At 55.2% G+C, this 57,671-nt stretch carries 50 protein-coding genes and 1 pseudogene (2 of these 51 running past the window's edge); 3 read left to right on the forward strand and 48 right to left on the reverse strand.

The window, feature by feature from the left end:
- On the forward strand, nt 1-104 hold the end of the coding sequence (pgl, locus tag GP473_RS04540) for a 6-phosphogluconolactonase (protein ID WP_185769776.1). It extends 703 nt beyond the left edge of the window; only the last 104 of its 807 coding nucleotides appear in the window; its start codon lies beyond the left edge, outside the window; it ends in the stop codon at nt 102-104.
- A 102-nt stretch (nt 105-206) separates the two neighbouring features.
- On the opposite strand, the gene secG is transcribed toward pgl, so the two are convergent.
- The 45 genes and pseudogenes from secG to aspS all read right to left on the reverse strand — a co-directional run bounded on the left by secG (nt 207) and on the right by aspS (nt 51,669).
- Nucleotides 207-431, reverse strand: coding sequence for a preprotein translocase subunit SecG (secG, locus tag GP473_RS04545; RefSeq protein ID WP_185769777.1), 225 nt, complete (start codon nt 429-431; stop codon nt 207-209).
- Between the two features lie 181 nt (nt 432-612).
- Nucleotides 613-3,462: a phosphoenolpyruvate carboxylase gene (ppc, locus tag GP473_RS04550; RefSeq protein ID WP_185769778.1), complete on the reverse strand. Its 2,850-nt coding sequence runs from the start codon at nt 3,460-3,462 to the stop codon at nt 613-615.
- A gap of 210 nt (nt 3,463-3,672) precedes the next feature.
- A complete protein-coding gene (gene tpiA / locus GP473_RS04555; protein WP_185769779.1) occupies nt 3,673-4,458 on the reverse strand; it encodes a triose-phosphate isomerase in 786 nt (261 codons plus the stop codon).
- Between the two features lie 57 nt (nt 4,459-4,515).
- Nucleotides 4,516-5,727, reverse strand: coding sequence for a phosphoglycerate kinase (locus GP473_RS04560; protein WP_185769780.1), 1,212 nt, complete (start codon nt 5,725-5,727; stop codon nt 4,516-4,518).
- A 164-nt stretch (nt 5,728-5,891) separates the two neighbouring features.
- Nucleotides 5,892-6,899: a type I glyceraldehyde-3-phosphate dehydrogenase gene (gene gap, locus GP473_RS04565; protein WP_186277214.1), complete on the reverse strand. Its 1,008-nt coding sequence runs from the start codon at nt 6,897-6,899 to the stop codon at nt 5,892-5,894.
- Nucleotides 6,900-7,060: 161 nt separating this feature from the next.
- Nucleotides 7,061-8,047 carry a DNA-binding protein WhiA gene (gene whiA / locus GP473_RS04570; protein ID WP_185769782.1) on the reverse strand — a complete coding sequence of 329 codons (987 nt, stop codon included), beginning with the start codon at nt 8,045-8,047 and terminating at the stop codon, nt 7,061-7,063.
- A gap of 108 nt (nt 8,048-8,155) precedes the next feature.
- Complete coding sequence (locus GP473_RS04575; RefSeq protein WP_185769783.1) at nt 8,156-9,187, reverse strand: gluconeogenesis factor YvcK family protein; 1,032 nt, start codon at nt 9,185-9,187, stop codon at nt 8,156-8,158.
- A gap of 2 nt (nt 9,188-9,189) precedes the next feature.
- Nucleotides 9,190-10,077: an RNase adapter RapZ gene (rapZ, locus tag GP473_RS04580; RefSeq protein ID WP_185769784.1), complete on the reverse strand. Its 888-nt coding sequence runs from the start codon at nt 10,075-10,077 to the stop codon at nt 9,190-9,192.
- Nucleotides 10,078-10,087: 10 nt separating this feature from the next.
- On the reverse strand, nt 10,088-12,151 hold the full coding sequence (gene uvrC / locus GP473_RS04585; RefSeq protein ID WP_186276616.1) for an excinuclease ABC subunit UvrC: 2,064 nt from the start codon (nt 12,149-12,151) through the stop codon (nt 10,088-10,090).
- A 41-nt stretch (nt 12,152-12,192) separates the two neighbouring features.
- Nucleotides 12,193-12,621: a PH domain-containing protein gene (locus GP473_RS04590; RefSeq protein ID WP_246394967.1), complete on the reverse strand. Its 429-nt coding sequence runs from the start codon at nt 12,619-12,621 to the stop codon at nt 12,193-12,195.
- A 173-nt stretch (nt 12,622-12,794) separates the two neighbouring features.
- The gene (gene ribH / locus GP473_RS04595) at nt 12,795-13,274 is read right to left on the reverse strand and encodes a 6,7-dimethyl-8-ribityllumazine synthase (RefSeq protein WP_186276617.1); all 480 of its coding nucleotides are present in this window, start codon (nt 13,272-13,274) and stop codon (nt 12,795-12,797) included.
- 60 nt (nt 13,275-13,334) lie between these two features.
- A complete protein-coding gene (locus tag GP473_RS04600) occupies nt 13,335-14,573 on the reverse strand; it encodes a bifunctional 3,4-dihydroxy-2-butanone-4-phosphate synthase/GTP cyclohydrolase II (RefSeq protein ID WP_186277274.1) in 1,239 nt (412 codons plus the stop codon).
- 74 nt (nt 14,574-14,647) lie between these two features.
- Nucleotides 14,648-15,253: a riboflavin synthase gene (locus tag GP473_RS04605; RefSeq protein ID WP_186276618.1), complete on the reverse strand. Its 606-nt coding sequence runs from the start codon at nt 15,251-15,253 to the stop codon at nt 14,648-14,650.
- A gap of 39 nt (nt 15,254-15,292) precedes the next feature.
- Nucleotides 15,293-16,348: a bifunctional diaminohydroxyphosphoribosylaminopyrimidine deaminase/5-amino-6-(5-phosphoribosylamino)uracil reductase RibD gene (gene ribD / locus GP473_RS04610; protein WP_186276619.1), complete on the reverse strand. Its 1,056-nt coding sequence runs from the start codon at nt 16,346-16,348 to the stop codon at nt 15,293-15,295.
- An 8-nt stretch (nt 16,349-16,356) separates the two neighbouring features.
- Nucleotides 16,357-17,067: a ribulose-phosphate 3-epimerase gene (gene rpe / locus GP473_RS04615; protein WP_186276620.1), complete on the reverse strand. Its 711-nt coding sequence runs from the start codon at nt 17,065-17,067 to the stop codon at nt 16,357-16,359.
- 105 nt (nt 17,068-17,172) lie between these two features.
- On the reverse strand, nt 17,173-18,807 hold the full coding sequence (locus GP473_RS04620; RefSeq protein WP_186276621.1) for an RsmB/NOP family class I SAM-dependent RNA methyltransferase: 1,635 nt from the start codon (nt 18,805-18,807) through the stop codon (nt 17,173-17,175).
- Nucleotides 18,808-18,813: 6 nt separating this feature from the next.
- The gene (fmt, locus tag GP473_RS04625) at nt 18,814-19,803 is read right to left on the reverse strand and encodes a methionyl-tRNA formyltransferase (protein WP_185770675.1); all 990 of its coding nucleotides are present in this window, start codon (nt 19,801-19,803) and stop codon (nt 18,814-18,816) included.
- A gap of 5 nt (nt 19,804-19,808) precedes the next feature.
- A complete protein-coding gene (gene def, locus GP473_RS04630) occupies nt 19,809-20,315 on the reverse strand; it encodes a peptide deformylase (RefSeq protein ID WP_185769791.1) in 507 nt (168 codons plus the stop codon).
- Nucleotides 20,316-20,325: 10 nt separating this feature from the next.
- Entirely contained in the window at nt 20,326-22,398 is a 2,073-nt protein-coding gene (locus tag GP473_RS04635; protein ID WP_343061348.1) for a primosomal protein N', read from the reverse strand.
- Between the two features lie 11 nt (nt 22,399-22,409).
- On the reverse strand, nt 22,410-23,636 hold the full coding sequence (metK, locus tag GP473_RS04640; protein WP_185769792.1) for a methionine adenosyltransferase: 1,227 nt from the start codon (nt 23,634-23,636) through the stop codon (nt 22,410-22,412).
- 136 nt (nt 23,637-23,772) lie between these two features.
- Complete coding sequence (coaBC, locus tag GP473_RS04645) at nt 23,773-25,038, reverse strand: bifunctional phosphopantothenoylcysteine decarboxylase/phosphopantothenate--cysteine ligase CoaBC (protein WP_185770677.1); 1,266 nt, start codon at nt 25,036-25,038, stop codon at nt 23,773-23,775.
- Between the two features lie 43 nt (nt 25,039-25,081).
- Complete coding sequence (gene rpoZ, locus GP473_RS04650) at nt 25,082-25,363, reverse strand: DNA-directed RNA polymerase subunit omega (RefSeq protein ID WP_185769793.1); 282 nt, start codon at nt 25,361-25,363, stop codon at nt 25,082-25,084.
- 68 nt (nt 25,364-25,431) lie between these two features.
- The gene (gene gmk, locus GP473_RS04655) at nt 25,432-26,004 is read right to left on the reverse strand and encodes a guanylate kinase (RefSeq protein ID WP_186276622.1); all 573 of its coding nucleotides are present in this window, start codon (nt 26,002-26,004) and stop codon (nt 25,432-25,434) included.
- Between the two features lie 4 nt (nt 26,005-26,008).
- Nucleotides 26,009-26,329, reverse strand: coding sequence for an integration host factor, actinobacterial type (gene mihF / locus GP473_RS04660; protein WP_185769795.1), 321 nt, complete (start codon nt 26,327-26,329; stop codon nt 26,009-26,011).
- 259 nt (nt 26,330-26,588) lie between these two features.
- Nucleotides 26,589-27,452 carry an orotidine-5'-phosphate decarboxylase gene (pyrF, locus tag GP473_RS04665; protein ID WP_186276623.1) on the reverse strand — a complete coding sequence of 288 codons (864 nt, stop codon included), beginning with the start codon at nt 27,450-27,452 and terminating at the stop codon, nt 26,589-26,591.
- A complete protein-coding gene (gene carB / locus GP473_RS04670; protein WP_186276624.1) occupies nt 27,452-30,787 on the reverse strand; it encodes a carbamoyl-phosphate synthase large subunit in 3,336 nt (1,111 codons plus the stop codon). Before carB ends, pyrF begins: the two co-directional genes overlap by 1 nt.
- A 78-nt stretch (nt 30,788-30,865) precedes the next feature.
- Complete coding sequence (gene carA, locus GP473_RS04675; protein WP_185769798.1) at nt 30,866-32,014, reverse strand: glutamine-hydrolyzing carbamoyl-phosphate synthase small subunit; 1,149 nt, start codon at nt 32,012-32,014, stop codon at nt 30,866-30,868.
- Nucleotides 32,015-32,048: 34 nt separating this feature from the next.
- Nucleotides 32,049-33,473, reverse strand: coding sequence for a dihydroorotase (locus tag GP473_RS04680; protein WP_185769799.1), 1,425 nt, complete (start codon nt 33,471-33,473; stop codon nt 32,049-32,051).
- Between the two features lie 8 nt (nt 33,474-33,481).
- Nucleotides 33,482-34,414, reverse strand: coding sequence for an aspartate carbamoyltransferase catalytic subunit (locus GP473_RS04685; protein WP_185769800.1), 933 nt, complete (start codon nt 34,412-34,414; stop codon nt 33,482-33,484).
- Nucleotides 34,411-35,004 (reverse strand): bifunctional pyr operon transcriptional regulator/uracil phosphoribosyltransferase PyrR, encoded by a 594-nt coding sequence (pyrR, locus tag GP473_RS04690; RefSeq protein ID WP_185769801.1) that lies wholly within the window; start codon nt 35,002-35,004, stop codon nt 34,411-34,413. The genes GP473_RS04685 and pyrR overlap by 4 nt, the downstream gene beginning before the upstream one ends.
- A 300-nt stretch (nt 35,005-35,304) precedes the next feature.
- A pseudogene (gene nusB / locus GP473_RS04695) lies at nt 35,305-35,814 on the reverse strand (transcription antitermination factor NusB); the annotation flags it as partial.
- A gap of 36 nt (nt 35,815-35,850) precedes the next feature.
- On the reverse strand, nt 35,851-36,414 hold the full coding sequence (gene efp / locus GP473_RS04700) for an elongation factor P (protein ID WP_185769803.1): 564 nt from the start codon (nt 36,412-36,414) through the stop codon (nt 35,851-35,853).
- 80 nt (nt 36,415-36,494) lie between these two features.
- Nucleotides 36,495-37,580 (reverse strand): M24 family metallopeptidase, encoded by a 1,086-nt coding sequence (locus tag GP473_RS04705; protein WP_186276625.1) that lies wholly within the window; start codon nt 37,578-37,580, stop codon nt 36,495-36,497.
- The gene (gene aroQ / locus GP473_RS04710; RefSeq protein WP_186276626.1) at nt 37,581-38,030 is read right to left on the reverse strand and encodes a type II 3-dehydroquinate dehydratase; all 450 of its coding nucleotides are present in this window, start codon (nt 38,028-38,030) and stop codon (nt 37,581-37,583) included.
- Nucleotides 38,031-38,114: 84 nt separating this feature from the next.
- Nucleotides 38,115-39,188, reverse strand: a complete 1,074-nt coding sequence (gene aroB / locus GP473_RS04715) for a 3-dehydroquinate synthase (protein ID WP_186276627.1) — start codon at nt 39,186-39,188, stop codon at nt 38,115-38,117.
- Between the two features lie 102 nt (nt 39,189-39,290).
- Nucleotides 39,291-39,806 (reverse strand): shikimate kinase, encoded by a 516-nt coding sequence (locus tag GP473_RS04720; RefSeq protein ID WP_186276628.1) that lies wholly within the window; start codon nt 39,804-39,806, stop codon nt 39,291-39,293.
- A 52-nt stretch (nt 39,807-39,858) separates the two neighbouring features.
- Nucleotides 39,859-41,064 (reverse strand): chorismate synthase, encoded by a 1,206-nt coding sequence (aroC, locus tag GP473_RS04725; protein WP_186276629.1) that lies wholly within the window; start codon nt 41,062-41,064, stop codon nt 39,859-39,861.
- 10 nt (nt 41,065-41,074) lie between these two features.
- The gene (locus tag GP473_RS04730) at nt 41,075-41,545 is read right to left on the reverse strand and encodes a prepilin peptidase (RefSeq protein WP_186276630.1); all 471 of its coding nucleotides are present in this window, start codon (nt 41,543-41,545) and stop codon (nt 41,075-41,077) included.
- Between the two features lie 116 nt (nt 41,546-41,661).
- On the reverse strand, nt 41,662-42,564 hold the full coding sequence (locus GP473_RS04735; protein WP_186276631.1) for a shikimate dehydrogenase: 903 nt from the start codon (nt 42,562-42,564) through the stop codon (nt 41,662-41,664).
- A 12-nt stretch (nt 42,565-42,576) separates the two neighbouring features.
- Nucleotides 42,577-43,731 (reverse strand): endolytic transglycosylase MltG, encoded by a 1,155-nt coding sequence (mltG, locus tag GP473_RS04740; RefSeq protein ID WP_246394677.1) that lies wholly within the window; start codon nt 43,729-43,731, stop codon nt 42,577-42,579.
- A gap of 53 nt (nt 43,732-43,784) precedes the next feature.
- Nucleotides 43,785-44,264 (reverse strand): Holliday junction resolvase RuvX, encoded by a 480-nt coding sequence (ruvX, locus tag GP473_RS04745; RefSeq protein ID WP_186276632.1) that lies wholly within the window; start codon nt 44,262-44,264, stop codon nt 43,785-43,787.
- 144 nt (nt 44,265-44,408) lie between these two features.
- Complete coding sequence (gene alaS, locus GP473_RS04750; protein ID WP_186276633.1) at nt 44,409-47,069, reverse strand: alanine--tRNA ligase; 2,661 nt, start codon at nt 47,067-47,069, stop codon at nt 44,409-44,411.
- Nucleotides 47,070-47,128: 59 nt separating this feature from the next.
- Nucleotides 47,129-48,511 (reverse strand): replication-associated recombination protein A, encoded by a 1,383-nt coding sequence (locus tag GP473_RS04755; RefSeq protein WP_186276634.1) that lies wholly within the window; start codon nt 48,509-48,511, stop codon nt 47,129-47,131.
- A 15-nt stretch (nt 48,512-48,526) separates the two neighbouring features.
- Entirely contained in the window at nt 48,527-49,753 is a 1,227-nt protein-coding gene (locus GP473_RS04760) for a phosphotransferase (RefSeq protein ID WP_186276635.1), read from the reverse strand.
- Nucleotides 49,754-49,875: 122 nt separating this feature from the next.
- Entirely contained in the window at nt 49,876-51,669 is a 1,794-nt protein-coding gene (gene aspS / locus GP473_RS04765) for an aspartate--tRNA ligase (protein ID WP_186277276.1), read from the reverse strand.
- Between the two features lie 186 nt (nt 51,670-51,855).
- Between aspS and ypfJ the strand changes: the two genes are divergently transcribed.
- The gene (gene ypfJ, locus GP473_RS04770; protein WP_246394678.1) at nt 51,856-52,785 is read left to right on the forward strand and encodes a KPN_02809 family neutral zinc metallopeptidase; all 930 of its coding nucleotides are present in this window, start codon (nt 51,856-51,858) and stop codon (nt 52,783-52,785) included.
- A gap of 35 nt (nt 52,786-52,820) precedes the next feature.
- Here ypfJ and hisS read toward each other — a convergent pair whose 3' ends face one another.
- Both hisS and GP473_RS04780 read right to left on the reverse strand, forming a co-directional pair.
- Complete coding sequence (hisS, locus tag GP473_RS04775; RefSeq protein ID WP_185769815.1) at nt 52,821-54,128, reverse strand: histidine--tRNA ligase; 1,308 nt, start codon at nt 54,126-54,128, stop codon at nt 52,821-52,823.
- A gap of 177 nt (nt 54,129-54,305) precedes the next feature.
- The gene (locus GP473_RS04780; RefSeq protein WP_186276636.1) at nt 54,306-54,995 is read right to left on the reverse strand and encodes an MBL fold metallo-hydrolase; all 690 of its coding nucleotides are present in this window, start codon (nt 54,993-54,995) and stop codon (nt 54,306-54,308) included.
- Between the two features lie 221 nt (nt 54,996-55,216).
- Between GP473_RS04780 and GP473_RS04785 the strand changes: the two genes are divergently transcribed.
- On the forward strand, nt 55,217-56,083 hold the full coding sequence (locus tag GP473_RS04785; RefSeq protein WP_246394679.1) for a peptidylprolyl isomerase: 867 nt from the start codon (nt 55,217-55,219) through the stop codon (nt 56,081-56,083).
- A 143-nt stretch (nt 56,084-56,226) separates the two neighbouring features.
- Here GP473_RS04785 and GP473_RS04790 read toward each other — a convergent pair whose 3' ends face one another.
- Nucleotides 56,227-57,671 carry the 3' portion of a RelA/SpoT family protein gene (locus GP473_RS04790; RefSeq protein WP_185770682.1) on the reverse strand. It continues 826 nt past the right edge of the window, so the window shows 1,445 of its 2,271 coding nt (coding positions 827-2,271); the start codon falls outside the window, past its right edge — the gene reads right to left on this strand; the stop codon is at nt 56,227-56,229.

Below are 57,671 nucleotides of genomic sequence, written 5' to 3' on the forward strand. Positions count from 1 at the left end.
CTGCCGATCGGGACAGTTCCGGAGACTGGCCTGCGGGTATGGTTCAGGGTGCAGACCACACCATACTATGGGTCGATCACGCGGCAGACCCAGGTACAGACTGAGACCAACAGTCGGGGTGTTACCCCTTCCCTGCGCTGTATGCAGCGGAACGTGCAGTGCGGGAGGGGCTTATGGCCTCCACGTCGCGAGGCCTCAGGGGCAACTTAGAGTACGAGATTCAACGCGATGAGCGCGAAGAGCCACAGCAGTGCGGTGACGACAGTGAGGCGATCGAGGTTCTTCTCCGCCACGGTGGAACCGGAAAGATTCGACTGCATTCCACCACCAAATAGGCTGGACAGGCCGCCACCTTTACCCTTGTGAAGGAGCACGGACAGGCCCAAGATGAGGCTCAGGAGAACCAGAAGGATCTGCAGTGTAAGGATCAATGTCCTGCCTTTGTTCGAATTATGGTGTGAACATCTAGCAATGTCAGCGTCTGACAACGTTCTCAATCTACCTGCGTGCGTCATGGCGCGCAATCTGCCACGCTCACCCAGACTAGTTGGCGGGAAAGCTCATCAATCATTGCTCCTCGGCCTCCAGCCCTGGTTGGAACAACCTCACCCTCTAGCCAGAATTACGCAAAGCCGTAGCCAAGCCATTCATCGTGAGTTGAATTCCTATGCGTACTGATTGGGAATCATCGCCCGCACGATAGCGCCTGAGCAGCTCAATCTGAGCCAAATTCAAGGGGACGAGATACGGGAAACGGTTACGCACAGAGGTCACGAGTTCTGGATTGTCTGCGAGCAAAGACTGCCGACCCGTGATCTTCATAAACATATCGATGGTCAATTGGTACTCATCGCGAATAATGCCGAAGATTCGGCGTGCATCTTCCTGGTTAGGAACCAGGGTGGAATACAGCTGTGCCAAAGACATGTCCACTTTGGACATCACCTGAGCCATGTTCGATAAAACGGAATCCAAAAAAGGCCACCTACCGTGTAAAGCGCGTAGATATTCCAATCGACGCTGAACATCGCCCTCGACGGACTGACCTTCGCGGAGCCACTGATGGAACGCACTGCCCACGCCAAACCAACCCGGCAGCATTGCACGCGACTGCGACCAGCTCAATACCCAAGGAATTGCACGCAGGTCGCTAATGGCTGTGGTCTGTTTGCGGGAGGAAGGGCGCGAACCAATATTCAGACTACCGATCTCTTCTAGGGGCGTAGAACTGGTGAAATACTCTATGAAACCCGGATCCTCATGCATCAACGATTCATACACTTTGCGAGACATTGCACTAATTTCACGCATAGTCTCATGCGCCCGTTCAGGTTTCTCAATAGAGTCAGGAGGTAGCAAACTTGCCTCGAGTGTCGCGGACACTAACGCCTCTAAATTCCGGCGAGCATTCGGTCTGTCACCGTATTTCGCCGAAATAATTTCCCCCTGTTCTGTAATACGCACCGATCCTTCCACAGCGCCCGCTGGTTGAGCCAAAATGGCATCGTAAGAAGGGCCGCCACCGCGGCCTACCGTACCTCCTCGGCCGTGGAATAAACGTAAGCACACCCCCGCATCCCGAGCAGCTGCCACTAGCGCGAGTTCGGCGTCATAAAGTGCCCAGTTAGCTGCGAAGTACCCACCATCTTTATTCGAATCCGAATAGCCCAGCATGATTTCCTGCTGGTTATCGAGGTGCGCGAGATAGTTCCGATAAAAAGGAACATTCCACAACTTGCGCATGATTGTAGCTCCCGCCTGCAGGTCGTCAATTGTCTCAAACAGTGGGATAACATCTACCGACCCGGTTGGGTGATCCTTGTCTGCCTGGAAAAGACCAACCTCTTTCAGGAGGATCATCGGTTCCAAAATATCTGACACACTCGTGGTCATTGACACGATATTGTGCGGAACTGCTTCGCGACCAAACCGTCGCACTGCGTGTGCCGCTGCATGATAGATATCCAGTTCTCGCGCTGTCTCTTCTGACCATGAAGCGTTGGGATCAACGAGCGGACGCGGGCGTGATAACTCTTCGATGAGTAATGTGACTTTGCTGTCTTCGTCGAGACCACGATAGTTCTCGGTCACGCCAGCATGAGCAAAGATCTCGGTGAGAACATTCTCATAGGACTCTGAGTTCTGTCGCAGATCTAATCCACTCATGTGAAAACCGAAACTACGAACAGCGAACTTGAGGTCGCTGAGCGTGTGATCGGCTAGCAGATCGTCGAGGCTGAGGCGCAAAGATTTGTCGACGACATCAATATCCTTCAACAGTTCCTCAGCGACCGCGTAGGGTTCATGACCTTCGTGCACGTTGCCGGCCACCACAGGATAACCAAGTGCCGTGTATGCGGTGGCCGCTACTCGACCGCGAATTCCGTGCATTGCTCGGCGATAAGGCTCATCAGCACGCGAGGGAACATCGTTGTGCCCACGCAGCGCCAAGGCTTCGAGTTCCGCAGTGACCTGGACAAAACTCGTCGAGAGACTAAGGTCATGCTCCAGATCCTGCAACAGATCGAGATAGTGCTTAAAGACGGTCTCCGCCGCCTGAGACGTGGCCATGGCAACGGTCTGACCGGTGACATATGGATTGCCGTCGTGATCACCACCGATCCATGACCCCGGGCGGATTACTGGAGTGGCGGGAACCTCTGATCCGTAGATGTCACGGATCGTTTCGGCCACTGTTCGGTTGAGAGCAGGAATTTCATGGAGCAGGCTTATCCCGTAGTAGCGCAGGCCGACTTTGATCTCATCCTCAATACGGGGTCGCACACTGCGAATCAGCGCGGTTTGCCATAACACCGTGATGTGCCTGCGAATAATGTGGTCAATAGCGGCGAGTTTCTGCTCAGTCCGCGCTGTATGGGGGGCATTGAGAAGGCTGGCACGTACGCGCATTTGTGCCGTGATTTCCGATTGCACGTCAAATACTGTTCGACGTCGGGTCTCTGTGGGATGCGCTGTGAGTACCGGGGCAACATAGGCTCTTTCCATGACGCGGGAAACCTGGTCGCTGTGAATACCTGCGTCTGCAAAACGCTTCCACGTGTGGTCAAGGGTGGACGGAGGCTCCGGCATCCCCGCATCAGCGTCATGTTCACGCAGACGTTCAGCGTGGAGATCTTCGGCCAGGTTCGCGAGTAAGGCGAAATGGGAAAAGGCGCGAATCATCGGAATGGCTTTTTCAGTGTCCAATTCGCGGAATTGCTCTGCCAACTCATCAACACTCAACTCACCGTAGCGAAGATCAAGGGCTGTCGTACGCGCATTTTCGACAAGGTTGAAGATGTGCTCTCCTTCTTGTTCTCGAATGACATCACCCAAAATTTTGCCCAGATAGCGGATGTCGTCACGTACTGACGGCGTAATTGGCGGTTGAGGATAGTTTTCTGGGATGACGGGAATGGAGGTTCCTGGGATGGTGGTACCTCGTTGCGTGCTATTCGACATATTTCGGATGCACTCTCCTTCCTGGTTGTCACACCACGTCAAGCCGTGTCGCTACTTCACTTCGTGCTTACCACTATGCCTAAGAAATGAGTCGAACAGATGAACAGCGTGTCTAGGTATGGAAAAACCCCAGGAACCGACTTGGAAAACGCGGGGTTCCCGGGGCAAGGACTACGAATGAGACCGTGTGGAGTCAGTGGACAGCGCGAACTACTGCACAGCCTTTGCGGCAGCGGCAACCAACCCGGCGAAATCTTTACCATCGAGGCTGGCTCCGCCGACCAGACCACCGTCAACATCGGGTTGGCTCACAATGTCAGCTACCGAATCAGTCTTCACTGATCCTCCGTACAAAATGCGCAGAGAATCTGCGATCTCTGCATTTGCCATGTCCTCGATAACCTCGCGGATTGCCTTGCACACCTCTTGTGCGTCTTCAGCGGAGGCGACTTTTCCGGTACCAATTGCCCAGACTGGTTCGTAGGCAATGACAGTGTTCGTGAGATCTTCTTCTGTGAGACCTTCCAATGAGGCTCGGGTTTGCTTGACGACGTACTCGACGTGGTCACCAGCCTCACGAACCTCGAGAGGCTCACCCACGCATACGATCGGCTTCATACCCGCCGACAAGGTGGCTCGTGCTTTGGCCGCGACGATGGCGTCGGTTTCCGCATGGTATTGCCTGCGTTCCGAATGGCCAACGACAACCCACGTGCAACCTAAAGCTGCGAGCATGGAGGCAGAAACCTCGCCCGTGTATGCCCCCGACTCATGAACGGAGACATCTTGAGCACCGTAGGTGATCAACATTTTGTCTGCGTCCACCAGAGTTTGAACGCTTCTGATGTCCGTAAAAGGTGGAATAAATGCGACGTCTACGCTGTCGTAATAGTCCTTTGGCAAGGCGAAATCGAACTTCTGAACCACGTGAATTGCTTCCTTATGGTTGAGGTTCATCTTCCAGTTGCCTGCGATCAATGGGGTACGTGCTGCCATGTTTTCTCCTCGACAATCACACTTGATGGTGCGTTCTACACCAGACGGTTTTGCTTCTTAATCATCCAGGACGGATACACCTGGGAGCTGCTTGCCCTCGAGGAATTCCAGCGATGCTCCACCACCGGTAGAAATGTGGCTGAATCCGTCTTCATCCAGACCCAGAGTGCGTACTGCGGCTGCGGAATCGCCGCCACCAACAACAGAGAAGGCACCATGAGATGTGGCGTCGATAATGGCCTGTGCGACGCCCTTCGTACCACCGGCGAAGTTCTCGAACTCGAACACACCCATAGGCCCGTTCCAGAAGATGGTCTTTGCTCCGGCGAGAATTTCCGCGAAAGCAGTCACGGATTCGGGTCCGATGTCCAGACCCATCCAGCCAGCGGGGATGGACTTAAGATCCACAGTGCGATGCTCCGCATCCTTGGAGAATTCCGATGCCACGACAACATCCGTAGGCAGAGCGATGACATCCCCGAAGCGTTCTAAGAGATCCTTGCAGGTGTCAATCATGTCCTCCTGTAACAAAGAACCACCGACCTCATACCCCTGGGCTGCCAGGAAAGTGAAGCACATGCCGCCGCCGATGATCAGTTTGTCCACCTTTGGAGCAAGGGCCTCGATGACGCCGAGCTTATCTGAGACCTTGGAACCACCGAGAACGACAGCATATGGCTGAGCCGGGTCTTCGGAGACCTTTTTCAGCACGTCAAGCTCGGTTTCCACTAAGCCACCGGCATAGTGAGGCAGTTTCTTTGCCACATCATAAACGGAAGCCTGGGCACGGTGAACCACGCCAAAGCCATCCGAGACAAAAGCACCATTATCGGCAGTCAGAGCAGCAAGCTCCGCGGCGAATTCTTCCCGTTCAGCGTCATCTTTGGACGTCTCGCGAGGATCGAAGCGAACGTTTTCCAGCAAGAGGATGTCACCGTCGTTGAGACCATTGGAACGCTCATGCGCATCCTCTCCCGTGACATCAGCTGCCAATGGTACGTACATATCTAAACGTTCAGACAGCGCCTCTGCAACGGGAGCGAGTGAGAAGTTGGGATTTGGCTCCCCCTTGGGGCGCCCGAGGTGAGCCGCGACGATGACACGCGCGCCAGCTTCAAGAAGCGCACGAAGGGTAGGCAGAGATGCCTCGATACGACCCGGATCCGTAATGTTACCGTCGCTGAGAGGGACGTTGAGGTCAGAACGAACTAGTACATGGCGCCCCTCGACGCCTTCGTTGATCAAGTCTTGAACAGTCTTCACAGCCATAGGTAATCCTCACTGCTTGGTGCGATGAGCGCGCGTCTCGTCACGGTTGTTGTATCAATTGACAACCCCAGTGTATTGAAGAGCTAGACAACATGTGGACAGACATGACGAAAGCCGGGTTGACCTGCACGGTCGCACCCGGCTCGATACCTAATCAGGGGTGATTAGAGGCGCTCACCAACATAGGAGGTGAGGTCTACGAGACGGCAGGAATAGCCCCACTCGTTGTCATACCAAGAAACAACCTTCACCTGATTATCGATGACCTTGGTGAGACCAGAGTCAAAGATAGAAGAGTGCGAATCGGTCACAATATCGGTAGATACCAAAGGATCGCCGTTGGAGTACTTAAGTACACCCTTCAGTGGCCCTTCGGCTGCCTTCTTCAGCGCAGCGTTGATTTCTTCGACAGTCACCGGTTTCTTTGCCTCGAAGGTCAGGTCTGTCATGGAACCGGTGATCACTGGAACGCGGACTGCGTAACCATCGAGCTTGCCCTTGAGCTGTGGCAGAACCAAAGATACGGCTTTCGCCGCACCGGTAGAGGTTGGAACCAAATTCACTGCAGCGGCGCGCGCACGGCGTAGATCCTTATGAGGAGCGTCATGCAAGCGCTGGTCGCCGGTGTAGGCGTGGACGGTGGTCATAAGACCACGCTCAATACCGAATTCCTCGTCCAAAACCTTGGCCATTGGAGCCAGGCAGTTCGTGGTGCAGGATGCATTGGAAATAACGTGGTGCTTGTCTGGATCGTAGTCCTCGTGGTTTACGCCAACGACGAAGGTGGCATCCTCGTTCTTGGCAGGTGCGGAGATGATGACCTTCTTTGCTCCTGCATCAATGTGAGCTTTCGCAGCGTATGCGTTGGTAAAGAAACCGGTGGACTCGATGACGATGTCGGCGCCCAGCTCGCCCCACTTCAGGTTCTGTGGATCGCGCTCAGCAGAAACGACGATGCGCTTTCCGTCGACCGTGATGGACTCGTCATCGTACTCAACATCAGCGTCGAGACGACCGACAACGGAGTCATACTTCAGGAGAGTGGACAGGGTCTTGTTGTCGGTCAGGTCGTTGATGCCGACAATCTCAATGTCCGCACCGTTTGCCTGCACGGCACGGAAGAAGTTACGACCAATACGGCCAAAGCCGTTGATGCCAACACGAATTGTCACGTTTCAGTCTCCTAAGGTTGTATTCGTTGAGGAGACATCGGGAGCTCATCACGCTGTCTACGTAACGGATCTACCCAACATCTCACTGTGACACCCTCGAGACTACCTAGGAGTAGATATGTGTGCAGAGCTTTCACACCCACATGGCGTTAGTTTATGAGCTATTCAACATCCTGAAATAGTTCGTCAGTGACAGCGATATGAGTATCCGGCACTCCCAGTTCCTCTGCCCGCTTGTCGGCCATTGTTAATAGCCGCCGGATTCGTCCAGCCACTGCGTCTTTAGTCATCGCGGGGTCAGCCAACTGCCCCAATTCCTCAAGTGATGCCTGGCGATGCTGCACGCGCAGATGCCCCGCCTGCGCGAGATGTTGCGGCACATCATCACCCAGTAGTTCCAATGCGCGTTCGACGCGAGCAGCTGCGATTACGGCAGCACGAGCGGATCGGCGCAAATTGGCGTCGTCAAAGTTTGCCAATCGGTTGGCCTTCGAGCGGGCCTCACGCTGCATCCGGTGTTTTTCCCACCGCACACGGGTGTCCCGCGCGCCCATCAGTGTGAGCAAAGCGTCAATTGAGTCACCATCACGAACAATCACGCGATGAACTCCCCTGGCTTCCTTCGTCTTGGCCGCCACGTCAATACGGCGGGCGGCGCCCACCAGGGCTAAAGCTGCCTCATTGCTTGGGGTGGTTACTTCAAGAGCGGACGAACGGCCTGGTTCAGTGAGAGAACCATGAGCTAAAAAAGCTCCACGCCATGCTGCGACGCATTGCTCGCGCGTGCCACCGATAATGAAGCGGGGCAAACCACGAACCGGTCTACCAGCACGATCGATGAGCTCTGTACGGCGAGCGAGTTCAGTACCCCCCTGGGACCAGCGCAGGATGTAGCGAGAATTTCGGCGCAAATTCGATGCACCGATAACCTGAATCTCAGCCTCAAGGTTAAACAGCTGCTCGACGAAGCCCACAATCCGGCGGGCAGTCGCAGACGTATCAACTTCGGCCTCAACAACAATCTGGCCACCGACTAGGTGAAGCGCTGCGCAATACCGCAGAAGACTAGCTACCTCCGCAGTCATCACGTCAGAACGGGTGACGTTTACCTGCGCCAGCTCGGCCTTCACGTCTTGAGTCAGAGCCACAGTGCCCTACGTCCTTTCTTTAGCTGCTGCCTAAGTTCATCTGGTAGTACCCGCATGGCGACAGACTGTTACATGCGCATAAAGGCAATACCATTGCGAAACGCAATACTAGCTGAGATGAGCGGGAAGATCCTCGATGGGCGTATCCAGAATCTCTTGGAAAACGGTGGCCATCTTGTCGGGCATATGGCGGTCGGAAAACCGCCCCCGTCCATCATCTTCCCGTACATCACGATAAATCACACGCGCTCCGAGTGCGGAAGCCGCCCGTTCGAAGTGGCGCCGCTCGGACGCTCCCTGCATTGTGGTGAGATCAACCACCACCACGTCGATCAGAAGATCCTTCGCGTGCTGGTTGACCATATGAATGTGGTGTTCCATCGACATACCGGCCATTTCTCCCGGCTCGGCGACAAGATTCATCACCAATACCTTCGGGGCTGATGAGTTATTGAGTGCCTCAACAACAGCCGGCATAAGGATGTGGGGGATGACGCTCGAAAACCAGCTACCCGGACCTAACGTCACGAGATCCGCGTGCTCAATCGCTTCGAGAGCCTCGGGTGTCGGCTGGGGATTGTGCGGGAAAATCTTCACCCGGCGCACCTGCCCAATCGTTGTTGCTACAGCAACTTGGCCACGAACGGCGACAACCTCGCGCGGGTCCTCTTCCAAGCCTGTGACTTCGGCTTCTAGGTCCAATGGTTCGTCGCAAACGGGGATGACCCTACCTTTGACTCCCAGTAATGCAGCCAACTCATCCAATGCCGCGGTCAAACTGCCCATCACTTGAGATAACCCGGTGATCAATATGTTCCCCACCGCGTGTCCTTTGAGCGCACCATTGCCGCCGAAACGATGTTGAAGGGTCTTCTCCCACAACATCCCGCGTTCATTGTCGCGAGACAGCGCGGCAAGAGCCATACGCAAGTCGCCGGGTGGTACTTCACCTAATTCTCGACGCATCCTTCCGGAAGAACCACCATCATCTGCAACAGTTACTACTGCACTCACATAGTCGGACACTTTCCGTGCCGCCCGCAGCGTGTTAAACAAACCATGACCCCCGCCGAGGGATGTCACGCGAATGGCGCGCTTATCCTCGCGCGGTTGCGTGGATGATGTCTGCTTGTCGCTCATGATTATCGCTCCAGGTCACGATGGGTGACACGAACGGTCACGCCCTCACCCTCAAGGCGTTTGGCCAACTCCTCCACTACCGCCACGCTGCGATGGTGTCCTCCTGTGCACCCCACAGCAATGGACACATAACTCTTACCTTCGGTGCGGTAACCATCGAGCATGCATCGCAGCATGCGTTCCGTTGCGTTGAGGAAATCTATGGCTCCGGGTTGGCTAAGAACATAGTCCGCTATGCGTTGATCTGTCCCCCGGTAGTCGCGAAGGTTGTGTTCCCAGTAGGGATTCGGTAAAAAACGCGCATCGAGGAGCACATCAACGTCGTGCGGCGCCCCGTGTTTGAAACCGAAGGACTTGATGTTGACGCGCACGGGCTTGCGATCCATGCCTGAAAAATACTGTTCCAGTGTGCGACGAAGATCGTGCACGCTTGTATCCGTGGTGTCCAAAACGATGTCGGCGCGTTGTCGAATGTCGTGGAGCATAGCCCTCTCGCGGTCAATGCCCTCTTTGAGGGTGCCGTCTCCTTGCAACGGGTGAGTACGACGCACGGCGTCATAGCGGCGGATGAGAGCGGAGTCTTTAGCGTCGAGAAAGAGGACGACGGGGCGTTTGCCGGTTTCGCTCAGGGTGGCTAGCACGTCGGAGAGGTTGCCTGCGAAATCACGGGAACGCACATCGGTGACAATCGCCAAACGCTCAATGGGCGAATCCTCCTGAAAACTCAACTCAGCCATGCGGACAATCAACTCCGGCGGAAGGTTTTCCGCCACGTACCAGCCGAGCTCCTCCAGCGCAGCAGAGGTTGCGCGTCGACCGGCACCGGACATGCCGGTGATGAGGATCAATGACGGCATGCGTGGACTCTCTGGGTTCACCTGGGCGCTCATGTGGCCGAGTTTAGTCGTTTCGGGCCTGACGTACGTGGAGGGTGTCGTAAATTTTCTGAGCTAGCGAAGGCCCGAAGCCAGGGAGCCTCGATAGCTCCTCCACGCTCGCCTGCCTCACTTTCGCCACGGAGCCGAAGCTAGAGACAAGTTGTTTGCGCCTTTTTGGACCGAGTCCGGGAATATCATCCAGAATTGAGCGCTTCATCCGGGCACTGCGCTGCTGCCTGTGGAAAGTGATGGCACAGCGATGGGCCTCGTCGCGAAGATACTGCGTGAGATAGAGCGCCTCCGAGTTGCGCGGGAGTATCACCGGATAGGGTTCCCCAGGCAACCAGATTTCTTCAAGGCGTTTGGCAATGCCAATGAGCGTGACATCGTTAATGCCCAAATCATCGAGGACTTCCTGTGCGGCATTGACCTGCGGTAGACCGCCATCGACGATGAAAAGGTTTGGAGGGTAGGCGAACTTCTTTTCCGATGCCACCTCTAGCTCTTCCTCGCCTTCCAGACGTTCTCCGCTGTCATCGCCCAAAGGAAGCGCTGTTTTGTCTTCAAGGTGGCGTTTAAAACGACGGCGTACGACCTCGGCGATGGAAGCCACGTCATTGCTGTGGCCATCACCAGCAGCGTCGCGTATCTTGTAGCGACGATAGTCGGACTTCTTCGGCAACCCGTCTTCAAAAACGACGAGGCTAGCTACAACGTCTGTTCCCTGGATATGGGAAATATCTGTGCATTCGATGCGCAACGGGGGCTCATCCATACATAGCGCTTCCTGCAGTTCTTTCAAAGCCGCAGAACGCGTAGTGATATCACTGGCGCGTTTCAGTTTATGCTGCGCCAGTGCTTGACTTGCGTTGGTCTTTGCGGTGTCCATGAGCGCTTTCTTATCACCGCGTAGAGGTCTTCGAATGATAACTTTGGAGCCGCGCAATGTACTGAGCCACTGGGACAGTTGGGTCTTATCTTGGGGAACATTTTCCACGAGCACTTCGCGTGGAACGGGCGTCACTTGAACGTCCCCCACCAAATCACCGAGTTCCGCCACAGAAGCAGGGGTGATGGCCGAGGCGAGACCCCTGTCTACTCCGGAGCTGGAGGCTCCTGCGACAGCAGTCTCCGTAGCCTGAGCCAATGCTGCCTCATCGCCATAAAACTGGGTGATGAATTGGGCAGTGAGGGCGGCGTCGTCGGACTCTTCCCGCTCTACGACCCAACCACGCTGACCGTGGATGCGCCCGCCGCGCACATGAAATACCTGCACGGCAGCTTCCAGCTCATCGGCGACGACGGCGATGACGTCTGCGTCGGTCGAATCAGAAAAGACCACGGCCTGCTTTTCCATCGCCTTGTTCATCGCACTTAACTGGTCGCGCAGCGTGGCCGCCCGTTCAAAGTCGAGATCCTCAGCCGCCTCATGCATCTCTTTCCTGACCCGACGCAGTACCCCCTCAGTATTGCCTGCGAGGAAAGATGAAAATTGGTCAACAAGCCGACGATGTTCCTCAGGGCTAATCTCGCCCACACAAGGAGCAGAACAGCGATCGATGTAACCGAGCAGACAAGGCCGCTCCAGAGCCTCATGGCGTCTGTAAACGCCACTGGTACACGTGCGGATAGGAAATACACGCGTTAAAGACTCCAAGGTATCGCGAATGGCCCATGCCTTAGGATAGGGGCCGAAATAGCGGATACCTTTGCGACGCGGACCGCGATATACGAAGGCGCGAGGAATGTCCTCCTTCACGCTGACTGCGAGCATGGGGTAGGTCTTATCATCCCGATACATCACATTGAAGCGGGGGTTAAAGCGCTTAATCCATGTGTATTCGAGATTGAGAGCCTCGAGCTCGCTGCTGACGACCGTCCACACCACACGGTTAGCTGATTCCACCATTGCGCGTGTACGAGGATGAAGTTGATCCAGATCCTGGAAGTAATTGGATAGGCGGGCGCGGAGATTCTTGGCCTTGCCGACGTAAATGACGCGGTCAGAGGCATCTCGGAATGTGTAGACGCCCGGTTCCGTGGGGATTCTCCCAGGTTCCGGGCGATAAGAAACGGTGTGTGCCATGGGCGAAAAATAGACCTGTGTTGGTTACTGAGCTGTGTGGCTTAGTCCTCTAGCATATACATATCTTCCAGTCGGCGGAATTCCTCCACAGTGTGTGCGATCGTGTCCCGATCACGGATATGCATAGCGAGCATCGGTACAAATTCAAAGTCGGGAAGTTCTAACCGAGCCGTACGAGCCTGGCTCGGAAAAGACAGTCCGTGGATGATCTCCCAAGGATAAAACTGAGCATTCATGATGTTTCGCACTTCCACGCCATGCGAGTTGACGCGCACTCGGGGTCGAAGCAAAAGCAAACAAAAGAGCGAAAAAATTAGGCCAATGCCTATGAAACCCAGTTTGTCGGACAGTCGAATAGTCACGCCGGTGTCACCAATACCAACCACGATCGCCATGAAGATGTGAACAAGCATGACCACGGCCACACCAATCCACGCTGTTTTCTTCCAGAAAGTGGAAGTAACAACCATTTCCCATTCTGCGTCCCGCGACGGGGTAGCGTTGGCAATGTTGTTAGTGTCTCTGTGCGCTGCTGCACCAGTCGTCTGCGACATTGTGTTGTGCTGTCCGATCTCCGTGTTGCTCACGTGACATAGAGTACCCGCGATTGAGGCGGGACAAAACTAGAGGTGAAATGCGTGTTCTAGCTGTTGGCAACGTCACGCAGCAGTACGGCTGTGTGAATTGCTGCCAGGGCTGCGTCGGCGCCCTTGTCTTCATAGGCCCCTTGCCCACCCGAACGGTCAAGTGCCTGTTGCTTGTTCTGCACCGTCAGTACCCCGTTGCCAACAGGAACGCCAGAATCGATGGGAATACGAGTGAGGCCATAGGTTACGGCGTCGCATACAACCCGAAAGTGCTCCGTCTCTCCCTCGATCACACATCCGTTGGCTACCACAGCATCAAAGTGTTTCACTGCTTCCGCCACCACGACTGGTAGTTCCAGTGCTCCGGGGACTCGCCAATCCTTGACTACCGCCCCGAGGGAGCGAGCCATCGCGATAGACCGAGCGTGAAGTTTATCGGTGATCTCTTCATTCCACGTTGCGCTAATGACGGCGACACGCATTCCATCCGCAGCTCCGGCGGGAATAGAAATTTGTGGAAGCCCTTCGTTGGACATGGTGTTGCTCCTAAGTATTTTTGGCTGAATGTCTACGGCTGACTACCCCACTGACCTTTATTAGCTGAGCGAATCGAGCTGATGCCCCATGCGGTCGCGCTTTGTGCGGAGATAGTTGATGTTATCCGGATTAGCGGGAAGTTCTACGGGAATACGCCGGGAAATAACCGTGCCATACCGGCTCAATTTATCTTTCTTATCCGGGTTATTGGAGATCAATGCGACAGACTTGATACCTAAATCAGCAATAATCTGTGCAGCGGCTGAATACTCCCGAATGTCGGCCGGGAACCCTTGTGACTCATTTGCTTCCACCGTGTCTTGTCCCTCGTCCTGGAGGACATAGGCGCGTAGCTTGGGTACAAGTCCAATTCCTCTGCCCTCTTGCCCGCGGAGGTAGATGAGTACGCCGCAGCCTTGTTGCGCGATAAGCGTTTGTGCCGCCGCCAATTGTTCGCCACAATCGCAGCGCAGAGAACCGAACACATCGCCTGTGAGGCATTCTGAATGGACACGGACGGGAACGTCGTCTTTATCGCGAACATCACCAGCTACCAAAGCGATATGTTCGATGCCGTCTACCAGGCTGGTGTATCCCACCGCTCTGAACGTTCCAGCCCGAGTGGGCAGACGGGTCTCCACACTGCGTTCCACCACAGGAGTGTGGGCGCGACGCCACTCGATCAGTTGTTCAATAGAGATCAAAGAGAGGCCGTGTTTATCGGCAAAACGGCGTAGCTCGGGTAGCCGTGCCATCTCGGCAGGATTTTCCTCACTCACCACTTCGCACAACACGCCTGCAGGGTACAGACCAGCGGCTTTCGCCAAATCTACCGAGGCCTCAGTGTGGCCATTACGTACGAGGACGCCTCCATCACGTGCCCGAAGAGGAACAACATGACCGGGTCGGTTAAATGATGCGGCGGTAGATTGGGGATTGGCTAACTGGCGGATGGTGTGGGAACGATCCGTTGCTGAAATACCTGTCGTCACGCCCTCTGCGGCATCCACGGTGACCGTGTAGGCGGTGTTGCACACGTCCTCATTACGGGCGACCATTGGCGGTAGACCGAGTCGGTCGCAATCGGTGTTCGTCATACCCACGCACACATATCCCGAACTGTACTTGACCATAAACGCGACGAGTTCGGGGGTGGCTAATTCCGCGGCGAAGATAAAATCACCCTCGTTTTCACGGTCCTCGTCGTCGACGACGATGACAAGTTTGCCCTCTTTGATGTCCTCTATTGCGCGGTCAACGTCATCGAGGAGGCTTGCGTCGGCCGTATTCTCACGCATGGTGTTGTCCATAGCTAGCTATCTTATATTTCTGTAACTGATACACATGAGTTTCCGAGAAGCGAATGCCCCGCCTAGGAGTGCAAACGCTCTACGTACTTGGCCAGCACGTCACATTCCACATTGACTGTGTCTCCGACGCCCACGTCCCCCAGCATGGTGTCCTTGAGCGTGGTGGGAATGAGCGAGACCTCGAACCACGACTCCTGTCCGGATACCGCGTCGGAGACCTCAGCGACGGTTAAAGAAGTGCCGTTGAGAGCCACCGACCCCTTTTTCGCCACATATTTTCCCAGCGTGGCATCGTTGAGGCGAAAGCGGAAAACTTCCCAATTCTCGCTGGGGGTACGGCTCATCAGTGTTGCGGTTCCGTCTACATGTCCCTGCACAATGTGTCCGCCGTAGCGAGCACCGGAAACCATAGCGCGCTCGAGGTTCACTCGACTACCTTTCGTTAAGCCGCCGAGGGTGGTGTAGTCCAACGTGACCTGCATGACATCCGCAATGAATCCTTCCCTATCGAAATCAGTGACAGTAAGACAGACCCCATTAACGGCGATCGAATCACCGTGAGCGACGTCTGTCATGATTTCTGGGGCGGTAATCCGCAGTCGGAGACAATCGTGACCACGATCAATAGATTCCAACGTGCCTACTGTTTCCACGATGCCTGTGAACACGGAGAACATCATCCTTTCTGTAAGGTCATGTGTCGGCCACTAATGGCTGAGGCTCAACAAAATATCCGAACCAAGGGTTGAGACACTGCGCGGCGTGAAACGTTGTATGTCGTCCAATGTACTGGCGAGGTTCGCGTCGCATTCCACGTTGCGGTATCCGGCAAGAAGAAAGGCAGGCGCTTGGTAGAGCTGGATGGCATCTGCAATACCAGCCTTGAGGAAGGCACCGGTTAAACGCGGTCCCCCTTCAACCAATACGTCGACGATCCCACGGCTCCTCAGGTCTGCGAGTACTTCCTTCACGTCATGTGAACGGATGTGCAATGCTCGCCCAGGTGCATCGTAAATGTGGGAATCCTCCGGAATAGAACGCTGACCCATGATGACACGCAATGGCTGCTGGGGATAAGGCGTTCCGTCCTCCCCGCGGGCGGTAAGCCGGGGATTATCTGCTTTAACCGTACCGGTGCCGACGATAATGGCATCGCGGTGCCGGCGATCCTCGTGCACGACCCGGCGTGCCTGCTCACTCGTGATCCATTTGCTGGTGTTGTCACTGGCAGCGACAAAGCCATCGATGGTGCTGGCGAGTTTTAGAGTAACGTGTGGGCGTTTCATCACTGTGGACACCAGCCATGGCTCCACCGAGAATTGTGGTAACCATTGAAAGGAGCTTCGTGTTTCATCGCAGTATGGGAGGGGAAGATACGGTCCGTGCACGTCAATGCCATGTTCGCGCAGATGATCCGCACCCCCGACCGCGACAGGATTCGGATCGGAAAAGAGAAAATCCACCCGAGTAATACCCGCATCAATGAGTGCCTGTGAACATGGACCTGTACGACCAGTGTGATTGCACGGCTCCAGAGTAACTACAGCCCGGGCGTCTACAGTAGATTCTCCATTGTGTAACGCATCGCGAATTGCCACCACCTCTGCGTGTGCCCCTCCTGCAGGCTCAGTGGCACCGCGGCCAATGACCCTCTGCCCCGTCGAGTCATAAAGTACGCAACCGACCGGTGGATTCGGGGAGGTGGAGCCCGCAACGCTATGCCCCAATGCATTGGCTTCAGAAAACATCAGTAGATCAGCCATGGCGCTCATCAATTTCTCGCAGCGCCCCGTACAGCTGCTGCGCGGATCATATCGACTCGCTTAGCTGGATTATCGTGCCCGAATACGCTGGAACCAGCGACATAGACGTCCACGCCTGCCGCAGCAGATTCCTCAGCAGTCTCTGGACCGATCCCACCGTCGATTTCAATAAGGGTACCCAAACCATCGCTATCGATGCATTGCCGCAAGATACGAACTTTGTCGAGTACTTCAGGCATGAATGCCTGACCACCGAACCCGGGCTCTACCGACATCACGAGGACGAGATCAAACTTATCCAAATGGTCGAGCAGCGGTTCAACCGGAGTGTGAGGCTTAATAGAGATGCCGGCAAGGGTGCCTTGCCCGCGGAGTTTTTCCGCCAGGACAACGGCGGCATCGATGTCTCGTACAGCCTCTAAATGGAAGGTAACCGAGTGAAAATCCGCGGCGTAGTCTGGCGCCCAGCGCTCGGGATCTTCAATCATAAGATGCACATCGAGATGCGTGGAAGTGTGGGGGATCAACGACGTGGCAACTGGCAAACCAAAAGAAAGATTAGGCACGAAGTGCCCGTCCATCACATCGATATGGAGCCAGTCCGCATTGGGGACTTTCGCCACGTCATCGGCGAGATGACTAAAGTCTGCAGCGAGAATGGAAGGGGCGATCAGAGGGGTTCGCTCAGTCGTGGCATTAGGTGCCGATGCGTCAATCATGTCTTTGACTTTACCCGGCGCAGTGACGTGAACCGAACCGCTCCATATCCACCGATGTGCACTACCTACGGCTTGCGTGGCTTGTCTCGGAGAGCACAGGGAATTTTACCGAGAGACTGATGAATGTCGTGCTGGTCTCAATCCAGCGATAAACATCGCGTCGGTTCCGTGGCGATGTGGCCATAACTGAATGAACGGTGCTGCATCGTTATGCTTCAGGTGCGGAAAGTTTGTGCTGAGATCAACTATCTCAGCACCCGTTTGTGCTGAGATGGAACGTACGACGTCGACAGTCTCGCTGAGATGTGGTGAACACGTGGAGTAGATGACGATACCACCCTGAGCCGTGATGTCGACGGCAGAACGCAGGAGTTCTTTTTGCAGTGCGGACAAGGGCGCCACATCAGCGGCTGTTTTGCGCCAGCGGGCTTCTGGGCGACGACGCAACGCGCCCAAACCCGAACAAGGAGCATCGACGAGAACGCGGTCATAGCCCTCTGCAGGAACGTCGAGGCCAGGGATGCTGCGGGGCGCGCGGCCATCCCCGACGTGCACGCTGACTGGCAAATTCCGCGTGGTATTCTCCACGAGCCGAGCACGATGCTCTGCTAGTTCTACGGCATCGACGCGCGCATTTTCTCCCAGCGCCCAGGAAGCAATGAAAGCGGTTTTTCCTCCGGGACCAGCACAGAGATCTAACCACCGGCCAGAATCCTCCCTGTGCAATGGTGTGTTGACGAGACTCAGCGCGATGAGCTGAGAGCCTTCATCCTGAACGCTAGCCATACCCTCACGTACCGCGTCAAGATCTCCGGGTGATCCGTCCTCGAGATACACACAGTAGGGAGATAGTTTTCCCTCTTCTCCCCCGGTGACCAGTGCTAGTTCTTCCGCACTGATCTGCCCGGGACGCGCAGCGAGGTGAACAATGGGGCGCGCATCATCGGCTGCTAAACATGCGGACAGCTCGTCGTGGATGACGTCACCGCCGGCAGGGGTCGCACCATCGTCTCCGGCCTGGTTAGTGGTCTCGGCGCGGCTAGCATAGGACAGAGAGTCGTTAAAAGCGCGGGCGATCCATGCGGGATGCGCATTTCGTAGAGCGATGTGAGCCATGTTGTCACCTCCTGCCACGGTCTCCGCCCATTGTTGCGGAGTGGAGCGAGTGATTGTCCGTAACACACCATTGACGAACCCGCTCGCCTGCCCGGCTCCGTGAGCTTTCGCTAGCTCCACCGATGTATTCACCGCGGCATGATCATCAACTCTCGTTCGTAGGATCTGGTAAGCACCAAGCCGCAGGATATCGAGAACCATAGAATCGATTTTTTCCACCGGCCGGCCAGCAGCCTTGCTAATGATCGCATCTATGAGCCCCGTCGCTCGGAGACAACCATAGGTAATTTCCGTGCAAAAAGCGGCATCCCGACCTTTGAGGCCCGCTTGTTTAATGTGAGTTGGCAAGACCAGGTTTGCGAAGGCATCATTCTCGGTGACCTCGCGGAGTACCGCCAGCGCCACATCGCGGGCTTTATCGCCACTGCCGTGAGCGCGGAACTTTTTCTGCCTCTCTGTTGGGCGGCGTTGTTGATATCCTGTTGAACGCTGGCTCGCACTCTGACGCCCCCGGTGAGTATTTTTATTGCCCGACGCCGTGTTGCTGTGCTGCCCCACCCGACGTCCCGTATTCTCACGGGCTTGACCTTGGCGGGCGGATTCGGATCGAGAGCGAAAACCCATGGCTTGTTATGCCTCCTGAGTTGAGGGTTGGGGGGAGGAGAATTGTGGAGATTGTTGCAGCAACTGTTGGTTCCCGCGCAACCAGTCGGTAGCATCCATCATCTTCTTACCTGGAGATTGAATTCGACGGATTTCCAAAACTTGTCCATCGCCAGTACCCACCAATAAGGCGCCATCCTGTACAACAAGCTCTCCAGGTTGGGCTGAGGCTGTGGCGTTGGTGAAGGCCATCATGCCAATCTTGTATCGCTGATCACCCAGCAGCGTCCATGCTCCCGGGGCCGGTGTGTGTGCACGGGCGACGCGTTGAATTACTGCACAGGGTTGTGTCCAGTCAATGTGGGCATCCTTCGTAGTGATCTTAGGGGCGTGGGTGGCGCTGTCCTGTTGTTGAACTGTGAATGTCGCGGTGCCTGCGTCGAGTTTTACTAACGCGTCTGCCAGCAGTTCTCGACCGGCATATGTGAGTCGGGTGAGCACATCATCGGCAGTATCGTCGAGCCCGATCGGCTCAACGAACGAGTCAATGACAGGTCCTGTATCCATGCCCTCTTCGATGCGGAATACGCTAGCGCCCGAGGTGTCATCGCCAGCAGCGATAGCGGCTTGGACAGGTGCAGCTCCCCGCCATCGCGGAAGCACAGAAAAGTGCAGATTGATCCAGCCATGTGTAAAAATGTGGAGTAAGTCTGCTGGAATGAGATTACCGTAGGCCACCACGGCAGCGGCAGTCACTCCCCTGGCAGCCAGTTGGGCGAGCACTTCCCGGGCCTGCCTCCCTGATTCAGTATCAGATTTTAACCCCGGCCATTTATATACCGGTATGCCATGGTTTTCAGCCACGTCAGCGACTTTGCTGGGCTGTAATGTTCGGCCACGGCCTCGCTTGGCATCGGGCTGAGTGATCACCGCGGCAACCTCGATGCGTTGGTCTGTGAGAAGGTGTTCGAGGGCAACCGCAGCTGGTTCTGGAGTTCCAGCAAAAATAATCTTCATCCGCGTCATTTATTGAACCATTCTGAGTTGCGAATTATCCTCATTGCCTCTTTGCGCTCCTGCGAAGACAGATGTGTAAGGAAGAGCACCCCATTGAGGTGGTCAGTTTCGTGCTGCACGCACCGAGCCATGAGGCCGCTAACTGTACGATCGACACGTGTGCCGTCGATGCTCACGCCAGTGAGCCGGACCGTTTCTGCCCTAGTCACTTCCCCACCGACTCCGGGTATGGATAGACATCCCTCCTCACCTGTTTGCGTTTCATCCCCTATAGCTTCCCACTCTGGGTTGATGATGTGTCCCCGGTCGCCATCGCAATCATATACAAAGACGCGCTTGGTCACTCCTACCTGATTAGCAGCCAGGCCTACACCCCCATATGCTTCCATCGTCTCTAACATATCGGCGATGAGAGCACGAAGGGATGCATCACCAATTTTTTCCTCCGGGATCGAGTCGGAGACGGTGCGTAGTACAGGATCTCCGAAATAGCGCATGGAAAGCTCAGTCATGTCGACCAGATTAGCCGATGCGAACTGGATCCATGACTATGCGTAGTGGTCCAGCGAGTTTACTCGTAGCACGAATGGCTTGTGCCTGCTTAAGACTGCCTCCTAGCTCCTCTGCGAGGCTGTGATGTACCCGTACGATCATGCGCCGAGCCAAGTGAGCATCTGGTCTGTCTAAACCGGCTGGGAGGCGGACCCCGGCTGGCAGTTCAACCGGGCCGAGCAGCTCAGCCCCTGCGGGCACCTCCCAGTACTCCATGAGCTGTGCAATCGATTCCTGGGTTCCATCGATGGCGGCCACCGACGCCGCCGGCGGGAAATGCGCTTGTGTTCGCGACGCCAACTCTGCCTGCGCAGCAGCAACCGGATCCCAGCGTATGACCTGTTGGACAGGAGTGAGCGACGCATCGGCGGTCAACACCACCACCCCGCCTTCTGAATGTGGACAAACGAGGGAGGCAGCGCGCATCCATTGCCGCACCGCGTTTTCCTGGGCGCGTAAGTCCTCTCTGCCCAACAGGATCCACAGATCGAGTAGCACAGCGGCGCCATAGTGCCCCATCGGTGACAGCGCATCATCCGCCTCGACGAGAGGTTCAGCGCCGGGGGTCGCCACGATAATAGCTGCTTTCTGAGGGATGCTTTCCCGAACATGATTGCCGCCAGAAGCAATAATGGGTACTCCGTTGAAGGCCTTGCCAAGTTCTTCTGCAGTTCTGTCCTGCCCTACGACAGACATGCGTACCGAATGATTACCGCACGTTGTGCAAGTGAACAGACCTGCTGTAGCGCCACACCACCGGCATCGGGGAGCCGCCGCTTCTGCAGAATGGGGAAGTTCTAGCGGGCCATTGCAGTAACGGCAGCGTGCAGGTGAACGGCAGGAAGAACAAGCCAATGCGGGCGCGTATCCCCGCCGCGGAACCTGAACCAAGACGGGACGCTGCCTATCTAGAGCAGTGCGGATCGCCGTAAAAGCAAGGGCTGGTATTCGCGCACCACGACTATATGCTTCACGCTCCCGCTGAAGATCGGTTTCCCCGAGAGCGCGGATGATCGGCAACATGTCCATCACCGTGTTGCGTGGGGAGGTAATAGAGTGCACACTGCCATCGGCAATCCACTGTTGAACCTCAGCACAGCGGTGAACGCCGATGGTGACAAAAGCGGTATTTTCCTGCTCTGAGCGAAGCTTGGCCACGTCTCGGGCATTGATATAGGGTGCGCGCGGGTCAACGAGGTTATCATCGGCTTCCCCTAAGACCACGATCAGCCTCAGGTTCTTCACTGGAGCCAAGACGGCGGACCTGGTGCCGACAACCAAGCGTGCCTGACCCTCCACTATTGAGAGAAAACGTCGGTAACGTACCGCGGGGCTTTCTTGGGCCGTGAGCTGAGTGATTTGTGCCCCCGAAACCCAGCGACGCAAATGATGAGACACCCGCTCAACCTCTTTATGATTAGGTGCGAGGATGAGAACGCCACTATCTCCACCATTCCACATCGTTGCGGCTGCAAGCGCGGCCGCATCGTAGTGAGGTTCGGAGCCAGGCAAACTTATCCAGCTGGCGCGTACTGCTTTACCCTCCAACACAGCAGATAAGAAGCCCGTGCCGTAAGAATAATTCTCCAGCACTGATGTGGCATCAAAGTATGCTGCTTCTGCCAGCTCCTCCTTGGACACGAGGCTGCCGTAGAGGTTTTCCCAGGCCTTCCCTCCGCCAAAAAGACCAGCTTTTTCAGCCGATGCATGCCGCGGAGGTAGCGCCGTGCGGAGAATATCGGAGCGGTTGCCCGCATATCGGCGAGCTAACGTGGTGACTAATCTCCACATGTGAGGCGGACAGACAACAATCGGACTGATCACTCTCTCAAGCGGCCTCAAGCTCCCCCCGTGATCCGATGTGCGTCGGCGTTCGATAATGAGCGCATCAACCAAGCGACCGGCGAACCGCACCCGTACACGGACACCGGGTTGAGCAGTGCTATCGCACTGTGGGGGGACAGTGTAATCAAACAACCTATCGAGGTGCGGCATCCCCAGCAACGGGATAACGCGGGCGATGGGTTGCTTGATCTCAGTCACAGAGCTCACGTTTAACGGCCGGCTGCAGCTTTCAACGCCTCTACACGATCGGTGTTTTCCCACGGAAGTTCCACGTCGCTACGGCCAAAGTGTCCGTAAGCTGCGGTTTGGGCGTAGATGGGACGTTTGAGATCAAGTTCGCGCAGAATCGCGTTAGGGCGCAAGTCAAAGACGTCAAGCACGGCCTTTTGAATATCTTCATCGGTCAACCCGTCCGCGGCGGTGCCGTGGGTGTCAACGTACAAGCCCACCGGATTGGCCCGCCCGATGGCATATGCGACCTGTACTTCGGCGCGATCAGCCAACCCGGCAGCAACGATGTTTTTTGCCACCCATCGCATGGCATAGGCTCCCGAGCGGTCGACCTTCGATGGATCCTTACCGGAGAAGGCTCCGCCACCGTGGCGTGCCATACCGCCGTAGGTATCCACAATAATCTTGCGGCCGGTCAAGCCGGCGTCGCCCATCGGGCCGCCGAGTACGAAGGATCCGGAAGGATTAACTAGAAGGTTCACGTCTGCACCCACCAGATGGCCGATCCCGGCTTCTGCGACACAATGATCCAGGACGTGACGTTTCAAAGCAGCAGCCAAGGAGTTACGCTGTGCTTCACCGACCCATGATTCATCGTGCTGGGTGGAAATAACGACGGTATCCAGTTTGACGGGCTTGCCGTTGTCGTCATAAGCGAATGTGACCTGGGTTTTCCCATCCGGGCGTAGACCAGGAACAATGTTGTCATTACGGACTTGCGTGAGCCGGCGTGCCAAGCGATGAGCCAATGATATGGGCAGCGGCATGTACTCCGGTGTTTCATTGGTGGCATATCCAAACATGAGCCCTTGGTCACCCGCTCCCAATTGATCATCGGCATCGAGGGCGGTTGCGTCACCTTCACGGTGCTCGATGGCCGTATCAACCCCGGCTCCAATTTCTGGAGATTGCTCGCCGATGGACACGGATACCCCGCAGGTTCTGCCATCGAAGCCCATATCTGAGCTAGTAAAGCCGATTTTGGTCAGTGTATTCCGAACGATTTGTGGGATCTCCACGTATGCCTCGGTACGTACCTCGCCCACAACGTGGACGAGGCCGGTGGTTACGACAGTCTCCACTGCTACGCGGGACTCTGGGTCGCGTGCCAGCAATGCATCCAGAATGGAGTCCGAAATCGCGTCGCAGATTTTGTCTGGATGACCCTCGGTGACGGACTCGCTGGTAAACAGTCGCAGGGACAACGGTGGGACCCTCTCTTCTTGTATGGAATGAATATGTGAGTTGATCAGTGATGGTTTTCGGCACGTGTACCGGTGCTCGTGAAGTTCGACTCACGATAACTATCTCATAGTAGACTAAGCTGTCTGTGAAAGTCGATTATTCAGCAAACATCAGCGTTTCCACGCAATCCCAAATCTGGATAGCCACATCTATCTTTGCACTAGCGTTGACTTCCGATATCAGCGGAGGTTGATCCTCAGGTTGTGAAACAAGGATCCACCCTTCATTGTCATCCTGGCCAAACACCTTGCCATCACCCACTGCGTTGCACATCAGCATGTCACAGCCCTTGCGAGACAATTTGTCCACCCCATGTTCTAGAGGAGTATGTTCCGCATCCCCCGTTTCGGCAGCAAAGCCAACGATAATCACGCCCTCTTTCAGCTCTCCCCGCCTCCGTCTATTCACCAGCCCAGCAAGCACATCGGGGTTTTGGGTTAAATCTATACGCGTCAGGGCTGAGTCGTTCATCCCCTTCTTCATTTTCGACGCAGCGACTTGAGTGGGTCGATAATCCGCCACAGCCGCAGCCATGATGATGATATCCGCATCCTCCGCATGCTCATCCATGGCATTGTGCAGATCCACCGCGCTTTTCACCGGAATAATTCTCGCGCCGGAAGGGAGAGAGAGCTGTTCTGTATGCGCCTTGACGATGACCACATCGGCGCCGCGCTGGGCGGCGACATCGGCCAAAGCAAAACCTTGGCGGCCACTGGAGGAATTGGAAAGAAAACGCACGGGATCCAAAGGTTCTACGGTACCGCCAGCGGAAATAACCACCTTTTTACCCTTGAGAGACTGCGGAAAGATATCCCGACCACAGCGAGCAACGGCCAGCGCTAAAGATCCGATGTGCTCCGGATCCGGAAGCCGTCCAGATCCCGTATCATGACCAGTGAGCCGGCCATGTGCAGGCTCAAGAACCACGGTTCCCCGATGGCGCAGGGTATTCACATTTGCTTGAGTTGCCGGATGTTCCCACATTTCGGTGTGCATTGCAGGAGCCACTACAACTGGACAGGTGGCAACCAGACAGCTTGACGTTAATAGGTCATCAGCCCGGCCCGTCGCAAGACGGGAAAGAAGATCGGCTGTTGCCGGAGCTATAACGATAAGATCTGCTTGCTGGCCAAGGCGCACGTGTTGCACCTCATCCACTCGGTCAAAAACATCTGTGGACACCGGATTCCCAGACAGCGCCTCGAAGGTAGCGGCACCGACGAAGTTGAGGGCGCTGTGTGTTGGGATAACGTGAACGACGTGGCCGGCCTCCTTGAAATAACGGACAAGGTGGCAGGCCTTATACGCAGCAATGCCGCCCCCAACGCCGATGACAACGCGGAGCGGCACATTATCCATTTGTCCGGAATTCGATGTAGTCACACCGGACACTTTAGCGGTTTTATCCCTCTGTGTGTTCCAACAGATCGCGGTTGATCTCACGTAGCGCGATGGACAGAGGTTTTTCGTGGACGTCTGGAGTAACCAGCGGCCCTACGAACTCGAAGACACCATCATCGATGGTCTGGAAATAGTCGTTGATCTGACGAGCCCTCTTGGCTGCGAAGATAACCAAAGCGTACTTAGAGGACACCTTAGTCAGGAGCTCATCGATCGGAGGGTTAGTGATGCCAACAGGAGTATCGAACACCTTCTCGTTCGAATTCACGTCCTGGTTGTCCACAGTATGCACCTTCTCTATCTGGAATCAGTTTTTGGAATGTTTCTCCACGAGGTAATAAATCGCGAAAATTAATTGCCCTCGAGAATACCGGTGATTTGGGCAATGGCCTTGTCGAGATCGTCATTGACCACTACCTGATCGAACTCGTGTTGTGCCGCCATCTCAACTTCAGCAGTGGCCAGACGGCGTTCGATCACATCCTGGGTTTCAGTGCCTCGACCAGTGAGACGCTCGACGAGTACCTCCCACGATGGCGGCGCAAGAAACACAAGTTCCACATCCGGCCGTAGCTTCTTAATATTGCGGGCACCCTCGAGATCCACCTCGATCAGCACTGGACGTCCCTCGGCAATAGCCTGCTCCACTGGTTCGCGCGGCGTCCCAGAAAGCTGCAGTCCACCGTGGATTTCTGCCCATTCGAGCATCTCATTGGCTGCAATAGCCTCGAGGAACTCATCGCGCGACACGTAGATGTAGTCACGACCGTGGACTTCACCTGGACGTGGATCACGCGTAGTCATGGACACACTGAAGAAAAGATCCGGGACATCTTCCTTAAGACGGGCGACCACAGTGGATTTACCCACCGCGGACGGACCGGCGAGAACAACGACGCGGTCCTCAGATGTGTCGTTGGCCACGGGATTAGTCCTCGAAACCGAAGTGCTCAAGCAGAGCGCGACGCTGACGGTCGCCCAAGCCACGGAGACGACGGTTTTCAGCGATCTGAAGCTGGCTCATAATCTCTTCAGCCTTGACCTTGCCAACCTTTGGCAGGGAAACCAGTAGAGCAGAAACCTTCATCTTTGCGAGGGTTTCATCAGTCTCGGCATCCTTCAGCACCTGCTTCAGGTCGGTGCCGCCACGCTTCAGCTTCTCGCGCAGCTCTGCGCGTGCCTTACGAGCCTCTGCAGCCTTCTTCAGTGCTTCTGCGCGCTGCTCCGGGGTCAACTGGGGAAGTGCCACGGGGTCCTCCGTTTTAGTTTCAAATCGTCGGTTTGTGAAAAGTCTAGGAATGTTTTCTGTATAGCTCTTCTGAGCCACACAGTTAACGCAAACGAAGATACACATCTTGTGCGGATCTTTCGCATTGCGTAAGCATCACCCTGAGACAGGTTGCTGCCACAATCCTGCAGAGAGAAATTACCAGAAGAAAATTCCCTCTTAGGGATATCAGGTGCTCAACACGCCTTAACTCAGGACACTATACCACTAGTGAGCTGGGCTATTTCAACATATCCGCAGTTGTGGCGCGTAAAGCCTTGCGAAGGTCGTCCGTGTTTGGCCCCCGGGTTAGTACACTGCGCGATACATTGGGGCTTACCAACGAGAATGCTGTGCCTGTAATGCGCCGTACATCGTCCATCGTTCCGCCTTGGGCACCCACACCGGGCATGAGAATCATGCCTCCCACCTGCTCTAATGCAGGTGGTTGCTGCACTGTGGCCCCTACCACTACTCCCAGATTCCCCGGACCGCTGTGGCGTGAGTTTCTTTCAGCCACGGCATCGACGATGGTTTGAGCTAGCGTTTTCTGCCCTAACTCGCCATGGGCATCTAGCGTTCGGCTCAGCTGCACACCAGGAGCTTCCGGATTTGACGTGGCGGCTAGAACGATGGCTCCCCTACCCGTACTCTCAGCCATGTCAAATACTGGCTCCAGAGAACCGAAACCAAGCCATGGAGAGACAGTTACTGCGTCGGAGACAAGAGGTGAAGAGTCATCCAACCAGGCGGAAGCATATCCTGCCATCGTCGACCCAATATCCCCACGTTTTGCGTCTGCGACCACCAACACTCCACGAGCGCGTAACGCCGCAATGGAGTCCTCGAGTACTGCAAAGCCCGCGGAACCATACGATTCATAGAACGCCACCTGGGGCTTAACTACGCACGCTGTATCCTCAAAAGCTTCCACACAGATGCGAGAAAATGCTTTCAACCCATCAACTGACGCCTCAAGCCCCCATGATTGCATAATCCGCTCGTGGGGATCCATGCCCACGCACACCTGGCCGAACTCCTCGGCACGTGCTAGAAACCGCTCACCGAAAGTTGCTTCGGCCACCGAGTTGTTCGGCCGGGACATCAGTGCTCAACCTCCTGAATCGGGGTGACCGTGGTTTCTGCTTTCTGAAGAGCCGCGATACCCTGCACGGCCGCATTGCATCCCTGGACGGTAGTTACTGCCGGCACGCTCATATTTACAGCAGCTGCCCGGATATCGTAACCATCGTGACGAGAACCAGCAGATCCGGCTGGGGTGTTGAGAATGAAATCGATTTCTCCATCGTTGATGAGGTCCACAACGGTGCGTTCGGCCTTGCCGGTCGATTCGTCTACCTGAGATAGCTTGGCAACCGTCTCGCATTCCACCCCGTTCCGACGCAGCATCTGGGCTGTACCGGAGGTGGCGTAGAGTTTGAAGCCCAGCTCAGCCAGACGCAAGATAGGCATCATCAATGTGCGCTTGTCACGGTTCGCCACGGAGACGAAAACATTCCCCTTCGTCGGCAACTTGCCGAATGCACCTTCCTGTGACTTCGCAAACGCCGTACCGAAGTCGCTGTCGAGACCCATGACTTCACCGGTCGACTTCATTTCCGGACTCAGCAAGGAGTCCAAAACTTTACCCTCCGGGCTGCGGAAACGGTTGAATGGCATCACTGCTTCTTTCACCGCGATCGGATGATCCAACGGCAGAGATCCGCCATCCCGGTCGTGAGGAAGCATGCCTTCAGCCTTAAGCGCAGCGATCGATTCCCCAAGCATGATACGAGAAGCAGCTTTCGCCAAAGCCACACCGGTGGACTTCGAAACGAAAGGAACCGTACGGGATGCGCGAGGATTCGCCTCAATGACATTGAGGATGTCATCCTTCAAGGCGAATTGAACATTCATAAGCCCCCTCACACCAATTCCGTGCGCCAGCGCCTTGGTGGAACGGCGGACGTTCTCGATGTCCTCAGGACCAAGAGTCATCGGCGGGAGCGCGCAAGCGGAGTCACCAGAGTGAATACCAGCTTCCTCGATGTGCTCCATCACTCCCGCCAGGTACACCTCTTCACCGTCGCAGAGAGCATCGACATCGATTTCGATCGCAGAATCCAAGAAACGATCCACAAGCACTGGGTGATCTTCCGTGATCTCAGTGGCGCGGGCAATGTAGTCAGACAAGGAATCCTCGTCATAAACAATCTCCATGCCACGGCCACCCAACACGTAGGAAGGGCGAACTAATACCGGGTACCCGATTTCTGCAGCAACACCCCGAGCTTCCTCGAAGGATGTAGCCGTGCCGTAGGCAGGTGCCGGCAACTGTGCCTTTTCCAACACCTTGCCGAACTCGCCACGATCCTCGGCGAGGTTAATCGCTTCAGGGGACGTACCGACAACAGGTACACCGGCATCTGCCAAGCGTTGTGCTAAGCCCAAAGGAGTCTGGCCACCCAGCTGCACAATCACACCGGCGATCTCTCCGGACTCCGCTTCTGCATGGTAGACCTCCATGACATCCTCGAACGTCAATGGCTCGAAATACAAGCGATCGGCCGTGTCGTAGTCGGTCGAGACAGTCTCCGGGTTGCAGTTAATCATGACAGTCTCGTAGCCCACGCGGGAGAGTTCCAAGGCGGCGTGCACACAGGAGTAGTCAAACTCAATACCTTGCCCAATGCGGTTAGGACCAGAGCCGAGAATAAGAACCTTTTTCTTATCTTTCTGAGGCGTCACCTCAGACTCGGCTTCAGGATCTAGCTCATAGGAGCTGTAGTGATACGGGGTTTTCGCCTCGAACTCTGCAGCGCAGGTATCCACGGTCTTAAAGACTGGACGCACGCCTAGTGACCAGCGCAAAGCTCGGACGCCGTCCTCGCCAGCTAACTCTGGACGCAAAGCGGCAATCTGCCGGTCGGACAAGCCATAGTACTTTGCCTCGCGCAACAGATCCTCGGAAAGTACCGGGGCTTCGACCAGTTCTTCCCGGAACTCGACCAACGCCTTTACTTCTTCCAAGAACCAAGGATCGATCTTCGACGCTTCGTAGACCTCTTCCACCGTGGCGCCGAGACGCAAAGCAAGTTCAACATCGTACATACGGCCTTCGGTTGGAACAGCGAGATCCTTAAGAACGGCGTCCTTATCTTGGGCTCGCTCGCCGGCAAATGTCTCGTCACTCTGGGTCCAAAAACCTGCCTGCTTTGTCTCGAGAGACCGCATGACCTTATTCAAACTGGTGATGTAGTTGCGGCCAATGGCCATCGCCTCACCCACTGACTTCATCGTCGTGGTCAAGGTGTCATCGGCGCCGGGGAATTTCTCAAAAGCGAAGCGTGGCGCTTTGACGATGACATAGTCGAGTGTGGGTTCAAAGGCAGCCGGGGTGACCTGAGTTATGTCATTGCGGACTTCATCCAGCGTGTAGCCAATAGCTAATTTGGCTGCGAGTTTCGCGATGGGGAAACCTGTTGCCTTCGAGGCCAATGCCGAAGAACGGGACACGCGGGGATTCATCTCAATGGTGATGATTCGCCCGTCGTTAGGGTTGATAGCGAATTGAATGTTACAGCCGCCCGTGTCCACTCCGACTTCGCGCAAAATGGCGATGCCCTGGTCACGCATCGTCTGGAATTCACGGTCGGTCAAAGTCATTGACGGCGCTACAGTTACGGAATCACCGGTATGAACGCCCAGAGCGTCGACGTTTTCGATCGAGCACACAACAACAACGTTGTCTTTGCTGTCGCGCATGAGCTCAAGCTCAAATTCCTTCCACCCCAGGATTGACTCCTCGATCAGCACGTTCGCTTCAGGGGATGCAGCCAAACCGTCACCGGCAATGCGCTCCAGATCCTCCTCTGTGAAAGCTAGGCCGGAACCCAAACCGCCCATAGTAAATGACGGGCGAACCACGACGGGCAGGCCGAGCTCAGCGACGGTCTCATGAACCTCGTCCATGTTGTGGCATACGCGAGAGCGAGCGGAATCGCCACCGATCTTGGCTACGATATCTTTAAACTTTTGGCGATCTTCACCGCGTTCAATAGCCGCGATATCGGCACCGATGAGTTCCACGCCGTACTTATCCAGAATGCCGAGACGGTCTAGTTGAATTGCCGCGTTGAGAGCAGTCTGCCCACCAAGAGTGGCGAGCACCGCATCGACTTTGTGACCAGCTTGTTCTTCTTTGGCGAAAATCTTCTCGATGTAATGAGGTTGGATCGGCTCGATGTAGGTGTGATCTGCGAACTCCGGATCGGTCATGATCGTTGCCGGGTTGGAGTTGATGAGGGTCACTCGCAGACCCTCTTCTTTGAGCACACGGCACGCTTGTGTGCCGGAGTAGTCAAACTCGCATGCCTGGCCGATAACGATGGGGCCAGAACCGATGACGAGTACGTGCTTGATGTCTTCGCGACGTGGCATTAGGTAATGCTCCTAGTTTGCTTAAAGGCTGTGCTTTCGGGATTCTCTGTGTCTTTTCGGGGTAGTACTCGTCGGAGCCTACTTAGCCGACTGTTTCGCTTGTGCTAGCTGGGAAACGAAACGGTCGAATAGCGGATTGGCATCATGGGGACCAGCTGCTGATTCTGGGTGATATTGAACGGAAAACGCGGAGCCATCCTTGAGTGCAACGCCCTCCACAACGTCGTCATTTAGGCATGTATGGGTCACCACTGCCGGACCGAAAGGCGTGGAAAACTCCTCCCCTGGCTCGCCCTTAAGCGCAAAACCGTGATTCTGGGCCGTGATATCGATCTTGCCGGTAGTGTGATCGAGAACTGGCACGTTAATACCCCGGTGACCAAACTTGAGCTTATAGGTATCCATACCCAATGCACGGCCTAAGATCTGATTCCCAAAGCAAATGCCGAAGAACGGGATTTTGGCGTCGAGAACCTTCTTGATCTCGTTGATTGTTACATCGGCGGTGGCAGGATCTCCCGGGCCATTTGAGACAAACACCCCTTGCGCGTCGTACTCCTTCATCAATTCCTGCACCGTGTCAAAAGACGTATCGGAAGGAACCACCACGGTGCGCACGCCCCGTTGAGCGAACTCACGTGGGGTATTGGTCTTGATCCCCATGTCATAGGCAATCACGGTGTATTTAAGGTCGCCGTCGGGTTCTATGACGTACACGTCATCGGTAGATACATCACCTGCAAGGTCTGAGCCCTTCATGGAAGGCTGTTCTTTAACTTTCGCCACCATCTCGTCGTCGGAGGTGACATCATCACCGGTAAATAGCCCGGCGGAGACGGATCCACGATCGCGCAAATGCCGAACAATGGCGCGAGTGTCCACCCCTTGAATTCCGATAATTCCTTGAGCCTTCATCTCATCTTCGAGCGAACGCTTAGCACGCCAGTTGGAAACGGTGCGTGAAAGATCGCGGATAACGAGGCCGGCGACCCAAATTCTATCGCCCCGCGATTCGGAATCTTCATCATTCCAGCCGGTATTGCCAATCTGGGGGGCGGTGGCCACCACAATCTGGCGGTGATAACTCGGATCGGTCATCGTCTCCTGGTAGCCGGTCATTGCGGTGGTGAACACTGCTTCGCCAAGGCTGGTGCCCTGAGCGCCGAATGCTCGACCACGGAAAATACGTCCATCAGCCAGTACGAGGGCTGCCGGGGTGCGGGTCATAAGTGGAGTTCCTTCTTTCTTTTTTCGACGCCGCTTAAGCGTTGCTCGGGGACATTGCAGAGGTGACAGCGTTGCCATCACGGCAGGTGACTTTGCCGCGTAAAATCGTGGTACTGACTTTCACCGGCATATCCATCCCTTCATATGGGGTATTGCGCGCTTTAGACGCCATCTGCTCGCCGCGAGCCACCCAGGACTTCGTCGTGTCCACGACACACAGGTTAGCGGGTTCACCGACGGCGATTGGACGACCATGGCCAGGCAGCTTAGTGATCTGCGCCGGCCGCTCAGACATGACCCGTGCCACGAAACGCCAGTCCTGGTCTCCATTAAGCACGAAGATCTGGGCGATAAGCGCCAATGATGTTTCCAAACCCAGCATGCCCGGACGAGCTTTATCGAACTCGCAGCACTTTTCCTCCGAGCCATGGGGCGCATGATCGGTTGCAACGCAGTCGATCACGCCCTCGATGAGTGCCTGTCGCAGAGCTTCGACATCACGTGCTTCGCGTAGCGGGGGGTTGACCCTATTGACGCCGTCGTACGTCTCAAGGCGTTCATCGGTCAGGATGAGGTGGTGCGGTGTTACTTCGGCCGTCAGTGGAATGTTTTTCGCTTTAGCCCACCGCAGCAGATCAACGGTACCTTCTGTGGATGCGTGGCAGACATGCAGACGCCCACCGTAGTCTCGAGCCATGATCGCATCGCGAGCAACGATGGATTCCTCGGCCACACGTGGCCATCCCCGCAGCCCAAGACGAGCGGCATGAGCACCCTCATGGGCAACGGCACCTTCGGTCAGTCGCGGTTCTTCGCAATGCTGAGCGAGGAGGACATCTAGGCCCTTAGCGTATTCAATCGCACGCCGCATGAGACGAGGGTCATCCACGCATTTACCATCGTCGGAGAACATGCGCACTTTGGCATCGGAAGCGGCCATCATGCCGAACTCCGTAAGCTCCTTGCCAGCCAAATCCCGAGAGATAGAGCCGACAGGGTGCACATCACAGAGATTGACATTTTGCCCCTTGAACCACACGCTCTCCGCGATGGACGGATTGTCCATGACAGGAGCAGTGTTGGCCATGGTGAATACTGCAGTAAATCCGCCCTGCGCCGCCGCAGCTGAGCCGGTGGCGACAGTTTCCGTATCTTCTCGGCCAGGCTCACGCAAGTGTACGTGCATGTCAACAAGTCCAGGCAACAAGATCTGGCCAGGAAGTTCGATAACTTCTCCCTGTGTTGTGAGCTCATTACCGATGGAGTCGATCACACCATCGCGTATCAGCACATCTTGCGGCTCGCCTTCGCCGTAGATCAAAACGTCACGCAAGAGTACTTCGTTATCGACACCGGTTGGATGAGCAGCGAGAGGTCCGGATGCTGGATAGTTAGTATCCGCAGTGGAAGTCACGGATGATCCCTTCTGTGTAGGTGAAGCCTGGGTGTTCGTAGTCATGGTCAGTATTAAGCTCCGATCTCAGCATCGCCACTGCACAGCAAGGTAAACAACACGGCCATACGGACGTGGACACCGGCTGTGACCTGGTTGAGAACGACCGTCTTCGGCGCGTCCGCCACATCATCGCTGATTTCCATACCACGCAGCATGGGGCCGGGGTGCATAACGATGGCATCCTCACGCATGGATTCACGTCGCGCGCGAGAGAGCCCATAGCGTGTGGCATATTCCCTATGGCTGGGGAAGAACCCTCCATTCATACGCTCTGCTTGCACGCGGAGCATCATGACGGCATCAGCATCCTTGATCACGCTATCGAAATCATGGCTCACGTGAACGCCCCAGGCCTCCACCCCCCACGGCAATAAAGTCGGTGGGGCGACGAAAGTGACATCTGCACCGAGCGTCGTGAGCAACTGCGCATTGGAACGGGCAACACGAGAATGCAAGATGTCGCCGACAATGACGATTTTCTTGCCTTCGATGGTGCCTAATTTGTTGCGCATGGTCACTGCGTCGAGCAAAGCCTGAGTGGGGTGTTGGTGAGACCCGTCACCTGCATTGACGACGGCGGTATCCCCCACCCAATTGGCGACTTGCCGAGCAGCACCGGAAGAAGGATGCCGCATCACAATGGCATCAGCACCCACCGCTTGAAGAGTGAGTGCTGTGTCTTTCAGTGACTCCCCTTTCTTTACACTCGAACTGGAAGCGGAAATGTTGATGACATCCGCGCTCATCCATTTGCCGGCAGTTTCAAAAGAACTCCGCGTACGGGTGGAATTTTCATAAAACAAGGTGAAGATCGTGCGTCCGCGCAGAGTGGGCAGCTTTTTCATCTCGCGCCCCTTGAGAACCTCAGCAAAACGATCTGCCTCATCCATCAAGTCAATGATCTCGTGGGCGCTGAGGTCTCCGATGCTCAATAGGTGCTTCATTTCTTGATACCCTCCTCAACGCTTTCCACCCCACGCTGTAGAATCACGCGGTCCTGGCCGTCCAATTCCTCCAGCTCAACAACAACCCCTTCATTGGTGGAGGTTGGTATGTTCTTACCGACGTAATCAGCGCGGATCGGCAGCTGGCGGTGGCCCCTGTCGATAAGTACGGCTAGCTGTACCGTGCGAGCGCGCCCCACATCTCTTAAGGCATCTAAAGCGGCGCGGATTGTGCGACCCGAGAAGAGGACATCGTCGACGAGAATGACAATGCAGTCGTCAATGCCTTCATGCGGAACTCGGGTGGGTTTCAACGCTCGGTGGACAGAATTCCTCAAATCGTCGCGGTAAAGCGTGATGTCCAAGTCACCATGGAAGATGTCCACCCCGGAAAACTCAGTAATTTTTTTCGCCAAACGCGCGGCCAATGGCACACCCCCCGACGGAATTCCTAGGAGTACCACCCGCGGGGACCCCGAATCATCTAACGCCGTTTTTTCAATGATCTGGTGCGCGATGCGCGCGACGGTACGCGAGACGTCATCAGCTCCCAAAAGCTCGATGGTGTGCTCGTGCGTAGTCGTGTTCATCGTGACCTCCTTTCCCGCCTCACAGTGCGGTCCGTTAAAGGATGTCGAACAAGTTCATCGAAAATAGTAGCAATAAGACCCGGCCCAACGTTAGACGCTGGCCGGGTTAAGACCGAGAGAATTGAGAAATCTGCTGTTGAACTACGTCTCGCAGTCCTGCCCCTCGCTGATTTCGGGGGTAGGAATATCTGCCCCACCTGCAGCACTACTATCGATAACCGTTGAGTTATCGTCTGCGTCTGACACCTCATCCGTAGAGGTTCCAGCGAGAACGCCATCCAGCATGGAATCCAGCTCAGCATCAGCAGGATCGCTGCTCTCTTCTGCCTCTCGGCGCGCACTTATGGCGTCAGCCAAGCGGATGTCGGCGTCCCGGCCGATTCCATCTAGAACGACATTGACGTAGCCGGGAGCCTTATCGTGCGAGTATTCACTAGCCAGTTCCACACCCTCGACGATCGCCACACGGTTGGGGACGTCATCGTTATACAACAATTCCCACGCCGCAACACGCAACACGGCACGGTCTACCGCGGGCAGGCGTTCCAGGCGCCATTCGGAGGACAAATGTACGGCGATCGCGTCATCGATGGCGTCGAGATGCTCTGCCACGCCCGGAATGATCCGTTCCGTGTACTTGGGTACTGGTTTGACCTGGGTATCAGGATCGCGGCTTAGCTCTTGTCTTTCCTCAACGATGTCCACCGGATCGATATCGCGGAACTCTGCCTCAAAAAGGATGTCAACAGCACGACGGCGCGCCTTATAACGAGAACCGTGGCGCTTAAACTTCGTCTCTTTCTCAGTCACAGTGTCTGGGGATACCTTCACGCAGTAGTGGGGACGTTAGTTAGACACGCGGGAGAGGTACGAGCCGGTGCGGGTATCAACCTTCACCACGTTGCCGGTCTCAATGAACAATGGAACCTGAATCTCTGCGCCCGTTTCCAAGGTTGCCGGCTTAGTGCCACCGGTAGAACGGTCACCTTGCAGGCCTGGATCAGTGTGCTGCACGGCCAACTCAACAGCCACTGGAAGTTCAGCGAAGAGAGGCTCCCCCTCATGGAAAGACACCTGCACTGTCGTATTTTCCAGAAGGAATTTGGCGCCATCACCCATGAGGTGTTCTGCAACCTCGATCTGATCAAAGTCCTTATCATCCATCAGAACATAATTGGTGCCGTCGTGGTAGAGGTAAGTCATGTCGCGACGGTCAACAGTTGCGGTCTCTACCTTGACACCAGCATTGAAGGTCTTCTCGACAGTTTTTCCAGAGACGACATCCTTGAGCTTGGTGCGCACGAAGGCTGGACCCTTACCCGGCTTCACGTGCTGGAACTCAATGATCTGCTGCAGCTTGCCGTCGATCTTCAGCACCAGACCGTTTTTGAAATCCGCGGTAGTTGCCACGTTGTCATCTCCTTTTAGGTGGTAGCGATGTTTTACCGGACTTAGAGTCTAGCACCCATCGTCCGCTATGATGCTAACGGCTAAACGACAATCAATTCGGTAGATGACGCGTTCAAAGACTGCGCCGAATCTTCGGTGATCACATAGGTATTTTCAATGCGGAGTCCCGTTTCACCCGGGAGGTAGATACCCGGCTCCACTGTCAGAGTCATGCCTTTCACCAATGTCTCTGTTTCATCGACAGTCGCCGCCGCCCGCGGTGCTTCGTGCACATCCATACCCACGCCGTGTCCCGTGGAATGCACAAAGAACTCGCCGTAGCCTGCATCCTCAATGATGGTTCGGCACGCGTTGTCGATAGCGCGTAAACCGGCTCCAGGGCGTAGCATAGCCTCCCCTGCCTTTTGTGCACGATAGACGATGTCGTACAGCTGATAGTCGCGGGTCGATGGATCACCTACGCATACCGTACGGGTTTGATCAGAAGCATATCCATCGAGGTAGATTCCGAAGTCAACGGTGACAAGGCCAGGGACAATCCTCTCTCGCGATACGCCAGCGTGAGGTTTGGATCCATTGGAACCCGAGGCAAGGATCGTAGGAAAACTCAAACCATCCGCACCCGCTCGACGCAAACGATTTTCCAAATCGGCAGCTGCATCGATCTCCGTCAAGCCCTCCGCAATTCCCCCCTGCGCTATGAATTCCTGCCATACGTTGTCAGCAAGTTCACCGGCTGCGACTAATTTTGCGATCTCTGTGTCGTCTTTAACGAGGCGTTCACCCTCCACCACGCCCTCGAGTATGTCTGGATCACCGAGGTACTTCGCAATGCCGACGGACAACGTCGGTTCGACACAAAAATCGGTTTCACCGGCTACTTCCTTCATCGCCTGGTAGATGTTGTTGGCGATGTGTATCTGCATGTCAGAGGGCTCGCCAGTCTGTGCGGCGATTTGGGTGATGTAGCGACCATCAGTTGCGATGACACTCGTTGCGTCTGCCTTGAGCAATAATGCCGCATTGGATCCATTAAAACCTGAGAGATATTCCACATTTTTTAGGTCACTCACAAGCAGCGCCTGTGCTCCCGCTTCTTTTATGCGGGCTGCCGCGCGCTCACGGCGTTGCCGGCTGTTTTCCTGAACAGACGCATGGAAAGTCACTTACTTTGTCCTCTCTTTTTCGACCAGATAACGAAGTGCTGCTACATACCCGTAAGTCCCCAATCCGGCTATGACTCCCCGGGCAATAGGGCTTAAGAAACTATGGTGGCGAAATTCCTCGCGCGCATGCACGTTAGAAATATGAACTTCAACAAAACCCTTACCGTCCTGGATCTCGGCGAGGGCGTCGCGCAGCGCCACTGACGTATGGGTCAAGCCTCCCGGGTTGATGATGACAGCATGTCCCGCATCGGCGCAGGCGTGTATGACGTCAATCAATTCGCCTTCATGATTGGACTGGAAAAACTCCACGTCAGCACCTAGTTGTTGTGCTTCTACGCGGAGCATCGCTTCCACATCACCCAAAGTTGTCGAGCCGTAGACTTCGGGTTGTCGTTTACCTAACCGGTTGAGGTTGGGGCCGTTGAGGACGGTAACCGTAAGAGTCATGTCTCCTCTGTTTCTTCACCTATTATTCCTGGGCACACGTTAATGTGCGGTTGCGCGATCACTAGCGGTTAATCTTTGAACGCGTTAACCGGCAGTCGCCGCATAGGCTGCCTCTAGAAGTGTGAGGTCAGGCCCTTCCAGTCGGGTTGGTTGTCCTTCTCTTTCAAGAACGACGAAGCGGATGTTGCCATCTTTATTCTTCTTATCTCGCGTCATTGCAGCATATAGTGTCTCGAGATCAGCTGCATCGTAGCTCGTTGGAAGCCCGACCGACGCCAGGATGGCCCGGTGCCGCTCGACAACTGAGGTATCAAGGAGCCCCGCTGCATGGGCTAATTCTGCTTCGAAAACCATGCCGACGGCCACAGCGTGGCCATGACGCCATCGGTAATTTTCATGGTGCTCAATGGCATGACCGTAGGTATGACCATAATTCAAGATTTCCCGCAAATGAGACTCCCGGAGATCCTGAGCCACCACACGGGCTTTGACCAAAATCGCGCGCTCAATCAACTCCGGCAACGTTCTGTGGGGATCCACTGCCGCATCAGCATCCTGTTCATAAATCTCCAGGATGCGGGTGTCTGCAATGAAACCCGCTTTAATTATCTCAGCAGATCCGGCGATGATCTCCTGACGAGGAAGTGTCTCTAACACTTCTAAATCCACGATCACAGTAGCGGGCTCATGAAAAGCACCAACCAAGTTTTTTCCGGCCGCAGTATTTATCCCGGTTTTTCCACCGACCGCTGCATCCACCATCGCCAACAGTGTCGTTGGATACTGGACAACCGAGACTCCCCGCATCCAGGTGGCGGCAATGAACCCGGCCACGTCAGTTGCTGCACCGCCGCCGAGCCCGATGACGGCATCCTGACGGGTTAGTCCAGCCTCTGCACACTTATCCCAGCAAGCGGCAGCGGAAGCAATAGTCTTTCCTTCCTCCGCATCCGCAATTTCATGCAGCAGCACGCACTTCCCGTAAGTACGCATGCCAGAGGCCACAGCCTCGGCGCGTTCTTTCAGTGCCGGTTGGTGAATCAGCAAGTAGTTGTTTGCCCTCTTCGTGGCCTGGAGTATGTGCTCAACCGCACGATCCACCCCGCGATCAATATGCACGTCGTAGGGAGAATGAGAAGCTACGGTGATGGTCGGCATGGGATCGTCCTTCGAAATACAAGCTAGAAATCAACGAATACGCTGGGAGCGTGAACAGATCGTTATCACGCATGACGGCATGGCAGCCTGCTTATGCTTTACCTACTCATGCTCCACATCGTCAATAAATTGCAGAATATCGGTCACGACTCGGTGGGGTTCTTTGCCATCGGAATTGACCAGCAAATTGGCTACCTCTTCGTAGTAGGCTGCTCGCTGTTCTAACAATTGCTCATAGCGAGACATGGGATCATCAACGTTCAATAAAGGACGCGAATCCGACCCGGCGGTGCGTCGCACTCCTTCCTCAGCACTGACGTGCAAATAGACGACCCGCTGATCCTGTAGCAATTTCCGATTACTGGGGGTCACCACTGCCCCGCCACCTAAGGAAACGATGCCGTCGGTGTTTAGAGCATCGGCGACAGTTTGCGCCTCGATGCGTCGAAACTCTTCTTCACCAAGTTCACTGAACACCTCGCCACAACTCTTGCCATAGCGTTTTTCAATTAACTGGTCGGTATCGACCACCGAGGTACGCAATGCGTTAGCCAGACGCTTGCCGATCGTGGTTTTTCCGCTTCCGGGAAGTCCAACAAGTACCACTCGAGGGCTCATGCGTGAACAACCTACTCTCTATTTTTGCCCACAGCAGCATATGGCCGGGCTATTAGTTCCATTGGAGACGCTGCCTAACCTGGGCACAGTAGTTTTCATAATTACGAGTGGTCTCCTGGAGAGAATCACCGCCATATTTACGCAGGACCGCTCGAGCCAAAACGAGGGCCACCATCGCTTCCGCGACCACACCCGCCGCTGGAACAGCACAGACATCAGAACGTTGATGAATGCCGCTAGCTGCTTCGCCTGTGGCCATGTCCACCGACTTCAATGCACGGGGAACGGTACTGATTGGTTTCATCGCTGCGCGAACAATGAGATCCTCCCCGTTGCTCATACCGCCTTCTACGCCGCCAGCTCGATTGGATAACCGGTGGACTCCATCGTCAGTGCGTACCATCTCATCGTGCGCTTCGGAGCCACGGCGGCGCGCCTCCTCAAAACCATCACCGATTTCTACACCCTTGATCGCCTGAATGCTCATGACTGCACTCGCTAGCTGTGCGTCAAGTCGTTCATCGCCGGAGGTATGCGAGCCTAGTCCGATCGGTAGCCCCTTGACCACCACCTCAACGACTCCTCCAAGAGTATCGCCAGATTTCTTCGCCGCCTTAATCTCGTTAATCATCGACTCTTCCGCACACTTGTCAAAGGAGCGAACCTCCGATTTGTCAATCTTCTCCAGATCCTCGAAAGATGGTGTGGGACCGGTGTACGGTTCCGAGGCCCCAATGGAAATGACGTGGCTTAATACCTCTACACCACAGACTTCACGCAGCACAGCGCGGGCAAACGTTCCCGCTGCCACACGGGCTGCGGTTTCGCGGGCAGATGCACGCTCGAGGATAGGGCGAGCCTCGTCATGACCAAACTTCAGCATTCCGGCGAAGTCTGCGTGCCCCGGTCGCGGGCGGGTCAGCTTAGCCCCGCGCCCGCTGTTCATCTCCTTGACAACCTGCTCGTCATCGAGATCAATCGGATCGGAGGACATAATAGTGGTCCATTTTGGCCACTCAGTGTTACCGATCATGACGGCGACAGGACTGCCGAGAGTAACCCCGTGACGCACCCCGGAAAGGAAAGTGACTTCATCGGCTTCAAATTTCATCCGGGCGCCGCGTCCATATCCCAAGCGGCGACGTGCCAACTGATATGACACCTCATCACGAGTCACGTGCAATCCTGCAGGGAGGTTTTCAATGAGAGAAATCAGTGCCTGGCCGTGCGATTCACCAGCAGTTGTCCAACGAAGCATGACGAACAGTCTACAACGCCCCGCCTACTGTGACGTACATCGCCACCAGCAGAGTTGCCCCCACCATCGATGGCGCTTGAGGAACCCCTCTCTTTCTAGCCACAAGGAGTGCTGTGATGACGCTCAATACGCCACTGAGACCCACCGCTGCAAGCCACCCCACGACTCCTCCCGAACCCGCAGTGATCACTCCCAAACTCGCAGCCAATTTAGCATCGCCACTCCCTACAGATCTCGATTGCTTGAGGCCCAATATGAGCACCAATGCCCACCAGCTCACTCCACCGAGAACAGACGATAACTCGAAGCAATATGCCGCCGGCATGGAGATTCCCTGCATCTTCCACCACGGGGAAACAACACAGAGTGACCACGTGATAATCACGCCTGGAAGTGAAAGAACATTGGGAATGATCCTCATCCTTACATCCAGGAGAGAAACAACCCCACCCCACACCAATACAACAAATAAAACCCCCATGCCTCCATACGCTACACGCCGCCTATCACTAGGAAAATCGGCTAAGGAAACGGATACTCCTGTTGATACAGATGACGGTGAGAGGTTGTGCGCCCACTTCCGGTGCGCGCCATCATCTACCGCTGACGAACAGACTCGATGGTCTTGAGCAGTAGACCCTCGCGTGGGGCAGTCCCGGTGAAAAGCTCAAACTGCCGTTCAGCTTGACCAGCTAACATACGCAGACCATCGGCATGCGGTAGCCCCCGGTCCATAGCACCGGCCAACAAGGCAGTGGGGTATGGATCATAGATGACGTCCAACACGGAACGTGCTTGTAGTAACGCTGAGGATATGAGCTCGGCTCCTGCGGCGGGAATCGTGGAAATCACCGTCGAGGCATCGGAACATGTGGAGGACAGCGCGGGAGCGTCCATACGTACCCAGTCAAACCCCATCCCACAACCTTCTACCAAAGACTGTAAATTCAGTGCTCGTTCCGAACGAGCGACAACTGTCACGTGCTGAACATCTGCTGAAGCCAAAGCGGCCACAGCAGGACGCGCTGTACCACCATTGCCAACGACAACCGCCCGGGAGCCACTAAAGTCCACGCCCTGAGAGGCTATGTGTGCTAAGCAGCTGGATACACCATCAACGTCGGTATTGTCTGCCATCCACGTTCCATCACCGAGGGGCACCAACGTATTGGCGGAACCAATGAGTTCGGCTCTTTCCGTAGTGGAATCCGCTAGCTCTAGTGCTGCTGATTTTCCTGGCATGGTGACCGAAAACCCACGAACAGAGGCAGGGCAATGACGCAGTAGTTCTCTGATTTCCACCGCCTCGCCCGCCTCCACGCGTACATAAGTGAAATCTAAACCATGCTCGCGATAGCCGCTATTGTGCAGCAGAGGCGAAAGTGAATGCTCGATGGGGCGCCCAAGCACAGCACACACGTTACTTGCGGCATGCGCATGCCATGCTGCTGAGGGATCCAGAAACTCGTCAATGCTGAGCACAGCGGGGATGACTGTCATGGCGGTGGGTTCCTAACGGTTGGAATCCAGCACGCCGTTGGCGCGAGATTCCTCAATAGCCTGCTCGTGGGCTGCGAAATCCCGGTTGAAGACAGTACGCCCATTCTTGTCCACCGTGACGAAGTACAGCCAATCCCCCTGGGCTGGGTTTTCTACCGCATGCAACGCCTGCAAACCTGGGGATGCGATCGGGGTGTCAGGCAGCCCCTGCTTTGCATAAGTGTTCCACGGTGTTTCACGCTGACGGTCTGCGTCAGTGGTTGCGACTTCCTGTTCGTCCAACCCATAGTTCACCGTTGAATCGAACTCGAGTTTCTGTTTGATGTTCAACCTATTGAGGATGACGCGGGCGACCTTATCGAAGTCACCCGCTGGTGCCTCGCGCTCCACCAACGAAGCAGCAATGATGACGTCGTAGGGGGACAAACCAACCTTCTTTGCAGAGGCAACGAGGCCGGTGTCCTCAAAAACACGGGCGGAGTCCGATACCAGATCCTTCATAATGTCCACCGGGCTCATTGTTGGATCAAACAAATGCACCCCGGGCGCAATAAGACCTTCAATACGCCGTGGATCCTTCCCCCGCTTATTGACAGCGTCGATAGCCCAGGACGGCACGCCAAGTTCCTCTGGTGATGTGTTAGTCACGGCATTTTTCAGATCATCGACCGACACACAATTCTGCTTATCTTGGCATGTCTGCGCAGATACCAGGGAGTAAATACCCTTCCTCGCGTTCCCACCGACCACTCGCACGTCATCGAGAGTCAGACCGTTGGGAATATCGACGACGCCACGGCGCAAGTCGTCGTTGGTCAAAGCCTTCAGCGCTTCCTTGGCTGACATTTTTTCCTGCAGCGGATAGTAGCCTTGTTGCAGTGACGGCTGGGTCACTTCAGCTGCCTGCACTAAAGCACGACGTGAGCCAATGACACCCTTATCAACGAGTTCGGGTGCCAAACTGTAGATGGAATCGCCTGCATCGACGCGAACCATCACAATATTTCCATTGCCACTACCGACAAAATCACGATCAGCAACCACGCTGCGTTGGTACCACACGTACCCGGTCACTCCGATGAGCAGAATGACCAAAGCGATAGCCAAGGCACCTGCGCGCTGACGACGCCTGCGGTACTTTGGCTCCATGTTGCGCTTGACGGCCATGCGTGTGAAAGCCTTCCTCTAAGTAACGTAACGCGCCTATTGTTACACAGTTGTTACCCATTCTGAGAAAAGACTCGCCTTCGCGCGTCAAGCCATCCTTGGAGAATGTGGACAGCGGCCGCCTGGTCGATCTTCTTCCGGCCCTTTTTGGCGCTGATACCCACGGCTTGGAAGGCCTGCGTTGCAGCCATCGTGGATAACCGTTCATCGACGAGACGCACAGGGATATCCCTTAATTCCTCACGAAGATCTTCTGCAAAGTCTTCTGCCAGATAGGTGCTAGACGTATGGTTACCCCGCAATGCAACCGGCAATCCTACAATCACCTCGACAACCAGGTTGTCACGAACGAGCTCAGCCACACGGGAGACGTCAGAACCATCGACGGCGGCAGAAACGGTTTCCAATGGGGTTGCCAGGATGCAGTCTGGGTCACTCAGAGCCACGCCTATGCGTACGGATCCCACGTCTACACCTAGACGCCGACCGCGCCCAGGATCCGTCTGTACTGTTGGCTTCTCGCTCGTCGCCATTGGATATCCTTAACGTCACCGTATGTGGGGATGTGCAACTCAACCGTGGTGATGTGAAAATGAACACATCGCGGAATCTGCAACGCTACCCTTCCCTAGCCTCGCACCTTCCCCGACATTCCTCAGCCGAGGCAGACCGCCGAGTTACACGGTGGACACAACCTCCTTGACTGCCTCAATACCTGCAGCGATACCGGAAGCAGATGAACCAGAGCCTTGAGCCATCTGCGGCTTGCCGCCTCCACGACCCTGAACTTTATCACCGAAGGTCCTAACCAATTCACCTGCCTTCACGCCTCGTGCCACGGCCGAATCAGTGACCGCAGCAACAAAAGGAACCTTGCCATTATCTTGTGACGCGAACAACACGACTGCGGGTCGTGATCCCAGACGCGACTTGGCGTCTAACGCAATAGTGCGCAAATCTCCCGCCCCTACACCTTCGGGCAGTTCTTGGGCAACCAGCTGAATTCCATTGATTTCCACGGCGCTATTGACCAATTCGCCAACCTGGCTGAGCAATTGTTGGTTACGTAGTTGCTGCAGTTGTTTCTCGGCGACCTTGAGTTTCGCGGTGAGAACCTCGATACGCTCTGGGATCTCCTCTGAAGGAGTCTTCAGCGACGTAGCCAAATCGGCCACCAAAGCCTTGTCTTTGGACAAGTGCGTGAAAGAATCCATGCCGGTGTATGCCTCGATACGCCGAATACCGGATCCCACTGAGGACTCCCCAAGCACAGCGATAGGCCCAATCTGTGATGAATGCTCTACGTGAATACCACCGCATAGTTCCAAAGAAAACGGCCCGCCGATTTCAACAACGCGCACCTGCGAGCCGTAGTTTTCGCCAAACAACGCCATCGCACCCATCTTCTTGGCTTCATCCAAAGAGGTTTCGATGGTGTGTACGGTGTAGTCCGCGTCAACCGCTCCGTTGGCAATCTGCTCAATATCACGCATCTGCGACGGTGAAAGCTGTTGGCCATAGTTAAAGTCGAAACGTAGGTATCCTGGCTTGTTCAAGGAGCCGGCCTGCACTGCGGTTGGCCCTAAAACCTGTCGCAACGCGGCGTGGATCAGGTGAGTACCCGAGTGAGCCTGGCGTGCCTGATGACGCCACGATGGTGATACGACAGCAGTGACCTTATGACCGACAGCCAGTTCACCTCCAGTAACCGTCACCTGGTGCAACCATACTTTTTTGCCTACCTTTTGCACATCGGTGACATCACCGATGAACGATGCTCCGCGCAATTCACCGCGGTCGGCCATTTGACCGCCCGCCTCTGCATAAAACGGGGTGCGATCCAGTATCACCTGGACCGTCTGCCCTTCAGAAGCGACGTCGGCGAGAGCACCGTCTGCGACGAGGCCTAGCACACAGCCTTCATCCTCGAGCTGGGTATACCCCGTAAACACCGTAGGATGGTTATCGACAAAGGGGCGATAAACTGATTCGTCAGCATGGCCATGCTTTTTGGCCTTATTGTCAGCTTTAGCCCGTGCCTTCTGCTCTGCCATGAGCGTATCGAAACCCGCACGATCCACGGTTAAGCCGTCCTCAGCTGCCATTTCCATGGTCAGGTCGATGGGGAATCCGTGTGTATCGTGCAACGTGAATGCCACGTCGCCCGGCAGTCGGGAGGCTCCGGACTTCTTCACCTCCGCCGCGTGTCCTTCATAGAGACGGGAGCCAGACTCAAGTGTCTTGAGGAAGGCTTTTTCTTCCCCTACTGCCACGGAACGAATACGCTCCCAGTTGTCAGCGATTTCTGGATAAGACGGGGTCATCGTCTGACGAACGGTATTCATCAACGCTTCCATGGTGTTGCCCGTTGCACCGAGAAGTCGGGCAGAGCGGATAATACGTCGCAAGAGGCGACGCAGAATGTAGCCGCGACCCTCATTTCCTGGTGTGACGCCATCCAGGATCAGCATTAATCCGGTGCGGCAGTGATCAGCAATGACGCGGAAGCGAACATCGTCGGAGTGCTGAGCACCGTAGGTGGCACCAGTCAGTTTTTCAGCCTCGTCAATCACTGGACGCAAGAGATCGGTCTCATATACATTGTCTACCCCCTGCAATAAACACGCCAGGCGCTCCACACCCATACCCGTGTCAATGTTTTTCTGAGGCAGCTCGCCCAGGATAGGGAAATTGCCCTTTTTGTCGCCTGCACCGCGTTCAAACTGCATAAAGACGAGGTTCCAGATCTCCATGTAGCGGTGCTCGTCGGCAATCGGACCTCCATCACGGCCATGTTCTGGGCCGCGGTCATAATAGATCTCGGAACACGGGCCGCATGGTCCGGGCACTCCCATGGACCAGTAATTATCCTCCATCCCCATGCGCTGGATGCGCTCTGCCGGGACACCGATCTTATTTTCCCAGATTTCAGCGGCTTCCTCGTCATCGTGGAATACCGTGACCCACAGCCGATCGGGGTCAAATCCGAAACCTCCGTCCTCTAGGGTATTGGTCAGCAGTTTCCAGGCATTCTCGATGGCTCCCTCCTTAAAGTAATCACCAAAAGAGAAATTGCCTGCCATCTGGAAGAACGTGTTGTGGCGTGTGGTTATGCCCACTTCTTCGATATCGAGAGTGCGCACGCACTTTTGGATGGAAGTTGCAGTCTTATAGGGAGGATTTTGCTGACCGAGGAAGTACGGCTTGAACGGCACCATACCAGCGTTAACAAACAGCAGGTTAGGATCATCGAGGATCAGCGAGGCACTGGGCACCTCCGTGTGTCCAGCTTTCTTAAAGTGCTCAATGAATCGCTGGCGGATCTCATGCGTCTGCACGGTTGTTTAACCTCGCTTAAGAGTTAGTTGTTGTTCCATCTTTTTAGCCATGTGGGATTCTACCCTTGACGGCGCCAACCTCGGACTATCGACCGCAATGTAGCAAGCCGTGAGCTGATATGACGCTCATTACCGTGATCGGTGGGATTGTAGTAACACGCATCTACTAGGTCATCAGGAAGGTATTGCTGTCTCACCACCCCAATAGGATCATCATGGGGATAGAGGTAGCCTAATGCATTACCGAGGTTGTTGGCTCCCTGATAGTGCCCATCGCGAAGATGCGGTGGCACTGTTGTACCTTTTCCTTTTTCGACGTCAGCAATCGCTGCATTAATAGCTGCGACCACCCCCGGAGATTTCGGTGCTGTCGCCAGATGGATCGTAGCCTGCGCCAGGTTTAAACGAGCTTCAGGCATGCCTATGAAGCTCACTGCATGGTAGGCAGCCACCGCCGTCTGCAAAGCAGTAGGGTCGGCGATGCCGATATCTTCACTCGCGTGGATCACCAAGCGTCTCGCGATGAAACGCGGATCCTCCCCTGCCACGAGCATGCGAGCCAAATAGTGCAACGCCGCATCTGGATCAGAGCCCCGTATAGATTTAATGAAGGCGCTCGTGACGTCATAATGCTGATCTCCATCACGGTCATAACGCACAACCGCTTTATCGATGCTGCGTCTCACATCATCGACAGTTAAGACCCCCTCTGATTCTCTGGAGTCCGCTGCTGCTTCCAAATAGGTCAGGGATCGGCGGGCATCGCCGGCGGCCAATGCGATCAGCTGAGACTTGGCGTCGTCAGATAAGGAAAAGGCCGAACTGAAGCCCCGCTCATCGCGTACGGCCCGGTCAAGAAGAAGCCCAATATCTCCATCGGACAGCGGTGTGAGCTGCACGAGCAAAGAACGAGATAACAGCGGTGCGACAACAGAGAAAGAGGGATTTTCTGTGGTCGCAGCCACGAGTAAAACAGTACGGTTTTCGACAGCCGCCAGGAGTGCATCTTGCTGTGTTTTAGAGAAGCGGTGAACCTCGTCGATGAACAACACAGTGTGTTCGCCGCGTACCAATCGCTGACGGGCTTGCTCTATGACTGCCCTCACCTCCTTCACGCCCGAATTCAGTGCACTCAACGCTTCAAAGTGACGGCCTGAGGCAGAGGAAATCAACGAAGCGATGGTTGTTTTCCCCGTGCCAGGCGGCCCGTAGAGGATGACGGATGTGTCTCCCCTACCGTCGATCAACCGGCTTAAGGGACTACCCTCGCCCAAAACATGTTTTTGCCCCACAACTTCGGCGAGGGATCTAGGCCGCATACGGACGGCTAAAGGTGCGTGAGACCCGGGGTAAAAATAATCACGCGCAGGATCCACGCTCTGTGGAGAAGAAGATCCGCTCGCGTTTTCCGTACCGTACGCATCGTCGAAAAGATCTGTCATGACAGAGCTCGGGTACTAGGGTTCGTGACGCATCGGATGTCCGCCCTGCCGCGCCAAAATCTGCGAAAGAATACCCGTGAACTTCGCAACGGCTTCGAAACGCGGATTGGGGTAATGCAATGCGAAGCGGTGTATAGCGTCCACGGTTGTTGCTAAGTCTGAGGCCTGCTCGGGGGTGAGTAAAGCGATATCTGCAGCACCACGATAACGGGTATCCGAACTATGCTGAATCCGGCGAGACGCCTTGCGGGACATCTTGTTGCCTCGATGTAGCATGACCAAACTCATGAGTGCCCATCCGATAAGTGGCGCCATCAGTTTGTCTACCACTCGGTCAAAATCGCGGGTCTCTGGCCATACGTGGCTCACTTCGGCGCTCCAGGCAGAGAGGAACTCGGTACATTCTTCTTCAGTCAGCGCCGGAGTACTGTGATCCTGCGGAAAACCCACGATCACGCTGGCGACGTCGAACGCGATATCCCGGAAACTAGCCCACTCATAATCCAAAAACACGACTTGCTTCGTCAGCATGATGTTGTCCGGTGTCAAGTCGAACGGAGTGAAGGAACGGAAGTCAAAACGCCCCTGGCGCTCCGCAGCCTCATTAGCGTATTGCAGCACGATCGGGTCAATATGCACATCATTAGCTTCCATAAGATTCACTCCCTCGCGAACGAGGTTAGCGATATCAATATCGGAATCAACGATCGTACTCGGGTTAATACCATGCTTTTGGCACTGGCGACGCAGCAAAGTGTTGTAGCTCTCGGCACCACCGTAAGTCGTAGCGTGCATGCGTCCTAATGCCCGACCGAGTTTACGGACGGCTGTTTTGCGCTCATCTGCGTCGTTCATGAGGAGCACGTCCGTGAAATTAAGCCCGTCCCCGGCATCGGACAAAATCAGCATGTGCTTTTCCACATCATATGCCAACAACAACGGTCCTGGCCGAGAGTGCTCAGGCAAGGTGTTGGTGTATTGATAGGCAACAATTTCACGTATCAGTGCCAACTCGTCCGCCGTAGGTCCGTCGACCTGCTCCCCATCTGATGGAAAGTCCGGAAGCTGCTTGATGACCACCGAACGTTCTTGCAAAAACGGATTCGGCGCCACGCGGCAGCGGATAACCATAGAGGCACCACTGCCACCGAGATCCTCCGGGTGGGTGAGTTGCGGGGTGCCACCAAACCGCATAGCCAGCAGCTTGGCTGCACAGTCAACGGCCTTGTCAACGGTATGCACGAGACTTTTCTTTCTGGCTGCCCTCACTCAGCGCGGTGATAGCGGATTTCGCCGAGCTGAAGACAACATGGATGTTGTAGGGGTGTTTGCAGGCTGTCACCTCACAGCCTAGTCAATGCAGACTACTTCTGTGGTTGAGTTTTCCTTGGCTTGAAGTCCAGCCCAGCTTCCTTACGCTGCGCTGCCGTAATTTCGGATGGTGCATCCGTCAATGGATCCACGCCGCCGCCGGACTTAGGGAAAGCAATGACGTCACGGATAGAACCGAAGCCGCCCAACAGAGTGACTATGCGATCCCAACCGAAGGCAATACCACCATGAGGAGGTGCACCAAATGCGAACGCATCGAGGAGGAATCCGAACTTCTCCTGTGCCTCGTCCTCGGTAATACCCATAACCTTAAAGACGCGTTCCTGGATGTCTTTGCGGTGAATACGGATTGACCCGCCACCGATTTCATTACCGTTGCAAACAATGTCATATGCATAAGCCAGCGCATTGCCGGGATCGGTATCGAAGGTCTCTAAGAACTCCGGTTTCGGCGACGTAAACGCGTGGTGCACGGCAGTCCATGCGGAATGCCCCAGAGCGACGTCACCAGACGCCTTAGCATCAGCCGAAGGTTCGAACATCGGTGCATCAACAACCCAGGTGAATGCCCATTCTCCGTCCTTAATGAGGCCGAGCTTCTCAGCGATAGCACTGCGGGCAGCTCCCAACAAAGCGCGAGATGACTTGGTCTCGCCAGCGGCGAAGAAAATGCAGTCGCCAGGCTTTGCCCCCACATGATCAGCGATACCCTTGCGTTCATCATCCGTGATGTTCTTTGCTACCGGGCCGGACAATTCACCATCTTTGCCGACGAGAATGTATGCCAGCCCCTTAGCCCCACGCTGCTTTGCCCATTCCTGCCATGCATCGAGTTGACGGCGCGGCTGGGAGGCCCCACCCTCCATCACCACAGCGCCCACGTATTCACTTTGGAAAACACGGAAAGTCGTGTCCTGGAAAAAATCCGTGCATTCGATGATCTGAATGTCAAAGCGAAGATCCGGTTTATCCGATCCGTATAGGCGCATTGCATCGGCATAGGTCATGCGCGGGATCGGCGTGGTGATGTTGTAACCAGCTTCTGCCCACACCGCCTGAATAATCTCCTCAGCGAGAGAAATGACGTCCTCCTGATCTACAAAGGACATCTCAACATCAAGCTGGGTAAACTCCGGTTGACGATCTGCACGGAAATCCTCGTCGCGGTAGCAGCGAGCAATCTGGTAATAACGCTCCATGCCTGCAACCATCAAGAGCTGCTTAAACAGCTGTGGTGACTGTGGAAGCGCATAAAAGCACCCCGGCTTGAGACGAGCGGGAACGAGGAAATCGCGTGCACCTTCTGGGGTCGAACGAGTCAACGTGGGAGTTTCGATCTCAGTAAAATCATGGCGTGCCAATACACCACGTGCGGCGGCGTTTACGCGCGATCGTAAACGGAGCGCGTCTCCTTGAGTTCTGCGTCGAAGATCCAAATAGCGATACTTTAGCCGTGTCTCTTCGCCAACCTCACCTGCGGAGGAGGGATCGTCGATTTGGAAAGGCAGCGCTGCCGCCTCGCTCAAAACTTCGAGCTCGGAGACGTTAACCTCAATCCCACCCGAGGCAAGATTAGGGTTCTCCGAACCCTCAGGGCGGGCCTCAACGATGCCCGTGACCTTGATGCAGTACTCGCTGCGCAGCGCATGGGCGCGTTTGGCCACTTCGGATTCCCGGAAGACGACTTGAGCCACGCCACTGCGGTCGCGCATATCGATGAAAATAACACCGCCGTGGTCGCGCCGGCGTCCAACCCAACCTGTCAGAGTAACTTCTTGACCGATGTTGTCAGTGCGGAGTTCACCCGCGAGATGAGTGCGCAGCACGTTGCCTTGCTCCCTTTCCTTTGAAGGATTCAAACTTAAGTATTTTATGGATCAGCCCCTCAGCATACCTGCTCGCCGTGTACACCACGCTGTACGGGGCAGACTTTCTTCAATCCACCTGCATGTTTAGAAGGAGAAGATCGTCATTTATCCCGTTCGGAGTATTTCTGTGGCACCATTCTTTCTGTGACGTTTAACAATAATCTGGGTGACTATAAAGACCGTGGCTCCGCGATGAATGGCGGCGGCGGTATGGGATTTGGTGGAGGCCGTGGTGGAAACAACGGCAACTTCATTATCAGCATGCTCGCCGGCCTCATAGGCCGTAAATTCGGAATTCCCGGGGTGATTATTGCTGGTCTAGCTGTTGCCTTTTTCTCCAGTGGTGGCACGGGCATTTTCACCGGTGGCCATGACGGGCAACACGCAGCGCAGGGTAACGGCCTTGAGCACTGCGCCACCTTTGAAGACGCAAACAAATATGACGATTGCCGCATTGCGGCAACAGCCAAGTCACTTGATGAATACTGGTCCAAAGCCCTCCCGGACAATGAAGGTATTCAATATCACGCTCCAGACCTCCGCATCGCCGAGGGACAAATCAACACAGGCTGCGGTTCTGCGAATATTTCTCAGACCGGGCCGTTCTACTGCCCCGGCGATAAGACGGTCTACATGTCAATCCCTTTCTTCGACCAGCTGAAGAAAATGGGGGGTTCCAACGGCGCTTTTTCACAGATGTACGTGACAGCGCACGAATTTGGTCATCATATTCAGCAGCACCAGGGCACACTGAGCTTGTCCAACTATAACGATCCTGGACAGGAGTCCATGGCAGTTCAGATCGAGCTCCAAGCAGACTGCTACGCAGGTCTATGGGCATCGAACGCCGATAAGGGCGACAACGCCATGCTTGACCCCATCACTCAAGACCAAGTCCAGGAAGCGATCACGACTACGCAGGCAATCGGTGATGACACCATTCAGTCTTCCTCGGGCCAAGAAGTCAATCCTGATCTGTGGACTCACGGCTCATCGCAGCAACGCACCGACGCATTTCTCCGCGGATACCAAGGTGGAACCATGGATTCCTGCCGTGCCTCGTTCAACAAGTAGGATCACGTGGCAAGAAAGGCTCCACGGGGTACTGGTTACCCGCGTTCTGGGCAACGCTGTGTGAGAGCCTCGACGAGGTACTGCTTAACCGCGTCCACGGCAACGTCCTGCTGTTCGTGAGCTGTGAGATCTTTGACAGCCACAGTGCCGGATTCCAACTCGGCCTCGCCCATCACCAGGGCATATAGCGCCCCCGCACGGTTGGCTCCCTTCATTGCCCCCTTTAAGCCACGATCGCCATAACTCATATCCGCACTCAGCCCGACGGCCCGCAGTTCGTCGACGATTCTGACCATAGTTCGCTTGGCATCCGCTCCCAGGGGCACGCCATAGACGTCGACGCGACGGCCATTCGACGCCGCGATCCCCTCTGTCTGCAACGCCAGAAGAGCACGATCAACACCCAGGCCAAATCCGATACCGGACAGATCCTGTCCACCGAGTTGTGCCATGAGTCCGTCATAGCGGCCTCCACCGCCGATTCCGGATTGTGCCCCAAGATCATCGTGAACAAACTCAAAACAGGTTTTGGTGTAATAGTCCAGGCCCCGAACCAGCCGTGGGTTAATGGTGTACATGACACCGAGATCATCGAGATATCCCCTCACCGCGTCAAAGTGAGCGCGAGAGGTTTCGGATAAGTGATCGAGCATCAGGGGCGCATCCGCGAGCATTTCTTTCATCTCGGGACGCTTATCGTCAAGGACACGCAGGGGGTTGATTTCTGCACGATGACGGGTCTCTTCATCCAGAGGAAGGGTCCGAAGAAATTCCTGTAACCGCGAGCGATACTCCGGCCGATCAGAATTATCTCCTAGGGTTGTTAGTTCCAAGCGATAGCCTTTTAACCCGATGGAACGAAAGCACCGATCCGCTAAAGCGATAACTTCTGCGTCCAAGGCCGGATCATCCACGCCAATCGCTTCGATCCCCACCTGCTGTAGCTGACGGTAACGCCCAGCTTGAGGTCGCTCATACCGGAAGAAAGGCCCGTTGTACACCAACTTCAACGGTAGTTGCCCGCGATCTAGGTTGTGCTGGATCACGGATCGCATCACGCCGGCGGTTCCTTCGGGGCGTAAAGTTACCGAGCGACCACCACGGTCAGCGAAAGTGTACATCTCTTTGCTCACGACATCCGTGGACTCCCCAACGCCACGAGCGAACAATGAGGTCTCTTCGAAAACGGGGAGCTCAATATGCTCATAACCAGCGTTATGTGCAGTCCGGGTAAAGGCTTCCTTCACGGCACGGAATTCAGCGGATACTGGCGGCACATAGTCAGGAACACCCTTAGGAGCCTGTAACGCCTTGAACTTTTTGTCAGATGCCTTATCAGTCACAAGTCAATACTTTAGCGCTTCTGTATTGCGCACTCTTGAGCGCCTCAGCACTCGCTGTTCCTCAATGCCTCAGCACTCATCGTGCTTCTTCCGCCCCCATTACGAAAAAGCCCAGAGAGCACCTCAGCTCAAAAATAACGGAGAAGATTGTTGAGCTGAACGAACAAGGAAAGAACATCATTTTACCGATTGGAGAAATGGGTTAGAGCGCTTTTCTTCCCCAACGGTAGTGTGCGGCCCGTGACCACTGAGTACAACGTCGTCATCGGCAAATTCGTGGGTGAGTTTCTTCAGTGACAACAGCATTTCTTCGGCTGAAGAGCCAGGTAAATCGGTGCGGCCCACGCCACCTTTAAATAGGACATCTCCCCCTATGATTAATCCGGGAATGCGGAACATGACTGAACCTGGAGAATGACCCGGCATGTGGTGGATCTCCCACGTCGTCCCGCCCATCTCGATTGTATTGTCGAGATCACGGATGTCACTGGGCATAGCCATACTGTCCACATCGAACAAAGCTGCAAATTGCGATGTTGCAGTCCACTGTGGATTGAGCATGTCTCGATCAGCGGGATGGACGTAGACCGGTACACCGAAATCAGCGGCGTCGCGAATATGGTCGATGTGACCATGCGTAAGAACCACACGTTCTACTCGAAAATTGTGCTGGGCGGCGAGTTGACGGACGACCTCCCCCGCCCCCATCCCCGGGTCAATAACAACAGCACTAGCTAAGCCATCGTCCCCAGTATGTGCGGCATCGACGAGCACGTAACAATTAGTTTCCAGGGGTCCGGCAACAAAACCCACCACTCTCGTGCTGTCGGGTAATGGAGAAGCGACGCCGCGATCTTCATTGCTCATAAATCCCCAGAGTAACGAAATTCCCTCTACGGGGTCTATCTACGGGTGTGGTAGGTGAAACGTTTATGTAGAAGGAGGGGCTAGATCTGCTGGAAACCCAGGGAGCTGACACCTTACCCAGCGTTCTTAGCGGTGTACCAGGCATGCCGCATGGACTACTCAGACAAATAGGGCATAATATCTTTCGATCGACAGACAATGAGAAAGGTCGAGCTGTTTCCGTGACTGATAGCAATAACAAGGCAATGCCCAACGCGCAACGTCGTGATGAGGCTCTTGACAACCTGCAACGCTCCATAAAGGCTCGCGACCGCAAAGCGAAAGCAGCCCCGCTGGGTGTCATCTTCACCACGCTGGCGGTGCTGGTCGTGATCGTAGGCGGTATCTGGTACGCCACTACTTGGACTCCCGACAAGGACGACGACACCGCAGCCGCTCAGACTGCCGATCAGCAAAATACCGCGGAAATGCCGAGCGGTCCGCTGGAGAAATACGGCGAAGTAGTGAAATGCGAATACACAAAGAGCGACGGTAAAGCCGCCAAGCCTGTCAACGCTCCGGAAAACGGCGATGTGCCAACTTCCGGCAAGATCTCTATCACTCTCGCTACGAACAAGGGAGATATCCCCCTAGAATTGGACCGTGGCACTTCCCCCTGTACAGTGAACTCTTTTGAGAAACTCGTACAGCAAAAATACTTTGATAACACCGTATGCCACCGTCAAGTGAAGAACGACAACATGGGCATCCTTCAGTGCGGAGACCCAACTGGAACGGGAACCGGTGGCCCTGGCTACAGCTTCGCTGATGAGTTCCCCACTAATGGTGTCAAGCCAGAGGATGCACAAATTCCAGTGACGTACAAGCGCGGCACCTTGGCCATGGCCAACTCTGGTCCCAATACCAATGGTTCTCAGTTTTTCTTGGTGACGGACGATACGGCACTGCCACCTTCTTACAATGTCTTTGGCACAATCTCTGAGGATGGGCTCAAGGTTTTGGACAAGATTCAGGAAACTCCTCCGGGAGGCGCTCAGGGAGAAACCCCTGCACAGGAGATCAAGATAGAAAAGGCGACGGAAGCCTAAATCAGTGCCCTACGGTCACCACACCAACTAAACAAAACATAGAAAAGCCACCCTGTCTTTTACACAGGGTGGCTTTTCTATGTACAAGCTATGAGAGGAATGACGGCCATCAGCATAAAGGATACCCGCTGGTAGCTCAAGAATTAACCACCCGTAGTTACCCGATAGACGTCAAACACCCCTTCCACGTTACGCAGTTGATTCATGAGATAACCTAACTGCTTGGTGTCTGAGACCTCGAATGTGAAGCGAATGGTAGCCACACGATCTTGTGCAGTGTGGGAACTCGTAGCAGTAATAGGGACTTTCTGGTCAGAAACTACCCGTGTAACTTCTGACAAAAGCCCATTGCGATCCAACCCTTCGATCTGAATCGTCACCATAAATACAGCATTGTGGAAAGACGAGGCCCAGCTAACCTCAATGATTCTTTCTGGCTCCGCGTGCAGCTTAGCGGCATTGGTGCAATCAGTTCGGTGAACGGATACCCCACCCCCCTTGGTGATGAAGCCAAAGATCTGGTCACCCGGCACAGGAGTACAGCATTTCGCCAGTTTTGCTGAAAAATCAGCCTGACCCTGCACGAGGATTCCGGATCCATCCCCACGTCCCTCCTGCGGCGTATTAGCGATACGAGACGCAGAGGTTCCCCTCGGAATTAATAGCTCCTCTGCCTCCTCACCCTGGCCGTATTCATCCAGCAGCATTTTCATCACATGCGCCGCAGATACTTCGTTACGGCCTATTGAGGCATACAGAGAGTCGACGTCAGGTTTGCGCAGCTCCGTAGCTACAAAACGCAAAGCCTCCGGAGTGAATAATCGATGGACGGCTAAACCACCGCGCTGTACTTCCGCGGCCAATAAATCACGGCCTTTATCGGCAGCTTCTTCGCGCCGTTCTTTTGCAAACCATTGGCGAATCTTCGACTTGGCGCGTGGAGAGACAACAAAGTTCATCCAGTCCCGGGAAGGTCCAGCATGTTGGTCCTTCGAGGTGAAGATTTCGATCTTGTCACCAGTTTTGAGAGTCGACTCCAGAGCCACCAACTTGCCGTTCACTTTTGCCCCAATGCATCGGTGCCCCACCTCGGTATGGACTGCGTAAGCGAAATCTACTGGCGTCGCATCCATCGGAAGAGTGATGGCATCTCCCTTAGGGGTAAACACGAAGATCTGATTGGTCGAAAGATCATATCGAAGGTTATCCAGGAACTCATTCGGATCCGCGGCCTCCTTCTGCCAATCGAGCAACTGGCGCATCCACGCCATCTGATCGACTTCGTTGTTATCCCCAGAGTGCGTGCCACGCGTTTCCTTGTAACGCCAGTGTGCTGCGATACCAAACTCAGCGTTGTTGTGCATTTCATGAGTACGGATCTGCACTTCAAGAGGTTTGGTATCCGGTCCGATCACTGTTGTATGCAGAGATTGGTACACCCCAAAGCGCGGAGCACTGATGTAATCCTTGAAACGGCCAGGCATAGGCTGATACAAGGTGTGTATAGCACCTACCGCCGCATAACAATCCCTCACGGTATCCACCAGAATACGGATACCCACCAAGTCGAAGATTTCGTCGAACTCGT

Source organism: Corynebacterium anserum (assembly GCF_014262665.1).
Lineage (GTDB): Bacteria > Actinomycetota > Actinomycetes > Mycobacteriales > Mycobacteriaceae > Corynebacterium > Corynebacterium anserum.

Excerpts from the sequence above, each read along its gene's own strand:
- ppc (WP_185769778.1), bottom strand. The coding sequence starts at position 3,462 with ATGTCGAATAGCACGCAACGAGGTACCACCATCCCAGGAACCTCCATT.
- tpiA (WP_185769779.1), bottom strand. The coding sequence starts at position 4,458 with ATGGCAGCACGTACCCCATTGATCGCAGGCAACTGGAAGATGAACCTC.
- GP473_RS04560 (WP_185769780.1), bottom strand. The coding sequence starts at position 5,727 with ATGGCTGTGAAGACTGTTCAAGACTTGATCAACGAAGGCGTCGAGGGG.
- GP473_RS04575 (WP_185769783.1), bottom strand. The coding sequence starts at position 9,187 with ATGAGCGACAAGCAGACATCATCCACGCAACCGCGCGAGGATAAGCGC.
- rapZ (WP_185769784.1), bottom strand. The coding sequence starts at position 10,077 with ATGAGCGCCCAGGTGAACCCAGAGAGTCCACGCATGCCGTCATTGATC.
- uvrC (WP_186276616.1), bottom strand. The coding sequence starts at position 12,151 with ATGGCACACACCGTTTCTTATCGCCCGGAACCTGGGAGAATCCCCACG.
- GP473_RS04590 (WP_246394967.1), bottom strand. The coding sequence starts at position 12,621 with ATGGTTGTTACTTCCACTTTCTGGAAGAAAACAGCGTGGATTGGTGTG.
- ribH (WP_186276617.1), bottom strand. The coding sequence starts at position 13,274 with ATGTCCAACGAAGGGCTTCCACAAATTTCTATTCCCGCCGGAGCTGCG.
- GP473_RS04600 (WP_186277274.1), bottom strand. The coding sequence starts at position 14,573 with ATGCGTGAGAATACGGCCGACGCAAGCCTCCTCGATGACGTTGACCGC.
- ribD (WP_186276619.1), bottom strand. The coding sequence starts at position 16,348 with ATGGCTGATCTACTGATGTTTTCTGAAGCCAATGCATTGGGGCATAGC.
- rpe (WP_186276620.1), bottom strand. The coding sequence starts at position 17,067 with ATGATTGACGCATCGGCACCTAATGCCACGACTGAGCGAACCCCTCTG.
- GP473_RS04620 (WP_186276621.1), bottom strand. The coding sequence starts at position 18,807 with ATGGGTTTTCGCTCTCGATCCGAATCCGCCCGCCAAGGTCAAGCCCGT.
- fmt (WP_185770675.1), bottom strand. The coding sequence starts at position 19,803 with ATGAAGATTATTTTTGCTGGAACTCCAGAACCAGCTGCGGTTGCCCTC.
- def (WP_185769791.1), bottom strand. The coding sequence starts at position 20,315 with ATGACTGAGCTTTCCATGCGCTATTTCGGAGATCCTGTACTACGCACC.
- coaBC (WP_185770677.1), bottom strand. The coding sequence starts at position 25,038 with ATGGATAATGTGCCGCTCCGCGTTGTCATCGGCGTTGGGGGCGGCATT.
- pyrF (WP_186276623.1), bottom strand. The coding sequence starts at position 27,452 with ATGTCCCGGCCGAACAACTCGGTGGCCGAAGCAACTTTCGGTGAGCGG.
- carB (WP_186276624.1), bottom strand. The coding sequence starts at position 30,787 with ATGCCACGTCGCGAAGACATCAAGCACGTACTCGTCATCGGTTCTGGC.
- carA (WP_185769798.1), bottom strand. The coding sequence starts at position 32,014 with ATGACCCGCACCCCGGCAGCCCTCGTACTGGCTGATGGACGTATTTTC.
- GP473_RS04680 (WP_185769799.1), bottom strand. The coding sequence starts at position 33,473 with ATGACTACGAACACCCAGGCTTCACCTACACAGAAGGGATCATCCGTG.
- GP473_RS04685 (WP_185769800.1), bottom strand. The coding sequence starts at position 34,414 with ATGAAGCACCTATTGAGCATCGGAGACCTCAGCGCCCACGAGATCATT.
- pyrR (WP_185769801.1), bottom strand. The coding sequence starts at position 35,004 with ATGAACACGACTACGCACGAGCACACCATCGAGCTTTTGGGAGCTGAT.
- aroQ (WP_186276626.1), bottom strand. The coding sequence starts at position 38,030 with ATGACTCTTACGGTTACCGTCCTCAACGGCCCCAACCTCAACCGGTTA.
- aroB (WP_186276627.1), bottom strand. The coding sequence starts at position 39,188 with ATGCCGACCATCACCGTAGCTTCTCATTCTCCCTACGACGTGCATATT.
- GP473_RS04720 (WP_186276628.1), bottom strand. The coding sequence starts at position 39,806 with ATGAGCCCTCGAGTGGTACTTGTTGGACTTCCCGGAAGCGGAAAAACC.
- aroC (WP_186276629.1), bottom strand. The coding sequence starts at position 41,064 with ATGCTTCGTTGGACAACTGCTGGTGAATCGCACGGCCAGGCACTGATT.
- GP473_RS04730 (WP_186276630.1), bottom strand. The coding sequence starts at position 41,545 with ATGGGGGTTTTATTTGTTGTATTGGTGTGGGGTGGGGTTGTTTCTCTC.
- GP473_RS04735 (WP_186276631.1), bottom strand. The coding sequence starts at position 42,564 with ATGACAGTCATCCCCGCTGTGCTCAGCATTGACGAGTTTCTGGATCCC.
- mltG (WP_246394677.1), bottom strand. The coding sequence starts at position 43,731 with ATGGCCGTCAAGCGCAACATGGAGCCAAAGTACCGCAGGCGTCGTCAG.
- ruvX (WP_186276632.1), bottom strand. The coding sequence starts at position 44,264 with ATGGCGACGAGCGAGAAGCCAACAGTACAGACGGATCCTGGGCGCGGT.
- GP473_RS04755 (WP_186276634.1), bottom strand. The coding sequence starts at position 48,511 with ATGACAGATCTTTTCGACGATGCGTACGGTACGGAAAACGCGAGCGGA.
- GP473_RS04780 (WP_186276636.1), bottom strand. The coding sequence starts at position 54,995 with ATGAGCAATGAAGATCGCGGCGTCGCTTCTCCATTACCCGACAGCACG.